Origin of the sequence: Streptomyces panaciradicis, assembly GCF_023516615.1 — a bacterium.
Taxonomy (GTDB): Bacteria; Actinomycetota; Actinomycetes; order Streptomycetales; family Streptomycetaceae; genus Streptomyces; species Streptomyces panaciradicis.
Genome location: NZ_JAMGBF010000014.1, coordinates 1 through 56,389, shown reverse-complemented (window position 1 = coordinate 56,389; position 56,389 = coordinate 1). Strand labels below are relative to the sequence as shown.

Annotated in this window: 51 protein-coding genes and 3 pseudogenes (1 of these 54 cut by a window edge); 35 read left to right on the top strand and 19 right to left on the bottom strand. The window is 69.8% G+C overall.

Features of this window, described 5'->3' with window-relative positions:
* Together M8J74_RS06120 and M8J74_RS06115 are read right to left on the bottom strand one after the other, a co-directional pair.
* Positions 1-788 carry the 5' portion of a DUF5933 domain-containing protein gene (locus M8J74_RS06120; protein ID WP_283947842.1) on the bottom strand. It extends 586 nt beyond the left edge of the window, so the window shows 788 of its 1,374 coding nt (coding positions 1-788); its start codon is at positions 786-788; its stop codon lies beyond the left edge, outside the window.
* Positions 789-1,273: 485 nt separating this feature from the next.
* Complete coding sequence (locus M8J74_RS06115; RefSeq protein ID WP_249835422.1) at positions 1,274-1,939, bottom strand: cutinase family protein; 666 nt, start codon at positions 1,937-1,939, stop codon at positions 1,274-1,276.
* 315 nt (positions 1,940-2,254) lie between these two features.
* Here M8J74_RS06115 and M8J74_RS06110 point away from each other — a divergent pair, with 315 nt between their 5' ends.
* The 5 genes from M8J74_RS06110 to M8J74_RS06090 all read left to right on the top strand — a co-directional run bounded on the left by M8J74_RS06110 (position 2,255) and on the right by M8J74_RS06090 (position 6,796).
* The gene (locus tag M8J74_RS06110; protein ID WP_249835421.1) at positions 2,255-3,826 is read left to right on the top strand and encodes a helix-turn-helix domain-containing protein; all 1,572 of its coding nucleotides are present in this window, start codon (positions 2,255-2,257) and stop codon (positions 3,824-3,826) included.
* Between the two features lie 112 nt (positions 3,827-3,938).
* Positions 3,939-4,505, top strand: a complete 567-nt coding sequence (locus M8J74_RS06105) for an SMI1/KNR4 family protein (protein WP_249835420.1) — start codon at positions 3,939-3,941, stop codon at positions 4,503-4,505.
* Between the two features lie 209 nt (positions 4,506-4,714).
* A complete protein-coding gene (locus tag M8J74_RS06100) occupies positions 4,715-5,557 on the top strand; it encodes an AraC family transcriptional regulator (RefSeq protein WP_249835419.1) in 843 nt (280 codons plus the stop codon).
* A gap of 74 nt (positions 5,558-5,631) precedes the next feature.
* Entirely contained in the window at positions 5,632-6,243 is a 612-nt protein-coding gene (locus M8J74_RS06095) for a dihydrofolate reductase family protein (protein ID WP_249835418.1), read from the top strand.
* A gap of 187 nt (positions 6,244-6,430) precedes the next feature.
* Positions 6,431-6,796 (top strand): gas vesicle structural protein GvpA, encoded by a 366-nt coding sequence (locus M8J74_RS06090; RefSeq protein ID WP_058927639.1) that lies wholly within the window; start codon positions 6,431-6,433, stop codon positions 6,794-6,796.
* Between the two features lie 199 nt (positions 6,797-6,995).
* Here M8J74_RS06090 and M8J74_RS06085 read toward each other — a convergent pair whose 3' ends face one another.
* Complete coding sequence (locus M8J74_RS06085; protein WP_249835417.1) at positions 6,996-7,430, bottom strand: hypothetical protein; 435 nt, start codon at positions 7,428-7,430, stop codon at positions 6,996-6,998.
* A 53-nt stretch (positions 7,431-7,483) separates the two neighbouring features.
* Positions 7,484-8,788 carry a GAF domain-containing protein gene (locus M8J74_RS06080; RefSeq protein ID WP_249835416.1) on the bottom strand — a complete coding sequence of 435 codons (1,305 nt, stop codon included), beginning with the start codon at positions 8,786-8,788 and terminating at the stop codon, positions 7,484-7,486.
* Positions 8,789-9,126: 338 nt separating this feature from the next.
* Between M8J74_RS06080 and M8J74_RS06075 the strand changes: the two genes are divergently transcribed.
* From M8J74_RS06075 to M8J74_RS06065, 3 genes are all read left to right on the top strand, one after another.
* Positions 9,127-9,351, top strand: a complete 225-nt coding sequence (locus M8J74_RS06075) for a hypothetical protein (protein WP_249835415.1) — start codon at positions 9,127-9,129, stop codon at positions 9,349-9,351.
* A gap of 117 nt (positions 9,352-9,468) precedes the next feature.
* Positions 9,469-10,494: a hypothetical protein gene (locus tag M8J74_RS06070; RefSeq protein ID WP_249835414.1), complete on the top strand. Its 1,026-nt coding sequence runs from the start codon at positions 9,469-9,471 to the stop codon at positions 10,492-10,494.
* Between the two features lie 289 nt (positions 10,495-10,783).
* Complete coding sequence (locus tag M8J74_RS06065) at positions 10,784-11,968, top strand: beta-ketoacyl-[acyl-carrier-protein] synthase family protein (protein WP_249835413.1); 1,185 nt, start codon at positions 10,784-10,786, stop codon at positions 11,966-11,968.
* A 69-nt stretch (positions 11,969-12,037) separates the two neighbouring features.
* Here M8J74_RS06065 and M8J74_RS06060 read toward each other — a convergent pair whose 3' ends face one another.
* Entirely contained in the window at positions 12,038-14,200 is a 2,163-nt protein-coding gene (locus tag M8J74_RS06060) for an ATP-binding SpoIIE family protein phosphatase (protein WP_249835412.1), read from the bottom strand.
* Between the two features lie 368 nt (positions 14,201-14,568).
* Between M8J74_RS06060 and M8J74_RS06055 the strand changes: the two genes are divergently transcribed.
* Entirely contained in the window at positions 14,569-15,084 is a 516-nt protein-coding gene (locus M8J74_RS06055) for a TspO/MBR family protein (protein ID WP_249835411.1), read from the top strand.
* A 12-nt stretch (positions 15,085-15,096) separates the two neighbouring features.
* On the opposite strand, the gene M8J74_RS06050 is transcribed toward M8J74_RS06055, so the two are convergent.
* Positions 15,097-16,566, bottom strand: a complete 1,470-nt coding sequence (locus M8J74_RS06050; protein WP_249835410.1) for a hypothetical protein — start codon at positions 16,564-16,566, stop codon at positions 15,097-15,099.
* 682 nt (positions 16,567-17,248) lie between these two features.
* Here M8J74_RS06050 and M8J74_RS06045 point away from each other — a divergent pair.
* Complete coding sequence (locus tag M8J74_RS06045; RefSeq protein ID WP_249835409.1) at positions 17,249-17,851, top strand: cadmium resistance transporter; 603 nt, start codon at positions 17,249-17,251, stop codon at positions 17,849-17,851.
* A gap of 200 nt (positions 17,852-18,051) precedes the next feature.
* Here M8J74_RS06045 and M8J74_RS06040 read toward each other — a convergent pair whose 3' ends face one another.
* Entirely contained in the window at positions 18,052-18,654 is a 603-nt protein-coding gene (locus M8J74_RS06040) for a hypothetical protein (protein WP_249835408.1), read from the bottom strand.
* Positions 18,655-18,984: 330 nt separating this feature from the next.
* Between M8J74_RS06040 and M8J74_RS06035 the strand changes: the two genes are divergently transcribed.
* From M8J74_RS06035 to M8J74_RS06020, 4 genes are all read left to right on the top strand, one after another.
* Entirely contained in the window at positions 18,985-20,373 is a 1,389-nt protein-coding gene (locus tag M8J74_RS06035) for a carotenoid oxygenase family protein (RefSeq protein WP_372500118.1), read from the top strand.
* An 81-nt stretch (positions 20,374-20,454) separates the two neighbouring features.
* Entirely contained in the window at positions 20,455-20,982 is a 528-nt protein-coding gene (locus M8J74_RS06030) for a hypothetical protein (protein WP_249835407.1), read from the top strand.
* A gap of 394 nt (positions 20,983-21,376) precedes the next feature.
* A complete protein-coding gene (locus M8J74_RS06025) occupies positions 21,377-21,646 on the top strand; it encodes a hypothetical protein (protein ID WP_249835406.1) in 270 nt (89 codons plus the stop codon).
* Between the two features lie 144 nt (positions 21,647-21,790).
* The gene (locus M8J74_RS06020; protein ID WP_249835405.1) at positions 21,791-24,244 is read left to right on the top strand and encodes a SpoIIE family protein phosphatase; all 2,454 of its coding nucleotides are present in this window, start codon (positions 21,791-21,793) and stop codon (positions 24,242-24,244) included.
* A 38-nt stretch (positions 24,245-24,282) separates the two neighbouring features.
* On the opposite strand, the gene M8J74_RS06015 is transcribed toward M8J74_RS06020, so the two are convergent.
* Positions 24,283-26,391, bottom strand: a complete 2,109-nt coding sequence (locus M8J74_RS06015) for a SpoIIE family protein phosphatase (protein ID WP_249835404.1) — start codon at positions 26,389-26,391, stop codon at positions 24,283-24,285.
* A gap of 202 nt (positions 26,392-26,593) precedes the next feature.
* Between M8J74_RS06015 and M8J74_RS06010 the strand changes: the two genes are divergently transcribed.
* From M8J74_RS06010 to metX, 5 genes are all read left to right on the top strand, one after another.
* On the top strand, positions 26,594-27,301 hold the full coding sequence (locus tag M8J74_RS06010) for an alanyl-tRNA editing protein (RefSeq protein WP_249835403.1): 708 nt from the start codon (positions 26,594-26,596) through the stop codon (positions 27,299-27,301).
* Positions 27,298-27,870 (top strand): helix-turn-helix domain-containing protein, encoded by a 573-nt coding sequence (locus M8J74_RS06005; protein ID WP_249835402.1) that lies wholly within the window; start codon positions 27,298-27,300, stop codon positions 27,868-27,870. The genes M8J74_RS06010 and M8J74_RS06005 overlap by 4 nt, the downstream gene beginning before the upstream one ends.
* 15 nt (positions 27,871-27,885) lie before the next feature.
* Positions 27,886-28,944 (top strand): threonine aldolase family protein, encoded by a 1,059-nt coding sequence (locus tag M8J74_RS06000; protein ID WP_249835401.1) that lies wholly within the window; start codon positions 27,886-27,888, stop codon positions 28,942-28,944.
* A gap of 342 nt (positions 28,945-29,286) precedes the next feature.
* Complete coding sequence (locus tag M8J74_RS05995) at positions 29,287-30,648, top strand: bifunctional o-acetylhomoserine/o-acetylserine sulfhydrylase (RefSeq protein WP_249835400.1); 1,362 nt, start codon at positions 29,287-29,289, stop codon at positions 30,646-30,648.
* Entirely contained in the window at positions 30,645-31,790 is a 1,146-nt protein-coding gene (gene metX / locus M8J74_RS05990; RefSeq protein WP_249835427.1) for a homoserine O-acetyltransferase MetX, read from the top strand. Before M8J74_RS05995 ends, metX begins: the two co-directional genes overlap by 4 nt.
* 95 nt (positions 31,791-31,885) lie before the next feature.
* Here the strand turns inward: metX and M8J74_RS05985 are convergent, their stop codons facing one another.
* Positions 31,886-33,556, bottom strand: a complete 1,671-nt coding sequence (locus tag M8J74_RS05985; RefSeq protein ID WP_249835399.1) for an FAD-dependent monooxygenase — start codon at positions 33,554-33,556, stop codon at positions 31,886-31,888.
* A 444-nt stretch (positions 33,557-34,000) separates the two neighbouring features.
* Between M8J74_RS05985 and M8J74_RS05980 the strand changes: the two genes are divergently transcribed.
* Positions 34,001-34,900 carry an aminoglycoside phosphotransferase family protein gene (locus M8J74_RS05980; protein WP_249835398.1) on the top strand — a complete coding sequence of 300 codons (900 nt, stop codon included), beginning with the start codon at positions 34,001-34,003 and terminating at the stop codon, positions 34,898-34,900.
* A 28-nt stretch (positions 34,901-34,928) separates the two neighbouring features.
* Here the strand turns inward: M8J74_RS05980 and M8J74_RS05975 are convergent, their stop codons facing one another.
* The gene (locus tag M8J74_RS05975) at positions 34,929-35,333 is read right to left on the bottom strand and encodes a MerR family transcriptional regulator (protein ID WP_249835397.1); all 405 of its coding nucleotides are present in this window, start codon (positions 35,331-35,333) and stop codon (positions 34,929-34,931) included.
* 99 nt (positions 35,334-35,432) lie between these two features.
* On the opposite strand from M8J74_RS05975, the gene M8J74_RS05970 reads away from it, so the two are divergent.
* A complete protein-coding gene (locus M8J74_RS05970) occupies positions 35,433-36,221 on the top strand; it encodes an amidohydrolase family protein (RefSeq protein ID WP_249835396.1) in 789 nt (262 codons plus the stop codon).
* Between the two features lie 45 nt (positions 36,222-36,266).
* Here the strand turns inward: M8J74_RS05970 and M8J74_RS05965 are convergent, their stop codons facing one another.
* Positions 36,267-36,662 carry a cupin domain-containing protein gene (locus M8J74_RS05965; RefSeq protein WP_249835395.1) on the bottom strand — a complete coding sequence of 132 codons (396 nt, stop codon included), beginning with the start codon at positions 36,660-36,662 and terminating at the stop codon, positions 36,267-36,269.
* 52 nt (positions 36,663-36,714) lie between these two features.
* Here M8J74_RS05965 and M8J74_RS05960 point away from each other — a divergent pair, with 52 nt between their 5' ends.
* Complete coding sequence (locus M8J74_RS05960) at positions 36,715-37,707, top strand: helix-turn-helix domain-containing protein (RefSeq protein ID WP_249835394.1); 993 nt, start codon at positions 36,715-36,717, stop codon at positions 37,705-37,707.
* 50 nt (positions 37,708-37,757) lie between these two features.
* On the opposite strand, the gene M8J74_RS05955 is transcribed toward M8J74_RS05960, so the two are convergent.
* On the bottom strand, positions 37,758-38,594 hold the full coding sequence (locus M8J74_RS05955) for an ATP-grasp domain-containing protein (protein ID WP_249835393.1): 837 nt from the start codon (positions 38,592-38,594) through the stop codon (positions 37,758-37,760).
* A 166-nt stretch (positions 38,595-38,760) separates the two neighbouring features.
* Here M8J74_RS05955 and M8J74_RS05950 point away from each other — a divergent pair, with 166 nt between their 5' ends.
* The 4 genes and pseudogenes from M8J74_RS05950 to M8J74_RS44975 all read left to right on the top strand — a co-directional run bounded on the left by M8J74_RS05950 (position 38,761) and on the right by M8J74_RS44975 (position 41,312).
* Entirely contained in the window at positions 38,761-39,294 is a 534-nt protein-coding gene (locus M8J74_RS05950; RefSeq protein ID WP_249835392.1) for a CbrC family protein, read from the top strand.
* A gap of 298 nt (positions 39,295-39,592) precedes the next feature.
* Positions 39,593-40,156, top strand: a complete 564-nt coding sequence (locus M8J74_RS05945) for a DinB family protein (protein ID WP_249835391.1) — start codon at positions 39,593-39,595, stop codon at positions 40,154-40,156.
* Positions 40,153-40,842: pseudogene (locus tag M8J74_RS44980) on the top strand (HAMP domain-containing protein); the annotation flags it as partial. The gene M8J74_RS05945 and the pseudogene M8J74_RS44980, both read left to right, overlap by 4 nt.
* 179 nt (positions 40,843-41,021) lie before the next feature.
* Positions 41,022-41,312 carry a sensor histidine kinase gene (locus M8J74_RS44975; RefSeq protein WP_372500119.1) on the top strand — a complete coding sequence of 97 codons (291 nt, stop codon included), beginning with the start codon at positions 41,022-41,024 and terminating at the stop codon, positions 41,310-41,312.
* 71 nt (positions 41,313-41,383) lie between these two features.
* On the opposite strand, the gene M8J74_RS05935 is transcribed toward M8J74_RS44975, so the two are convergent.
* Together M8J74_RS05935 and M8J74_RS05930 are read right to left on the bottom strand one after the other, a co-directional pair.
* Positions 41,384-42,199, bottom strand: a complete 816-nt coding sequence (locus tag M8J74_RS05935) for a hypothetical protein (RefSeq protein ID WP_249835389.1) — start codon at positions 42,197-42,199, stop codon at positions 41,384-41,386.
* A 236-nt stretch (positions 42,200-42,435) separates the two neighbouring features.
* Positions 42,436-43,704, bottom strand: coding sequence for an ROK family transcriptional regulator (locus M8J74_RS05930; protein ID WP_249835388.1), 1,269 nt, complete (start codon positions 43,702-43,704; stop codon positions 42,436-42,438).
* 214 nt (positions 43,705-43,918) lie between these two features.
* On the opposite strand from M8J74_RS05930, the gene mmsA reads away from it, so the two are divergent.
* The 5 genes and pseudogenes from mmsA to M8J74_RS05905 all read left to right on the top strand — a co-directional run bounded on the left by mmsA (position 43,919) and on the right by M8J74_RS05905 (position 49,298).
* Entirely contained in the window at positions 43,919-45,469 is a 1,551-nt protein-coding gene (gene mmsA, locus M8J74_RS05925; RefSeq protein ID WP_249835387.1) for a multiple monosaccharide ABC transporter ATP-binding protein, read from the top strand.
* Entirely contained in the window at positions 45,466-46,764 is a 1,299-nt protein-coding gene (gene mmsB / locus M8J74_RS05920; protein ID WP_249835386.1) for a multiple monosaccharide ABC transporter permease, read from the top strand. The genes mmsA and mmsB overlap by 4 nt, the downstream gene beginning before the upstream one ends.
* Positions 46,765-47,010: 246 nt before the next feature.
* A complete protein-coding gene (locus M8J74_RS05915) occupies positions 47,011-48,120 on the top strand; it encodes a substrate-binding domain-containing protein (protein WP_249835385.1) in 1,110 nt (369 codons plus the stop codon).
* Between the two features lie 126 nt (positions 48,121-48,246).
* A pseudogene (locus M8J74_RS05910) lies at positions 48,247-48,474 on the top strand (hypothetical protein); the annotation flags it as partial.
* 76 nt (positions 48,475-48,550) lie between these two features.
* A pseudogene (locus M8J74_RS05905) lies at positions 48,551-49,298 on the top strand (phosphotransferase family protein).
* Positions 49,299-49,347: 49 nt separating this feature from the next.
* Here M8J74_RS05905 and M8J74_RS05900 read toward each other — a convergent pair.
* The gene (locus M8J74_RS05900; RefSeq protein WP_249835384.1) at positions 49,348-50,268 is read right to left on the bottom strand and encodes a LysR family transcriptional regulator; all 921 of its coding nucleotides are present in this window, start codon (positions 50,266-50,268) and stop codon (positions 49,348-49,350) included.
* A gap of 98 nt (positions 50,269-50,366) precedes the next feature.
* Here M8J74_RS05900 and M8J74_RS05895 point away from each other — a divergent pair, with 98 nt between their 5' ends.
* The gene (locus M8J74_RS05895) at positions 50,367-50,858 is read left to right on the top strand and encodes a GNAT family N-acetyltransferase (protein WP_249835383.1); all 492 of its coding nucleotides are present in this window, start codon (positions 50,367-50,369) and stop codon (positions 50,856-50,858) included.
* 21 nt (positions 50,859-50,879) lie between these two features.
* On the opposite strand, the gene M8J74_RS05890 is transcribed toward M8J74_RS05895, so the two are convergent.
* Both M8J74_RS05890 and M8J74_RS05885 read right to left on the bottom strand, forming a co-directional pair.
* Positions 50,880-51,767, bottom strand: a complete 888-nt coding sequence (locus M8J74_RS05890) for an arylamine N-acetyltransferase family protein (RefSeq protein WP_249835382.1) — start codon at positions 51,765-51,767, stop codon at positions 50,880-50,882.
* Positions 51,768-51,929: 162 nt separating this feature from the next.
* On the bottom strand, positions 51,930-52,622 hold the full coding sequence (locus tag M8J74_RS05885) for a hypothetical protein (protein ID WP_249835381.1): 693 nt from the start codon (positions 52,620-52,622) through the stop codon (positions 51,930-51,932).
* 444 nt (positions 52,623-53,066) lie between these two features.
* Between M8J74_RS05885 and M8J74_RS05880 the strand changes: the two genes are divergently transcribed.
* Entirely contained in the window at positions 53,067-53,714 is a 648-nt protein-coding gene (locus M8J74_RS05880; protein ID WP_249835380.1) for a tetratricopeptide repeat protein, read from the top strand.
* 124 nt (positions 53,715-53,838) lie between these two features.
* On the opposite strand, the gene M8J74_RS05875 is transcribed toward M8J74_RS05880, so the two are convergent.
* Together M8J74_RS05875 and M8J74_RS05870 are read right to left on the bottom strand one after the other, a co-directional pair.
* Positions 53,839-54,195 (bottom strand): SMI1/KNR4 family protein, encoded by a 357-nt coding sequence (locus tag M8J74_RS05875; protein ID WP_249835379.1) that lies wholly within the window; start codon positions 54,193-54,195, stop codon positions 53,839-53,841.
* Between the two features lie 358 nt (positions 54,196-54,553).
* Complete coding sequence (locus M8J74_RS05870; RefSeq protein ID WP_249835378.1) at positions 54,554-54,925, bottom strand: hypothetical protein; 372 nt, start codon at positions 54,923-54,925, stop codon at positions 54,554-54,556.
* A gap of 226 nt (positions 54,926-55,151) precedes the next feature.
* Between M8J74_RS05870 and M8J74_RS05865 the strand changes: the two genes are divergently transcribed.
* Both M8J74_RS05865 and M8J74_RS05860 read left to right on the top strand, forming a co-directional pair.
* Positions 55,152-55,577 (top strand): SMI1/KNR4 family protein, encoded by a 426-nt coding sequence (locus M8J74_RS05865; protein WP_249835377.1) that lies wholly within the window; start codon positions 55,152-55,154, stop codon positions 55,575-55,577.
* A 374-nt stretch (positions 55,578-55,951) separates the two neighbouring features.
* Positions 55,952-56,389 (top strand): glycoside hydrolase family 16 protein (locus tag M8J74_RS05860; RefSeq protein ID WP_249835376.1); only part of this gene is annotated, 438 nt, incomplete at its 3' end.

The following is a 56,389-nucleotide window of genomic DNA, read 5'->3' as shown; positions in this document are numbered from 1 at the left end:
GTGCCGAAGGCGAAGACGGGACCGACCACCGGGAAGATCATGTAGAAGACCGGCCCGATGAGACCGATCACGAGGAACGTGCGCAGCAGATGGTGTCGCGGAAAGGAGCCGGTGGCGGCCACGTGCCGCAGTTGGAACAGCGCCACGAGGATTGCGGCTATCGCGAGCTGGCCGTAGATGAAGTCGAGGAAGTTGAAGCCGACAGGACCGAGGGCGGTGACGATCCGGCCCAGCATCCAGGAGGGGTTGCCCAGCGCATGATCGGCGGTCGCCACGTACTGGTCGAGCACCACGGGGCGGCTTCTGGCGGTGAGGAACAGCCAGGCATCGCCGGCCTTGCGGCCCGCCACCAGCAACAGGGCCAGTCCGACGCCCTTGAGCAGCAGCACGCGGTCGCGGCCGGTGCGGAAGGCGACGGCGTAGATCCCCCAGCCCAGAATCACCCACAGCGCGCCGCTGCCGAAGGGCTGGCCGTGCGGCACCTCGGCGCCGGCCACGTAGCGGACGACCCAGAAGACGGCGTCGATCCCGATCGCTGTGCTCAGCGCGATGAACCGCTGCCGCCAGGTGAGCACCACCATCATCAACGCCATGCCGCCGTACAGCAGCCCGCCCGACTTCGGCGGGAAAACAAGCTCTCGCGTCATAAGGGTGATCGGCCCCGACAGGCCATAGTGCCGTACGGCCAGTTCCAGTGCCGCCTGGAATCCGAGAACCATGACTGCCGCCACGGCCCAGGGTCTCACTCGCGCTTGTCGCCCTATGTCTATCAATGCTGACCACTTCATTGGTTGCCGACTACTCCACCCGTCTCGCTCACCTCCCCTGCCGTCCGTACGAGCGGCGAGGGAGGCTTCACAGACGTGCAAGGCGCTGGTTCGGTGTCGTTGCCGTTCCGTTCACCATGACGAACCCGTGAAGGCATGCGGATGGGGCATGTCAGGCCTGTCAGGCGTTGGAGGCGCACCGAGGACACCTTGCGTATGCAAACCGCTACGGCGCTACGAAGGGAGGTGCCGGCCCGCGTGACGCGGCCGCCGCTCTCGCACTACGGACGGATGCCCGTCTCCCCTGAGTCACTGCGCCCCCTAGATCGACACAGCGAAACACAGGAAATCCTCGCAGGTCAAGAATGGAACAGGCCCTGTGTTCAGTGGCCGCACGCCTCGATTCTGTGCGGAAGATGCCAGCTCGGGACCACCCCGAAACAGGCCATCGCCTGCCGCGGCCGGACGGTCCCGTCGGAAAAGGGACCTCTCCCCCGGCCGAGGTCTCACCCCTCGCTGATCTTGCCGGCGGCGAAGCGTGCGCCCTGCTCGACGCTGCCGTTGAGGTGGTAGGTCAGATGAGCGGCGCTGTTGCGGCCGTTGCCGCACACCGGGTCACCGGTGTTGCAGAACTCCTTGGCCTTGGCGCCGTAAAGATCGCTGGCCGAGGCGATGGTGCGGCCCGACAGCCGCAGGGGGTTGCCGAAGACGACGACCGCCTTGACGCGGTCGGCGAGCTGGGAAGGGATGGTACGGCCGGTGCCGAGCCGGGTGGGTATCCCGAGGGCGATGTCGGTGACGCTGCCGCCCTGGGAGTAGCCGCCCAGGACGAAGGCGGTGGCGGGGCAGTTCGACGCGATGGACTTGACGCGGTCGGTCATGTCGGTGGCGCCCGGCCCAGCGCTCGTCTGCGAGAAGTTCGCCGCGTAGTCGACGGCGTACGACGACACCGTCTTGCCCGGCAGGGCGCTCTTGAGGCCGTTCACCAGGGGAGTTCCCGTGATGCCCAGGCCCGGAGCCTCTCCGGTGCCGCGGGCGAAGACGACCTCGACGTCGGGGCACGGTGCCGCGGACGCCAGGGAGGGCAACAGGGAGATGCCGGCCGCGCTGAGCGCGCCGACGCCGGCGAGGGACACGAGGGTGAGGCGACGCCGTGACGCGTGACGGGACATGGGGCTCCTCTTTCTCAGGCGGTGGTACGAGCGCTCTGGACGCGAGGTGTCCGCCGAGCACCACAGCACCGTAGGAAGCGCCCCGCCCCACGCGTATCAGTGAAATCACCAGTGGGTCACCGGTGGCCCTCTGTTGGACATGCAGTCAGCAAAGCCGCCGAACGGGCCCGCGCGCGACGGCCGCTCGCTACGATCGGCACAGCAAGGCCACAGAGAACGGTGGTGCGCGTGGGGCATGAGTCACCTGGCACGAATCCCGACCGCCGAAGCGCTCTGTCTGCGCGCGGCGAGCAACTGCCGCCCCCGCAGGAGGAGATGCCACTCGGGCTTCGGCTCCTGCGCGACGGACCGGTCGCCGACGCCCACCATCTGCTCCTCCTCTCCTCCAAGACCCTGAGGACGACCGACGCCGTCCGCTCACGCGAAGCCGCTGTGCAGGCCTCGCTGGCCGCGTGGTCGGCCGGCGACCGCGAGGGTTACCTGGCGGCACTGGACGCGCTGCACCCTCCGGACGGCTCGCCGCCGACCGACCTTCTGGACGGATCACCGCCGACCCATCCTCGGGACCAAACACCACCGGCCCACCCTCCGGACCGAACACCGCCGGCCCGCGATTCGGACGGCTCGCCGCGCGCCCGCGACCCGCTCCCGGCAGACGTCGAGGGAACGGTCGACGCCTTCTGGCGGGCCTACAGCGACGGCATGCGCAGCGTGCTGCACGGTGACTTCGAGCATGCCGAGTCTCTGCTTCGCCCGGTGCTGAACGTGCTGAGCGCGCAGCACCAGCCCTCGCGGCTGCTGTCCGCGGGCACGATCGCACTGATCCTGGGCGACCTCGTGACGGCGCGGCAGGTCCTTGGCCAGGCACTGGCCACCGCCCGCTCCGAAGCGGTGCCGACTCTCCTGCCCCGCATCCTGGAACACCTCGCCTACGCCGAACTGCGCGCGGGCCGACACCACCAGGCCCGCGTCCACGCCGAAGCCGGTCTGGAGGCGGCCGCGGAGCATCCGCAGCGCAATGTGACGGCCGGTCTGTCCGCCGTCCTCGCCCTGGCCGCCTCCATCGCCGGAGACCCCGCCGCCGTCGCCGCTCACGCGCAGGCCGCCCTGAGCACCGCCCACGCCCATGAACTCAGCCAGGTGAGGACGCTCGCCGAATGGGCCAGGGCCCGCGCGGACCTCGGTCACGGCAACGCCGATCACGCCGCCGCGCGACTGGCCCCACTCGTCGGTGGAGGGCCTCGACAGGGCCATTTCGGCCTCCGGATGATGGTGGTCCCCTGCTACGTCGAGGCAGCGGTCCTCGCCGGTCACGACATCGACGCGCACCCGGACGTGGAACCCCTCCTCGGGCAGTACGCCCGGTGGGCCTCCCTGGGCGCGGACCCGCAGGCGCCCGCGATCGTGCTGCGCTGCCGCGCCCTGCTGGCGGGCGACGAGGACAGCGAGGCCCTCTTCACCTCGGCCCTGGCAGAGCACGAGAAGGTCGACAGCCCGTACGAGCATGCCCGTACCCATCTGGCGTACGGGATGTGGTTGCGCCGCCGACGCCGTCCCGGGGAAGCGCGCGCCCAACTACGCAGCGCCGTCATGGGGTTCGAACACTGCGGGGCCGACGTCTGGACACAGCAGGCCGACGCCGAACTCCGGGCGGCCGGGGAGACGCCGACGACCGTCCCCTCCCCCGCGTCCGGCACGCCACCGCTGCCCCATCTGACTCCGCAGCAGTTGCGCATCGCGCACTCTGTGGCCCAGGGCGCCACCAACCGGGAGGTGGCTCGCCAGCTGTCGATCAGCACCCGGACCGTCGAGTACCACCTGCGCAACATCTTCACCCAGCTCGGCGTACGCTCCCGGGTGGCCCTGGCCCGCCGGCTGGAGCCCTGACGGGCGTGGCCCGAGAGCGCGGCGGGGCGCGGGTCCCGCGGCGGCGGTACCGGGCTCAGCCCTCACGCGAGTGTCGGTGCCGACTGGCAGGATCCGCCGTATGACTTCCTCAGTGGCCGAGTCGTGGACTCGCATCGAAGCCCGGCTCGTGGACAACGCGCCCTCCACGTACGCCAAGTTGGCACCCCCGGCCGAGCGTGCGGCGATCGCCACCGCGGAAGTGGATCTCGGCCTGACATTCCCCACCGCCCTGACGGAATCGCTCCTCAGGCATGACGGCACAGCGTACGGCGTCTTGCTGCCGCCGTTCTGGGCGATGCTCAGTACGCGGGCCATCGTGGACGCCTGGAGGACGCGGACCGACATCCACGGGCAGGAACCCTCAGACGCCGAGGTGGGCGACGCCGAGCACGAGTACGGGCCGTGGTGGCACCGGCAGTGGATCCCCTTCGCCGCCGACGGGTCCGGCGACTACCTGGTGATCGATCAACGCCCCACCCGCAAGAGTGGACGGATCGGAGACGCCGATCACGAGGACGGCTGCCGCTTCGACCCGCATCCGATGTGGGCATCCTTGCCACGGCTGCTGCAGATGACGGCCACAGCACTCGAGACCGGTGATCTCTTGGACTGTTACGAACGAGTCGTCACCGACGCCGAGCTGACGTGGGATTTCTGACCGCTGGGCATCGCTACGGCAGCGCGAGGGCAATGTCCGGAGCCCCGCGACGTCTCCGTACTCGACGCCCGGCAGACGCAGCGTGCGCGATGGCAGAGGACCGCGACCAGGCCCCTCGTGGTCTCAGCCGAGGTGATCGCGTCGGCGGAGGACGCCAGACCGTACCTCGCCGCCTTTGCCCCCGCGGCGCCGCGGACCACACTGGAGCCATGGAATACGTCGGCCGGGTACCCGCGGCGCCGCTGGACCGGTTCATCGACGACCTCTACTGCCTGACCGGGGAGCCGCACCACCGGCTGATGAATGTCCCGCCGATGCCATCGGCCCACCTGTTCCTTCACCTGGACGGGCCCGTCCGCCTGTGGGACAGCGATCCCTCGGTGCCGCCCGCGGTGTTCACCGACGGATGGTTCATGGGCGTATGGACCCGGCGCTTCCTCTTCGAGTACCCCTCCCGGGTACGGCTGGTCGGGGTGCACTTCAAACCCTGGGGCATGCCGCCGTTCATCGACGTACCGACGGGCGAGCTGTGCAACCGATGGGCGCCGGTCGACGCCGTCTGGCAACGCTCCGTGGACCGGATGCGAAACCGGCTCGGCGACGCCGTGTCGCCCGCCGCCATCCTGCGGGTGCTGGAGGATGAGCTGCGGTCGCGACTCGCCCGGGCACCGGCCCGCGGCCTCGGCCTGGTCGTGCACACCGGCAACCGTCTCCAGGCCTCCCACGGCACGATCCCGGTCGGCGCACTGGCCGAGACCGCCGGGGTGAGCGGCAATCACCTGGCCCACCTCTTCAAGGCGCACGTCGGTGTCACCCCGAAGCGGATGGCCCGGATCTACCGCTTCGCACGGCTCATCCTTTCCGTGGACGCCCTGCGCCCGGTCGACTGGTCGCAGCTCGCACCCATGGCCGGCTACTTCGACCACGCCCACTTCAGCAGGGAGTTCGAGGAGTTCACCGGCCACACCCCGACGCAGTACCTGGCGCTCAGGCGCCGGTTCGCCGCCGAGCCGGAAGGCCCGCACGAAAGGGGCCCGATGCCCGCTGATTGATTTCTTACATGCCCGCGCCCCTCCCGCCGGGAAAGGATCGACCCGAGCACGCAGACAGACCTCTGGGAGGACCCATGGGCACGGTGATCATGCACAGCGTGGTGTCGGTGGACGGCTTCATCGCCGACGACAACGGCGACGTCGGTCCCCTTCACGAGTGGTACTTCAGCGGAGACGTCCCCATCACCGCCGGCGGTGACGAGCCTGCCGACCGCTCCGGGACCGCGAGCCGCATCAAGGTCTCCCCCGCCTCGGCGGAGTACGTCCGGTCGATGTGGGAGTCGATCGGCACCATAGTGATGGGCCGCACCCTCTTCGACCAGGTCAACGGCTGGGAGGGCAAGCCCCCCGCGGGCGATCACGTGGTCGTCGTCTCCCACCGGCCCAAACCGCCAGGCTGGCACCCCGAGGCCTCCTACCACTTCGTCGACGGCATCACGGCCGCGATCGACACGGCCCAGCGGCTCGCCGGAGACCGGACCGTCGCCGTGAACGCCGGCGACGTGGGTGCGCAGATCCTGGCAGCCGGACTCGTCGACGAAGTCGCCATGGACGTGGTCCCGGTGATCTTCGGCTCCGGCAGGCGCTACTTCGGCGTTATCGACGAGCAGCGTCTCCTCGACGACCCTCACGTGGTCATCCAAGGCGAGCGCGTGCTGCACCTGAAGTTCACGGTCCGCCGATAGAGATCCACAACGACCGGAATTACCTCAGGCCGCCGTTCGTACGCGTGTTTGATCTTGCGGGGAGAGGCAACACGAAAACCGACTCCTGCCCGCGGCCCCGGCACATCGACACAGCCGCGGACAGGCTCCCGTATCGGAGACCGGTGCGCGGGCGCACATCCCGCGCAGGGCGAGAGGTGGGTCGGTAATGACCGTGGCAACACAGCAGGGCGGCGGAGGAGGCTCCAGCGGTCTCTACGACGTACTGGAACTCATCCTCGACCGGGGACTGGTGATCGACGCGTTCATCCGCGTCTCCCTCGTCGGCATCGAGATACTCAAGATCGACGTCCGCGTCGTCGTCGCCAGCGTCGACACCTACCTGCGCTTCGCCGAAGCCTGCAACCGCCTCGACCTGGAATCAGGACCACGCAAACCCGCCGGCCTGACCGAACTTCCCGGCAAACTCATGGAATCCGGCGCCCGCGGCAAGACCAAAGGCGCCCTCTCCGGAGCCGCCGAGACCATCGCAGACGCCTTCCACCAGGCGCGCGAGGAAGGACGCCAGAAGTAGCAGCCCCGGCCCGCCTGCCCCGCGACGATCTACGACATGCCGGGCGGGCAGGACCGGTGGACGGGGCTGGCCAGCGCGGGTGACCAACCGCCTGAAGCAGTCTCGGTCGGTCGTCACCCCCTACCGGGAACATGCGGCTACGTCCTTCTCGGCTCCGCCACCGAGGCGGCCATCGCCATCTGGCCCCTCGCATGAGTTCCTACGCGACCCAGCAATAGACGCTCTGGTTCTGGCGCCGAGCGCTGCTGACGAGAGCAGCCAAGTCGCCCACGATCCCGTCGGCGATCTCGGTGTCGATGACCTGGCCGTCCTCCGCACGCACCTGAGCCCAGGCGGCGGCGACGTCACGCAACCTGGAATGCCCCGCGTCCGCAAGTGCAGCGGTCAGGCGAGGCGAGATCGCGAAGACGACGCACCCGTCGTTGTCTTGCCCAGCGACGATGCGAGGCTCACCGGCTTCGACGAGTTCCTCGAAGCTGCCGCCGGCCAGGAGGCATTCCCACTCGACCACGGCTTCTTCGGGATCGAAGTTGCCGAAGGAGAGCGACTCGAATGCCCGTCCCGGCCCAGTCCTGAGAGCCAGGCCCGCGGACGTGTCGTCCGGCGCCGCGAAGAACTTCACGATGATGCTCACCTGGGCATCATGCCCGACTGCCCACAGGCATGATCGACCGGACAAGGCCCCGGCTAGCCGTCCCCTGCGACAGGAGATACCTCGCCAAGGCCGGCGTCGGGGGCTGTGCTGAAGACCGCGGTCTGGATGTCGCGGATGACCTTGTCCAGGCGTACGGTCACGTCCATCACGGCCGTCTGGTGATCGGCCCGAAGCGCCGTGGCGAGGCTGTTGAGTGTCATGGTGATGGCGAAGACCTCCTTGATCGTGCGATCACGCAGCGCGGTGGCGATGCGTTCCCGGTCCTCCATCTGGTGCATGGCTTCCAAGTGGGCCCGCTGAGCGGCCACTTGCAGGGCAAGGGCAGCCTGGCCGGCGAACAGTGTCAGCATGTCCAGCTCGTGCTGATCGAAGGCCGGCTTGCCCTGCGTACGCGCCACGAAGAGAACCCCTGTGGTGTGCTGCCCTTCCGCCAGTGGCGCGATCATCACCGGACCGAGCCGGCCCGCGCCGGTATTGGACGGAGCGCCGCCGGGCAGGGGGGTGGCCATGCTGTCGCTGATCAGGGGGGTTCCCTCACGGTAGACCTGGCCGCACAGCGAGCTGTCCACAGGCAGCTGCAGGCCGGCGAGGCCCGTCGTGTGCGGCCCGGCCGGATCGCGCACCACGAGCATCGATGGACCGGGACCCGGCAGCGCGAGTGCGGCGATGTCCGCCCGCGCGACCTCACGGGCCCGCTCCGCGACCAGCCGCAGCACCTCATCCGGCTCTCGCCCCTGCAGCAGAGCTGTGGTGATCTCGGCGTGCGCCCGCTCCCAGGCATGCCGCTGCTCAGCCTGCAGGTGCAGGCGGCCCTGTTCGGCGTGCGCGGCCCGCAGCGCCTCGTTGAGCCGCTGCAACTCCTGGGCGCGCGCGAAGAGTTCCGCCTCCATCTCCTCGGCGCGACTCGCGCCGTCGGTTCCGCCGCGGGCACGGATGAACGCGGTGATCTCCTCCACCCGGTGCAGCAGCAGCACGACCTTGCCCTCGGCGTCCAGGACGGGGACGTTGACGGGGCTCCAGTACCGTTCCTCGAACACCCCGGGCTGTCCGGCCACCGGGATGTCGTACTTCTGCACGGCCATCGTGTCCGGGGCCCCCGTGGCCAGGACTCGGTTCAAGGAGGCACTCAGGTTTCGCGTCCCGTCCGCATGAGGGTCGTCGGGGTTGTCGGGAAACGCATCGAACAGGAATCGACCGAACAGATCCTCGAAGGAACGGCCGGTGGCTTCCAGATACGCCTGGTTCGCGTCGACGATCTCCAGATCCGTGGTCAGCACCAGGCACGGACTGGGGACAGCACCGAACACCGCTCTGAAGTCGATTTCCGCCCTGTCCATCGGCTCTCCCAGCGACTAACCATGCGTCGGTGCAATTGACCCAGTCTAGGGACGGGACCATCACGGAGCCAAAACCGTACGAAGCGGTCGGGTCTCCCCGCCCCCCACCACCGACGTCATGCCGACGAGCGTCACCCGAGGCCTGGGCCTCGGGAGCACGAGACGTCCCCTGGCGCTCGTCTCAGCGTCGGCGCTGCTCGCTACACGATTGTGCGACCGGGCTGCTTCGACATGAACGGACCCGACGAACACCGCCTCGTCTTCCTGCAGGGCGCCGCCGGAAGTCCGGCGGTCCCGCCGATGGGCGGATCGCGCGCGCCGACATCGCGCGCGTCCTGGTGGCGGCCCTCACCGCGCCCGAGGCCACCGACCGCACCTTCGAGCAGGTGGCCGAACAGGGAGGCTCGCTGGACGACTTGAACGCGCAGTTCGCCGCACTGGACCAAGACTCGACCGGTTCTCTGGACGGGGCACGCGACGAGGCCACAATGCTGCTCCACGAGGAGCCCCAACGGGTCCGCGACGACCTGGAAGCCGTCCGTGCACGCGCCGCAGACCGCTGAGCGCCAGGACCGCACCCCGCAACGCCCCGCCGCCTGCGGAGTTCACCGTCAGCAGGTAGTACGGTCCCTGGGGCGGGACCTGGCGAGTTCTGCCGTCCGCCGGAGTAGGGGGTTGTCGTGAGCGAGGTGCTGTATGGCGAGCGGTCCTGGAATCCGCTCGCGCGCACAGTGCAGTTGACGGAGGCCGACCTGCGCAGGGGCGGCAGGAGCACGCCACTGGGCGAGCTGAATCTAGCCGCCATGGCCGAGGCGTTCCAGCGTGGCTGCTGGCTCGGGGGCGGCGGAGCGGAACGCCCGCTGGAGCAGCTGGCCGACGGCGTCGGCATCGTCCCGGTGACGCGCGTCACCGGTACCACCACACCGGTGAGGGTGCGGCAGGCCGCCGAGTTCGCCCGCAAGCTGGGGGAATTGGCGGTGCGGCAGTGCGGCGGCCCGCAGCGCGTCGCCGCCCTGGCGGCCCAGGCCCGCGCCGAGGACGTACCCCTGTGGCTGGCGCGGCGGCAGGCGCCGGGCCCCGCCGGGCCCGTCACCGTCGCCGTGGACCGGCGGCTGGCGCGCGTGGACGTGTGGGGCCCGCAGGCTCCCGTGGTGCGCATCCGGGCGCCGCACGGCTTCCACCGCGAATCTTCGGACCCCTCCCAGGGCCTGCGGCTGACCGTCGGCGACACCCCGGCGCAGCTCACCCTGAACAAGAAGCGGCGCAAGTCGAAGAGTTCGGTGGAGGCGCGGCTGCCCGGGCAGCACTGGGTGCTGCGGCGGGAGGACTTGACGACCTCGTGGTTGCTGCGCGACGAACAGCGCGTCGCCCTCCTGACGTGTCCCGCGCGCCGGCCGGCGCTCGACCCGAACACGGTCTTGCGGCCACTGGCCCCCGTGCAGTACGAGAGCACCGAACCCCTCGATGCCGTCATGGCACACGTCTTCTCCGTCGCCTTCGGGCTGGGAGACGCGACGGGCATGGCGCGGTTCGGCACGCAGCGGCGCGCGGTGAACAGCGGTGAGCCCTTTGCCGTCGACGGGGACTGGGACCGCCCCTGGTTCAGCAACCTGGGCAGAGCAGGCGAGGACAACGAGCCTGGCGGCGACGGCTGGGGTGAAGACGGCGGCGACGGCGGGGACTCCGGCGGCGACGGCGGCGACTAGCAGGGCCGGGTCGGGCCCCCAGTACTGAGGGTGGCCGGCCGGCAGGCCGGACGCCGGGCGCGACACCGAGCCGAACCCCTGTGCGGCAGTGTGCGCCGTTTCACGCATTGCAGACCCTCCCAAGTTGCCCAGGTCACAGCGCAAATGCCCTTTTTGCATCCATGCTCGAGGCAGACACGGAACCCCGAACTTGAGCGCGCTGTCGTCGATTTGCTCGAACCCCACCTAAGTGGCCCATGACACAGCGTTCGTGACGTTCCACCTCGTTCACTGGAGAAAGGTGCCCATCATGGCCGCTTACCTGTGCCCGCCTGCCGTGATACACGGCGAGCACGCCGTGAAGACCAACCAGATCACTGACGAAGTGCGCAGTCGGCACCCGCACGCGGCGTGGGCGCCGCGGATCGACGGCATCGCCGCCAGCACGGGCATCGAAACCCGTGGCTGGATGCTGCCGTTGGAAGCCGCCGTAGCGCCGGGCAAGGGCAACGGCCTGCCGGCTGCCGGCATCGGGCCGACCCGAGAGGCGCTGGCCGACGACGGATTCACCGAGCAGGACGTGGATCGCGTCATCGCCGCCCTGGAGTCGATACCCGCGCCGCAGACCGTCCAGGAGCGCACCGCGCCGGCCTGGGAGGCCGTGCAGTCCTACGGAGAGCGCGCGGCACGCGGGGCCCTGCAGATCGCCGGGCTGGACGCCGCGGACGTCGACTGTCTGATCACCAGTCACTCCACCACGCCGGCACTGCCGGGGCTGGACGTCTCCCTGGCCAACCGGCTCCCGCTGCGCAGCGACGTCATGCTGCTGCCGGCCACGCAGTGGGCCTGCATAGCCGGGACCCGCTCCCTGGCGCTGGCGGCCGATCTCGTGGCCGCGGACCCCGACCGCGTGGTCCTGGTCGTGATCGCGGAGGCGCTGAGCACGACCTACCAGCCCGCGGACGACACCCTGGAGTCCCTGATCGTCCGGTTGCTGTTCGCGGACACCGCGGTCGCCGCGGTGGTCACGGGCCGCCCGAGGCATGAGTCGGTGCTGCGGCTGGACGCCGCCTGGCACCACACGCTGCCCGGCACCCAGGACCTGCACCGCCTGGAGACACGGGAGGACGGCACCCACTTCGTGATGGACCGGCGCGGGCCGCGCGCCGTGCAGGAGACGGTCACCGTGATGTGGGAGTGGCTGCGCCGGCGCTACCAGGACGACCCCGCCTCCTGGCACCCCGACGTGCTGCTCGCGCACCCCGGCGGGACGCGTGTGCTGGAGTACATGGAGCAGACGATGCCCGACGGGTGGCCGTCGGGGCTGCTGGACTACAGCAGGGACAGCTACACCAGCGGCAACCGCGGGGGCGCCGCCGTGTTCGACATCATGCGGAGGGCGTACGACGCCGGGCAGGAGCAGGGCAGCCGCGCCGTCCTGTACGCGGCGGCCCCGGGCCTCACGGCCACCGCCCTCGAAGGACAGTGGCTGTAGAACGCACGCGCACCACCTGGACCGCCCCGGACCCCGGCTGACCAGGGCACGCACCCGGCCGAAGGCTCCTCACCGCTCGATCGACGCCCAGACCACCTTGCCGGTGTCGGTCCACCGCACCCCCCACCGCGTGGTGAGCGCATGCACGACGTGCAGGCCACGGCCGGCGTCGTCGAGCAGCCCGCCCGGACCCCGCCGCGGCCTGCCGTTGCCGGTGTCGCCCACCTCGCACAGCAGCCCGTGACCGGCGTTGATCAACCGCACCGTGATGGGTCCGCCGGCGAAGCGGACCGCGTTGGCGACCAGTTCGTCGACCACCAGCAGCACGCTGTCCCGGATGACGTCTCTGGTGCCCCACTGCCTCAGCAGCTCGGAGGCAAGTGTGCGGACCCGCGCCGCCGCGTCGCCGCGCGCGGGCAGACGCCAGGTCGCGGTGTCCCCCTTGCGGTAACCGATCATGCGGGCGAGCAGCAGGGTCACGTCGTCGCGCCGGCGCGGCGGCGTCAGCGCCGAGACCACGCGCCGCGCGGCCTCCTGAAGGGCGTCCCAGGGGTGCACCGCGGACACGGCGGCCGTCAGCCTGTCGATGCCCTCGTCGATCGACAGGGCGGGATCCTCCACCAGGCCGTCGGTGTAGAGGGCGAGCAGCGAGCCCGGAGGCGCGGCGAACGCGTGCACGTCGTACGGCTCCCGCAGGGCGAACTCGGTGCCCAGGCCCGGGTGGGGGCGGATCGCGACCGGACCGGCCGCCCCGTCCGGAGGTACCAGGATCGGGGGGAGATGGCCCGCGCTGGCCAGCGACACATGGTGGCTGACCGGGTCGTAGACGGCGATGCAGCAGGTCGAGCCGAGGGCGCTGTAACCCGCCGCCAACCCGGACTCGGGCTCGTCCAGCAGCGACACCGTCTCGTCCAGGTGCTCCAGCACCTCGTCCGGCGCCAGCCCCGCGGACAGCAGCGCGCGAGCCTCCATGCTCAGCTGCCCCATCGTCGCCGCGGCCCCCAGGCCGTGCCCGACGACGTCCCCGACCACCAGCGCGGTACGGCCGTCCGGCAGCGGAAAACTGTTCACCCAGTCACCGCCGACACCCGCGCTGTCGGGGGTGGCGGGCTGGTAGATGCTGGCCGTGTCGATGGTGTCGCCGCTGGACCGTGGCAGCAGCCGGCGCTGCAGCGCCAGCACCTGCGTGTGCTCTCGCTGGTGCTGGCGGGCCAGATCGACGTGGTGCGAGGTCCTGGCCACCAGTTCCTGCAGGTCGAACAGTTCGCTGTCCTCGAAGGGACGGTCCGCCCGCCGCCAGACCTCCGCCACACCCAGCACGACGGGCGGCTCGCCCTCGAGCACCAGGGGGATGCAGGCCACGCCGGCCGCCTGGTCACCGGGAACCAGGGCACGTACCAGCCGCGAGCTGCCGAGGACCCGCTCGATCGCTGCCCGGTCGGGTATGACGATGGGCTGGGCGGCATCGCCACGCCGTATCACCCGCGACAGCAGGCGGCTCGCGTCTCCGGGAAGATCGGCACCCGGAGTCAGGTAGCCGTCGGGCCACGCCCGCTCCGGCACCAGGGCCGCCCGCCGCAGCCGGATGCGTCCCTGCGGCTGCTCGGTGACCACCTCGCCCGTCCATACGGCGAAGTCGAGGTCGATCGCCGTCACGTCCCCCCAGGCCAGCAGGGACTCCGCCAGCGACTGAGCCGTCTCGCCGATGTCCAACGAGGTGCCGATCGCGGTCTCGGCGGCATACAGGTGCAGCCTCTTGGCCATGGCGATCAGAGAGACGGTCAGGCCTTCCTGAGGCGCGGCGGCGGCCAGGATGCTCATCGAGACCACCAGCTCCGACCCGTCGCCGCGCCGCAGACGCTGAACGCGGGCGACGTGCGGCTCACCGGTCTCGAGAACCTGCCGCAGCCGCCGGGTGACCGTCGGTACGTCCCAGGGAGGGAGGAGATCGACGAAAGGGCTTCCGATCACCGCCTCCACCCCCGAGAAGACGGGGGCGTCCAGCTTGCTGCGAGTGATTCTCAGATCCCGGTCCAGATTGACCGCGCCGAGAATTTGCTCCTGACGGCCGGGGGCCGGATCGGCGGGTACGGGGTGGCGGGCGGCGTCGTCCCCCTGCGCGTCGGCGGAACCAGCGGCCGCTGCCGCTCCGTCGGCTGGCATGTACTTCCCCAAAGCGCTGCTGACCATGTCGTACGGTGACGCAGACGACGGGGGTGGGGTGGAGTCCATGCGGCTCTCTCAGCTCGCTCGCCAACCCCGGCGCCACGCCGGGGCCGTACCAGAACCCGGGCGACGGATTGTCCGGGATTCCTGACCGCAAACCTCATTCAATAACACCCGGCCCCGCTTCGCCTACACCAGCGGATCGCACGGTGACCGTGGGCAAGGCGATGTAGGCGAGTCGACATGACGGCTCCTGGGGAAGCCACGCCAGCGCTGACAGATCTCGGGCAACATGCTTCGCGAAATGGGCTGTGTGGATCTGACCAGCGCGGATACCGGTCGGTGGCTGCCATCACGAGGGATCGCGGATCGCGTTCCGAGGTCGTCCTGCGATCGGTGGTACGCACTGCGCGGTGCAGGGAAGCCGTATCAGCATGAAACTGATCAGCGGACGCACGAGCTCGGGGCGGGCGCCGAGTCCATGGATGCGCTACGGCGCCACAGCCGCGGCGGTGGCCGCCACGGCTGTGGCCGGCGCAGGAGCGGTCGACGCCGACAGCACCTGGTACAGGTCCCTGCGCAAGCCGGAGTGGCAGCCCCCGTCGTGGGCTTTCGGCGTCGTCTGGACTCCGCTGTACGCCAGCGTCGCCTACGCCGCCGGCCACGCTCTCGGTACGGTCCCCGACCGGCGTGAGCGCACACGACTGGCCACCAGCCTGGCCGTGAACCTGACACTCAACGCGGGCTGGAACTGGCTCTTCTTCCGTCTGCGCAACCCCAAGGCCGGTCTGGTCGGCACGCTGCTGCTCGACCTCAGCAACGCGCAGCTCATCCGTCACACCGCTCGCACCGACTCGACAGCGGCCCGCACGCTCCTGCCCTATGCGGCATGGTGCGCCTTCGCCACCGGCCTGAACGCCTCCCTCGTCCGGCAGAACGCCACGCGCTGACGGCCGAGTCCCTCACTGGGACCCGAGAGCGTTCAGTTGCTCTCCCGTGGACAGCGTGGCGCGGACCTGGGTCCGGGGTCTGTGGGAGGCAGGCGCATCGAGTGTCCGCCCCTCCTCCGTGGCGGATGCGTCCCCGCTCACCGACAGGCGTGTCACGGCCCTGCTGCCGGCTACCAGCACGTACCAGTGCCCCCTCGGTGACCGCCATCCGGTCGTCGCCGCGACGTTCTGACCGAATCGGCTGCAGGCGGCGGTCGACCGCGCCCGTGCGACCGTGCGGGCGGGCGCGGTCGGCGTGTCCCTGCTCGTCCGCAGGGTCACGGTCACCTCGCCGGGTCCGCTCCAGGTATCGGCGCGGGCGCAGGTCCATACGGCCGTGCCACCGCTGTCGGGCAGATCCTGCTCGGCGAAGTCCCAGGCGTTGACGGAGCGCACCCCGGCGTCCCCGAGCGAGTCCAGCGCGCAGGCCAGGTGCCCCCACGCGACCAGGGCGGCTGAGCCGGTGGCCTCGCGGGGCCGGCCGGGCGGTCGGCCTTTGCCCGGCAGCGGGACATACGTGAGGTGGGCCGGGGACAGGCCGCCCCGGTCGGCGAGCAGGAACGAGTGCTTTTCGACGATGCGTGAGGAGGAACGCAACTGGAGCACCGGGCGGTTTTCGCAGCCGTGGCCGGCGGACACCGACGGCACCGGCTGCGTGACGCCGTCCTTCGCGGTCCGCAAGGGACGGGCGAGAACGTCCGGGCGCAGCAGGTCGCGGATGCTCGCCTCGGAGATCCAGGGAGCCAGCAGATAACGTGCGCCGCCCTTGCCCGAGGCCAGCGACACGGCCGCAGCCGTCGTGAGGTCCGCGTCATCGGTACGGGCGACACTGAGCTCGGCGGCCTGCGCCGAGGAGCGGGTCTCGCTGTACCGGGCGAGTCGCGTGCCGTCGTACAGCAGCACCACAGTGCGGTCGGCGACGTCTCCCGCGTACAGCAGTTGTGGTGCGGTCGTCGGTGCGGCCGCGGTCGTGGCGGGAGCGAGCCGGACACGGGTGCCGGTCGGCGGATGGGCCCAGGTGGCCAGGGCCCTGCCGAGCAAGGCGTCGTCGTGGGAGCGCGAGCCGCGGGCCGGCCACGCGGTGAAGTCGACTCGCGAGGTGTCGTCCCATGCCTGTGCCGGGGTGCGCACCAAGTCCGCGGGCCTGAACGCGGCGTCGGCGGCGGACGCCGCGGTGGACGGCCCGGGTGCCGTGTCACCGGCCGCCGTCATGGCCAAGGTGGTCGCCGTCGCGAGGGCGACGGCGGCGGCGCCCCAAGCCGCTCTGACTCGGCGGCTGCGGCGGAGCAGATCGGTGGGGCCGGCCTGGAGGACGCAGGCGTCGAATTCCTGCGCCGACAGCAGCGCGGCGGTCGGGCCGGCTTGTCCTGCTCCGAGCGAGTCGGCCGTACGTACGGCAGCGGCCGGGTCCGCCACGCCCGCTGCTTGGAGCAGGTCGTGCACAGCCTCCTCGGACAGACCATGAACCGCACGCAGAAGACACGCGGCGCGCGAGGCGGCGGAGACGGTCGAGAGCCGACGGGCCAGGTCCAGTTCGTCCGCCCCGCCCGATCGAGGGAACAACCGGAGTCCCACCACGAAGGGCGCCCGAGGCTTCATCGCCGCCGGCGCGGCGAGCCGCGGGGACCAACGGCGTGGGCGTCGTTCGCAGGCCAATGCCGCACGCAGCACCTCGACCATGAGACCTCGCTCGGCTGTCGCCCTGCCGTGTGCCTCCTCCCGGGGGCGCGGAACGGCGCGCGTGCGCGACTTCGACCGCGGCAGGGCCCGCTGGACCAGAGAGTGCGCCAGGAGCACCCGCCGATGACGGCCGAGCGATGCCGGAAGCACCAGATACGCCAGGCGGACCAGGTCCCGGTACCGCTCCACCAGGACGGCTTCCACATCCTGAGCCTGAGGCCCGGCTTCAGGCCGAAACAAGCGAAGGTACATAGGCTGACATGCTTTCCAGAGCGCGGGTGTAACGCTCCGTCAAACGAGTGAACGTCGAGCCGGTCACCGGCTCGGGCCGGCGGCGCTGATCGACCTCGGGGGCGTACCCGGCCGAACCTCAGCCCCGCGGCCCCTGCTGGATGAGCTGCGGGTAGCCTCACCGGGCAACCCGCGGCAGAGGAGAGCAGCCACCGTGCACCTGGGCATCGTCGGACAGGCCGTCGGCTTGTTCGCCGTCACCAACATCGACGACATCCTGGTGCTGGCACTGTTCTTCGCCCAGGGCGCCGGTCACCCCGGATCCGCCCGCCGCATCATGCTGGGTCAGTACCTGGGCTTCGCCGCGATTCTCGCCGTGGCGGTGGCTGCCGCGCTCGGTGCGACGTTCCTGCCCGAGGCCGTCATCCCCTACCTCGGCCTTCTGCCGCTCGCCCTGGGTCTGAAGGCCGCCTGGCGGGCATGGACGGACCGCCACGACGGCAGCGATGACGAGGAGGAACGGGCCGGGGAGGGAGGGCCGGGCCCGCTGGAGGTCGCCGCCGTCACCTTCGCCAACGGGGGCGACAACATCGGCGTCTACGTGCCCGTGTTCGCCACCGCGGGCATCGGCGGGATGAGCGTGTACGCCGTGGTGTTCCTCGTGCTCGTGGCCGTGTGGTGCTGGGCGGGCAGGTTCTTCGCCACCCGTCCCGTCATCGCGAAGGCGCTCGCTCGCTGGGGCCACATCCTGCTGCCCCTGGTCCTGATCGCCATCGGCCTGCTCATCCTCGTCGAGGGCGGCGCCTTCGGGCTGTGACAGCGCCCTGTGCGGTGTGCTCACCTGGCGTCCTCGGCTCCGACCGTGTCGTCCTCTTCGGCCGGCTGAGCGGCGCGTGAACCGCCTCGAGCAAGGGCGCGGCCTGGGGCTGCGCGAACCAACGGACTCGCGTTCGCCTCCCAGGCCGCACTGCACCTCACCGACGTCTCATCTCAGCCCGGTGACTTGAGCCATGCAACCTAGCGGCGTCGTCCCTTGGGAGCGGGAGCCGGAGTGGTTGCCGGCTGTGTGGAGGCGGACCCCTGCTGGCTCGCCCTCGGTTGGGACGATCCAGGGGGCAGCATGCCTGCGTAGAGCGCGACGGGGTTTTCGTTGCCCGTGCTGAAGGGCTGCTCGTTCGCAAGGTGCTGGGTGAAGGATTGGCCCGCCTGCACCAAGCGGCCGATGTTGGACTGCAGCTGAACTCGATGATCCACATCGAACGACACTGCCACCTGGGTACCCCGGGTGGGGTTCTGCCTGTTTTGCTGATCCCAGTAGTTGAACTCGGCCTCGGCGATCTGCCTATGGGCCTCCGGGGCATGCTCGCTGTTGAGCGGGGTCAGGTACGCGTCGGTGAGTGCCGGGTCCATGAATACGGTGTGCACATCCCGTGCGCCATGTTCTCCCGCCCCGTAGTGAATCCCTTCGATCGCGGCCGCGACGGCGTGCCCTACGGTGACGCCCTGCGCGCCTCCCTGGTTGAGCACCGTATGGATGTGCGACATGGCCTCCTGGCGCGGATTGCTCGCCTGCGGTGCAGGATCCTGCCGCAAGTCCATGATCTTCCTGAGCGTGTCCACTATTACCCCATTTCCGCGATGTTGCTGGGACTGCAGAAGCACAACGCGACGGAGGCCAGCGGGGTTCAACAGGGGTCTCCGGGGTGGTGCCGGTACCACCCCCGGTCCGGCACCTGGGCCAACTGTCCCACGGGCGACCGCAGAGGAGAGTTGCTCCGTAGGCGGCACCTGCGGCCGACGGCGTCGACATCGGAACGGGGAAGCATGATGGCCAGTCACACACGGAGGAAAGTCCTCAAGGGCACCGCCGCAGCGGCAGCCGGCGGCATCGTGGGGAGTGGTCTCGGACCGAACCTTCACACGACCGCGGCACAGGCGGCTCCCGTAAGCATGAAGAGTGGCGTGAGCGGGTCCAGGCCGTTCCTGGAAGGCGCCTTCGCGCCTGTCAGCGAGGAGTTGACCGCCTTTGACCTCAAAGTCACCGGCCGCATCCCGCACGACCTGGACGGCCGCTATCTGCGCAACGGCCCGAACGCGCTGGGCCTCGAGGACGTCCGGGCCCATCACTGGATGCTCGGCGACGGAATGGTGCACGGCGTCCGGCTGCGCGGCGGACGCGCGGAGTGGTACCGCAACCGCTGGGTGCGGTCCTCACAGGTGACGACGAAACTGGGGGAAAGCTACCCGGGCCAGGTGCCGCCGGACGACTTCGCGTGCAACACCCACGTCATCCCGTACAAGGGCCGCATCCTGGCGTTGCAGGAAAGCGGACCTCTGCCGTACGAGCTGGACGGCGAGTTGGGCACCGTACGCCCGTACGACTTCCGCTCCACCCTTCAGGGCGCGTTCACCGCGCACACCAAGTACGACGCGGTGGCCGACGAGTTGCACGCGGTCGCCTACTACCCCACCTGGGACCATGTGCGGCACATCATGATCGACCGAACCGGCCGGGTGGCCCGGACGACGCGGGTTCCCGTCGCGGACGCGCCGATGATGCACGACTTCGCGCTCACCGAGAGGTACGTGGTGATCGTGGACGTGCCGATCACCTTCGACGCCGACGCCGCGGAGGCGGGCGCGATCGTGCCGTACGTGTGGAACGACCATCACCCCATGCGCATCGGCCTGTTGCCGCGCAACGGTGGCACCACGCGCTGGTTCGAGATCGACCCCGTGTACTACTCGCACACGCTCAACGCGTACGACGAGGGCGACACGGTCGTGATGGAGTACATCGGGTTCCCCGCGCCGTTCTACGCCGCCGGCCGTGGGATGGGCGGCCCCTGCGCGACCGGTGCACCGACGCTGGACCGCTGGACGATCGACCCGCGGGCGGGCCGGGTGCGCAGCGACCGGCTGGACGACCGCCCGCAGGAATTCCCCCGCATCAACGAATCCCTCGTCGCACACCGGCACCGCTACGCCTACACCGCGAGCGCGGCCGAGATGTGGCGCGCGTACGAGACCGTCGACGGCGTACCGCCGGACCAGAAGTTCTCCAACTACCTGATCAAACAGGACATGCTGCGAGGCAGTGGGCAGGTGCACCGCTTCCCCGAGGGCGCGGCGGCCGGCGAGCCGGTGTTCGTTCCCCGGCACGGCGCACGGGACGAGGACGACGGTTACGTCCTGTCGTACGTGAACGACCCCGACCGTGGCGCGACCGACCTGGTGATCCTGTCGGCCCAGGACTTCGGCGGGCACCCGCTGGCCCGGATCCAGCTGCCGGGCCGCGTGCCGCTGGGATTCCACGGCAGCTGGATTGCCGACGCCTGAAGGTTGCCGCGTGACCAGGGCCGGTGTCTCAGGCGTAGGGCCGTGGTTGCCGTCGGTCGCTGAACCCGAGACGGAGTGTGCATGCCTGAGCTGCGGTGCGAAGCGTTTCGCCGACTGGACGACGAACCGTTTCCCGGCATCGTCGAGGTTCAGTTCGTCGGCGCTGCGGGCCGACGTTGGTCGTTGATCGACACATGCTCGACCTTCGGGCAGTCCACTGAGCTGAGCCCCGCGTCGGTCTACCCGGTCGAGGTCACCGTGGCGTGCGACATCGAGACCACGGCCGGCGACGGCGTCGTGACCGTCTCCACTGCGCCGGACGGGGTCTCGACTTCGCTGTGTACGCGAACCAGCTCATCCCCTGAGCGCATGACGATGGAGCCGGTCGAGCGCGATGCCTCGGCGGCCGCCGCCTTCCTCACCGCAGCCGGCGTTCTCGCGACATCAGTTCCGTCCACTGCCGACTGCGCGAGACCAGCACTTCTCGATGGCCGCCTGCTTCCGCTCAAGCTCGGCATCCGCTATCCGGTCGGTCGAGGTTCCGGGAATCGCGAGCGCGCGCCCATGGACCCGGACGACCCGCAAGTCCCACCACGTTCGGCTCCGTGACACGCGCTGCCGCTTCTCGATGCGGGCGACCTCGCTCCAAAGGACCACTCGCTGGCTGACAAAGGTGCGGAACTGCAATCCCCTCGGGGTCAGGAGAACCCGGCCGTAGATCGAGTTGATCGTGCTGAGGACCACCATCACAGATACGGCCCCCACGCCACCGACCCACCACCACGTGCCCGGCTCCTGTGTGGTCAAGCCCATCGCCAGCATCACACCAGCGAGCGCCAGCGTCAGGAAGCCGGTCCGCCACCAGTACCTTTGCCGATCTCGACAGTTGAAGCCGATCCACTCATCGGGCATGTTCACCACACTATCGGCGCAAGCTCGGACGACGATCACGTCGGCGTGACGAGTCACTGACCTCAGCCCCAAGGGCTCAGAAGTCGCCCTTGTGAACCGCGTCGGCTGGGACGTCAGCTGGAGCGCTGATCAGCTGCTGGAGGTGTACATCGCCGAACTCGCCGGCCTGACCCGGCTGCGGCGCACCCGAGCGGACGATCCCCTGGTCACCCTTCTGATCGACGCGGCGATCGCCCACACGAAGGCCGATCTGGAACTCCTCGGTACGGCCGCCCAGCGCCTCGCCCCGATCACCGACCGCGCCGACACCGCTCCCCCGCAGGCCGACACCGGCGAGGAGGAGGACCGGCAAGGCGCCTGACGGTGCTTTCCACCTGCCGGTCCGTGCGAGGCCGGGTGCGCAGCCCGGACGTACCGGCTGGGACGCCGTGCGGCAGGAGTGGACCTACGCTGGACATCAGCCCTTGCGGACAACCGTGTCCGGACGGAGGTGTGGTGCGTGGAAATGGCCGACCGACAGGACGCGCCCACTGCCGTCGTCGTGGTCGACCCGGACGGCCAGGTGAGCGGCTGGAGCGAGGGCGGGTGCCGGCTGCTGGGCTGGACGGCTGAGGACACCGTCGGCCGGCCGGTGACCGACCTGCTGGTCGGGCCCGCGCCCACCGGCTTTCCCGAGCATCACGGAACCGACGCCGACGCCTCCGGGCTCATCACCCTGCGTCACCGGGACGGCACGTCCGTGGACGCCGTGGTGACCGCCCAGCCGCTGTTCGGCTCCCACGGGCACCTACAGGGCAAGATCCTGACCGTCCAACGCTGGGACAGCCGGCCGGTCATCGCCGACCGGGCCTTCGAGCAGTGCCCCTTCGCCCTGGGCGTCTACGACCCGGACCTGCGGTTTTTGTGGATCAACGCCTCGTCGGGCCGGGTGATCGCGCACACCGAGGAGCAGGTCCTCGGCAAGAAGTACCGCGAGGTGCTTCCCGTGTTCGACCGCACGCTGTTTCCCGAAAGGGACGACGAGCCCTACACCGAGCAACTCTCCGAGGTCGCCAGGACGGGCGAACCCGCGCGCCTGATCACCGTCTTCCGCCCGCTGGGCAGCAACTACGCCAACGCCTGGGCCACCAGCATGTGGCCCGTCCGCGATGCCGAGGGCAGGGTCCGCGCGGTCGCCAACTGGGGATTCGACATGAGCGCCGAGTACTGGGCCCGGCAACGGTTGCTCATCCTCAACGAGGCCGGCCGGGACATCGGCCGGACGCTCGACGTGATCGGAACGGCCCAGGACCTGGCCCGGGCATCCGTGCCCGGGTTCACCGACCTCGTCACCGTGGACCTGTTCGACGAGGTGCTGTGCGGAGAGGAACCGCCCTCGGCGTCGACACTCGCCGGCCGGGAGACCATCACGCTCAGCCGCGCCGCCCGGCACGGTGCCGGGCAGGACGCCGACGGACACGCCGGGCCCCCGACGCCGGTCACCCTCGCCCCGGACTCCGTCGCAGCCCGCTGCATTGCCACCGGCAGCCCCCTGGTCGAGCTCGCCGAGGAACCCGGTCCCGGCAGCGAGTGGGCCTTCGGGCCCGGACTCGCCGCCGACCCCGCCCACTGGCCGCCGGGCAATCCGGTGATCGACGCCTCCCTCGCCGTGGACGGACTGACGGGCCGGATCACGGTGCCGCTGCGCGCACGCGGGGCACTGCTCGGAGTGGTGGCCTTCTGCCGTTCCGACCGGCCCGAGGCGTTCACCGCGGACGACCTGATCCTGGCCGAAGAGCTGACCGCCAAGGCGGCCGTCGCCATCGACAACGCCCGCCGGTACTCCCGCGAGCGCTCCACCGCGCTGACCCTGCAACGCAGCCTGCTGCCGCAGGGGTTGCCGAAGCAGGAAGCCGTCGAGGTCGCCTCGCGCTACCTGCCCGCGGGCACCGGCGCGGAGGTCGGCGGCGACTGGTTCGACGTGATCCCCCTGTCCGGCGCCAGGGTCGCGCTGATCGTCGGCGACGTCGTCGGCCACGGCCTGCACGCCTCGGCCAGCATGGGCCGGCTGCGCACCGCGGTCCGTACCCTCGCCGATGTCGACCTGCCGCCGGACGAGTTGCTGACCTACCTGGACGACCTGGTCCTCCACCTCGCCAGCGACCTGCAGTCGACGAGCCACACCCAGACGACCGGCGAGACGGGCGCCACCTGCCTCTACACGGTCTACGACCCGGTCACCCGCCGACTGACGCTGGCGAGCGCGGGACATCCGCTCCCGTTGATCCTCTGCCCCGACGGCTCCACGGCCCCGGTCTCGGCGCAACCGGGACCGCCCCTGGGCATCGGCGGACTGCCGTTCGAGGCGACCGAGATCGAGCTGCCCGAAGGCAGCCTGATCGCCCTCTACACCGACGGGCTGGTCGAAAGCCGCGCACTCGACATCGACCAGGGGATCGCCGAGCTGCTACGGGTCCTGGACCCACGGGCCTGCCTGGAGTCGCTGTGCGACACGGTTATGGACGCCGCCACGCCGGCCGAACTCCGCACGGACGACGCCGCCCTGCTGGTCGCCCGCACGCGCGCACTGGACCCCCAGCACGTGGCCGACTGGGACGTCGAACCGGACTTCGCACAGGTACCGCACCTCAGGAAGGTCGCCGTCGAGCAGGTCGAGGCCTGGGGCCTGGAGGAGGCGGCGTTCGTCACCGAACTGGTCGTCAGCGAGCTGGTGACCAACGCCATCCGCTACGGCGAGCCCCCGATCCGGCTCCGGCTCATCCGCGACAGTGCCTTGATCTGCGAGGTCTCCGACTCCAGCAACACCGCCCCGCACCTGCGCCGGGCACGCGCCCTCGACGAGGGCGGCCGGGGCCTGCTGCTCGTCGCCCAGCTCACCCAGGGCTGGGGCACCCGGCACACGACTCACGGCAAGACCATCTGGTGCGCGCAGTCCGTCCCGGGGACGGAGTCGGCGTGACGACCGAACACCGGCCGGCGGACCGGGCGGAGGGTTCGTCAGAGGGTGTCCTGTAGTACGAGAAGCGCGACGTCGTCGAGGCGCTGCCCGTTGGTGCCCGCTCTGCTCAGCACCGTGTCGATGAGCAGTTCCAGGTCCCCGACGTCGGCTTCGGCGAGATCCTGGGCGAGGAGGGCGATGGAGTCGTCGAGGTCCACGCCCGGCGCTTCGACGAGGCCGTCGGTGTACAGGGCCAGCAGCATCCCCTTCGACAGGGGGATCTCGGTCACCGGGAAGACGGCGTCGGGATCGATGCCGAGGAGCGGCCCGGGCGGGACCTGCAGAGGGCGTGTCCCGCCGTCGGGGAGGCGCAGGATCGGTGGGGGGTGCCCGGCACTGGCCAGCGTGACGCGCCGGCGGCCGAAGTCGAGGTGGGCGTAGAGGCAGCTGGTGAACAGGTCGGGGTCGAGGTCGGTCAGCAGCTGGTTGGCGCGGTGCAGGACCTGGCCGGGGGGCGTGCCGAGGGCCGCGTGGGCGTGCACGCCGGTGCGCACCTGGCCCATCAGGGCTGCGGCTGCGACGTTGTGGCCCTGGACGTCGCCGATGACGGCGGCCGCCGCGGTGTCGCCGAGGCGGATGAGGTCGTAGAAGTCTCCGCCGATGTCCATGCCGCGGGTGGCGGGCAGATAGCGGGCGGCCACCCGTAGTCCGTCGATCGTGGGGAGGCTGCGCGGCAGCAGCGCCTGCTGGAGGCCGTGGGCGAGTTCGTGCTTGGTGTCGTAGAGGCGGGCGCGGTCGACTGCCTGGGCGATCAGTCCGGCCAGCGAGGTCAGAACGGCGCGTTCCTCGGCGGGGAAGGTGTGCGGATGGTCGTAGGACAGGACGCAGACACCGACGGGGCGGCCGGAGATGACCAGCGGCAGGAAGGCCCAGGCCTGTTTCCCGCTGACCTGCGGCGCGTCGGGGTGGGTGCGCCGCATCTCCTCCGGGTCGGCGAAGAACGCGGGGATGCCGCTGCTGAGGGTCTGCCCTGCCGGAGTGAAGGAGGTGTCGAGGGGGAGCCCGTCCAGGCGCTCTATGGTGCGGTCGGCGTACCCCCGGTGGCCGGTGATCCGCAGCCGGCCGGCGTCCGCGGTGGACAGGACCAGTCCCTGGGCACCGAAGGCGGGCATGATCTGGTCGGCGACCAGGTCGACGACGTCCTGCACGCCGACGACCTCGGTCAGCGCGGCGGCCAGATGCGTGAGCTGATACAGCTGGCCGGCCCGGGCCGGAACGGCGGACCGGCCGGACGCCGGCGGGGACGGCTCCCGCGCATGGCTGGGAAGGATACGGACGCTGATGCCGCTCTCGTCGGGATACAGGTGGATGTCGAGCCACTGCTCCGGCGGGCGGCAGGCGGTGAAGGAAACGGGCTTCCGGCTGATGACCGCGGCCCGGTAGTGGTCCTCGTAGACGGGGTCGTCGAGCCAGCGCAGCGACTGCCACGGCTGGGTGCCCAGCAGCCGGGCCTGCTGACGGCCGAGCAGGTCGGCGGCGCCCGAACTGACGTAGGTGAAGCGGCCCTCCAGGTCCAGGGCGCAGCTTCCGCCGGGCAGCCGCTCGACGAAGTCGGCGAGGGCCAGCTCCGGAGGTGCGTACTGGCGGCCGATTCCCGCGGGCACGGCGCGTGGCCCTCCGGAGCGGGGGCGGGCACCCTGCTCCGCGGCTTCCTCCAGCAGCCGGGCCAGGCGGCGGCAGCTGGACATGATGTTGCCGCGCTCGCGCGGGGTCATGTGCGGCGGACGCGTACCGGACCACATCAACAGCAGGCATCCCCAGGGCCTTACGCCGACGACGGGGGCGGCAGCCAGCGCCATCGGGTACGGGAGCACCATGGCGGTGCGCGGATAGGAGCGGGCCATCTCCTGCTGACTGCCCACCCACACCATGCGCTCCTCGCGGACGGCCTCGGCGACCGGGGCCGGCGAGGCGAGCGGTACCGTCGACCAGGGTGCGGCGAACTCGACCGGGGCTCCACACAGCGCGTCCAGACGCAGAAGGCGGCCGTCCGGGGCCAGCAGGTACAGGGCGCCGATGGACGCGCCGGTGCGGCGAACCGTCTCCGCGAACGTGGCATCCAGTGCGCTCGTGTCCGCTTCCGCTCTCGGATCACCCAGACCGGTCAAGGCCCCTCGCTCCCTACAGGCGGCTCCCGCCTTCCGGCGAGAAGGAGCAACAGCGCGGCGGCGAGCCGTGCGCCCCGGGGGCGACAGCGTCCGCCACTCCTGCGCTTCTGCCCAGAACACCGTTTTTATCACTTATCCGGCCCTCGATCCGGGCTGGATGCAGCACACATCGTTCATTATAGTGAACGTAGAGTTCACCACTTTGAGCGAGGGTTTCATGCAGGTCCCCGCCTACTACGCGGACACATACGAGGAGCGGGCCCAGACCCGGGTCGCCGCCACGGGAGAGCGCGACGGCACACCGTGGGTGGCGGTCGAGCACTGCCTGTTCCATCCGCAGGGTGGCGGTCAGCCGGCCGACCGCGGCTGGGTGGACGGTCACGAGATCACCCCTGTGCGGGACCATGACTCCGGCCTCGTCATAGCCGTGGCCCACGGTGGGACGGCGTTGCCGGTGTTTTCCGTCGGCCGGCCGGTCGAGGTCCGCATCGACCTCTCCGTGCGCCTCGCGCACGCCGCGCTGCACACCGCCGGTCACCTGATCGAGGCGGCCGGACGGGCGCAGGGCTGGGTGCCGGCAGCCAACAACCACTTCCCCGGCCAGGCCCGGATCGAGTTCACCGCACCGACGCCCGACGCCCGCCTGGACACCCCGGAGGGCCGGGAGGAGGCCACCGAGGCCCTGCGGACGGAGGTCGCGAAGGCCATTGCCGACGACCTGCCCGTGACCTGGGAGAACGACGCCGACGGTCGCCGCATCGTCCACCTCGCCGATCTGCACTCGGCTCCGTGCGGAGGAACCCACGTGCACAGCCTCGGCGACCTGGTCGACGTCGCACTGCCGACCCTGAAGGTCAAGAAGGGCCGCATCCGCGTCTCCTACGGCGCCGCCCACCAGGAGCGCACATGACGCCGCCGCAGGAGCGCCGGCCCGCCAGCAGCACAGCGATCGCGGTCGGAGCCCAGATCCGTCAGCGCCGCGAGCAGCGCGGCATGAGCAGTGCCGAACTCGCCCGCAGGGCGGGCCTGGGCAAGGCCACGCTGTCGAAGCTCGAGGCAGGCCGGGGAAACCCGACGATCGAAACCCTCGACGCGCTCGCGATCGCCCTGCGCATCCCCTTGACCGACCTCCTGGCCCGCGACACCGATCCGGGGCCGGTGTTCGTAGCCGGCACCGACCTGGCCGACGGCGAGGTCGGACGCGAACTGCTGCGCCGCATCAGCAGCGGCAACAGCCTGGAGATCTGGCGGCTGCGCATGCCCCCCGGAACCCATCTGGACGGCGTGCCGCACGCGACCGGCACCATCGAGCACCTGCTCGTCTCGTCCGGTCACCTCACTGCCGGGCCCACCGGCGCCCCCACCGACCTGCGCGCGGGAGACCTGCTCGCCTTCGCCGGAGACGCCCCGCACCTGTACCGCACCGGCCCCGAGGCGGCCGACGTCACCGTCGTCATCGCCTCCCCCATCATCAGCTGAAAGACATCCCTGAACATGACCATCGCCGCCGTTTCCGCGCCCCAGCGGATATTCACCAGCGACAACACCGCCGGCGCCTCACCCGAGATCGTCCAGGCCGTCACCGCGGCGGCCGCCGGCCAGGAACTGCCGTACGGCGCCGACCGGTTCACCGCCGCCGCCCGCGCACGCTTCGCCGAGATCTTCGAACGCGACGTCGACGTCCTGCCCGTCTCCACCGGGTCCGCGGCCAACGCCCTGAGCCTGGCCGCCCTCACCCCACCCTGGGGCGCCGTGCTGTGCCACCGCGACAGCCACATCAACACCGACGAATGCGGCGCACCGGAGTTCTTCACCAACGGGGCCAAGCTCGTTGCCCTGTCCGGCGACGACGCCCGGATCGACACCGCCGAGCTGCGCGCGGCCGCGACGCGGAAGGCCGGCGACGTGCACAGCGTGCAGCCCTCCGTGCTCAGCATCAGTCAGGCCACCGAGACCGGCGCCCTCTACACGCCCGACCAGGTCCGCGATCTGGCCCGCATCGCCCAGGACGCGGGCCTGCGCGTCCACATGGACGGAGCCCGCTTCGCCAACGCGGTCGCCGCCCTGGGCTGCACTCCGGCCGAGCTGACCTGGCAGGCCGGCATCGACGTCCTCTCCTTCGGAGCGACCAAGAACGGCGCCATGACCGCCGACGCCGTCGTCGTCTTCGACCGCGCCCTCACCCCTGAACTGTCCTTCAGGGCCAAGCGCGCCGGCCAGCTCACCTCCAAGATGCGCTTCCAGACCGCCCAGCTCGACGCCTACCTCACCGACGGCCTGTGGCTGCGCAACGCCACCCACGCCAACACGATGGCCGAACGCCTGGGCACCGGGCTCAAGGCCCTTCCCGCCGCCGATCTCCTGCACGCGGTCGAGGCCAACATCCTCTTCTGCCGCCTCCCCCAAGGGGTCATCGACCAGCTTCTGGCCGAGGGATTCACCTTCTACCACGACCGCTGGCAGCCGGGTGTCTGCCGCTTCGTCACCTCCTTCTCCACCACCGAGCACGACGTCGACACACTCCTCGAAGCCGTACGCCGCCTCGCCGTCTGACTCACCTTCCATCGTCTTGGGAGCCGTACGTCCGCCTCCCACCGGCAAAGAGCCCCGGGGCGCCGCGGATGTGGCAATCGTGTTTCAGCACCCCACGTCACGCTGGCTCCCCGGCACCGACTGTGGTTCTCTCCCTGCATGACCCTGCTCGTGACCCGCCGCCACGTCGACTACGTGCGTGTCACCACCATGGGCTGTCCCGTCGCGAGCTGACGCTCCGGCGTCCGGGGCCCCGGCCCCGCTCCCCCACCGCGCCGCGCCGACCTCCGCCATGCCTTCCTCCGGACCGGCAGCCGCGCGGCGTCTTCACGCACCCCCGCACAACCGGCACCAGGGAGAACCATGAGCCAGCCGATCGACTCCGTCACCGCCGGCCACACCCCCGAGGACGCACCAGCCGGTCCCGACACCTCGGCCTGGTCGTTCGAGACCAAGCAGATCCACGCCGGTGCCGCGCCCGATCCCACGACAGGAGCGCGGGCGGTGCCGATCTACCAGACGACCTCGTTCGTCTTCCGCGACACCCAGCACGCCGCCGACCTGTTCTCTCTCGCCGAGCCGGGCAACATCTACACCCGCATCCACAACCCGACCCAGGACGTCTTCGAGCAGCGGATCGCCGCGCTCGAAGGCGGCGTCGCCGCGGTGGCCCTGGCCTCAGGGCAGGCCGCGGAAACCCTCGCCATCCTGACGCTGGCGAGCGCGGGCGACCACATCGTCTCCAGCACGTCCCTGTACGGCGGCACCTACAACCTGTTCCGCCACACGCTGACCAAGTTCGGCATCTCGGTGTCCTTCGTCGACGACCCGGACGACCTCGAGGCCTGGCGAGCGGCGATCCGGCCGAACACCAAGGCGCTGTTCGCCGAGACCCTCGGCAACCCACGCGGAAACGTCCTCGACGTACGCGCCGTGGCCGATGTCGCGCACGCCGCGGGCGTCCCGCTCATCGTGGACAACACGGTCCCGACCCCGTACCTGCTGCGGCCCATCGAGCACGGCGCCGACATCGTCGTCCACTCCGCGACCAAGTTCCTCGGCGGCCACGGCACCACCATCGCCGGCATCGTCGTCGACGGCGGCACCTTCAACTTCGGCGCGCACACCGACCGCTTCCCCGACTTCAGCGAACCGGACCCCAGCTATCACGGCCTGCGGTACTGGCCCGCGCTCGGCCCGGGTGCCTTCGCCATCAAGCTGCGCGTGCAGCTGCTGCGCGACATCGGGCCCGCCCTCTCCCCGCACTCGGCCTTCCTCCTGCTCCAAGGCGTGGAGACGCTCAGCCTGCGCCTCGAACGGCACTCGGCCAACGCCCAGGCCCTCGCCGAATGGCTCGAACAGCGCGACGAAGTCGCCGTCGTCCACTACCCCGGCCTGGAATCCAACCGGTGGTACGAGGCGGGGCAGCGCTACCTGCCGCGCGGCGCCGGCGCGGTCCTCGCCTTCGAACTGCGGGACGGAGTGGAAGCGGGCAAGCGGTTCGTCGACGCCGTGGAACTGTTCAGCCATCTCGCCAACATCGGCGACGTACGCAGTCTCATCATCCATCCGGCCTCCACCACCCACAGCCAGCTGGACGACGCGCAGTTGGCGGCCACCGGCACCTCGCCCGGACTGGTTCGCCTGTCGGTCGGCATCGAGAACCTCGCCGATCTCAAGGCGGACCTGGAGGCCGGGTTCCGCGCGGCGAAGGGCGCGTCCTGAACACCGTACTGGCGACCTCCCAGGTCCCCCTCCCACCGGCCTCCGGGGCCTGGCGGGAGGGGGACCCCGCCGGGCGTCGCTTCTGGCACGTGCGGGAGACTCCGCTGCCGTTGGAGTCAGGAGGCGAACTGCCGCAGGTGCGGCTGGCGTTCGAGACGTGGGGGCAACCGGCACCCGACCGCTCCAACGCCGTACTGGTGCTCCACGCGCTCACCGGCGACAGCCACGTCGCCGGACCGGCCGAACCCGGTCACCCCACGCCTGGCTGGTGGGACGGACTGGTCGGGCCCGGACTGGCCCTGGACACGGACCGCTGGTTCGTCGTCGCCCCCAACGTGCTGGGCGGCTGCCAGGGAAGTACCGGCCCGTCCTCCACTCGTCCCGACGGGCGGCACTGGGGCGGAGCGTTCCCCTTTGTGACGCAGCGCGACCAGGTCGCCGCGGAAGCCGGCCTGGCCGACGCACTCGGCATCGACCGTTGGGCCCTGGTGATCGGCGGCTCCATGGGCGGGATGCGCGCCGTGGAGTGGGCCGTGTCGTATCCGGAGCGCACGGACGCGCTCCTCCTCCTCGCCACCACGGCGGCGGCGAGCGCCGAACAGATCGCCTGGGCCGACATCCAGCTCCACGCCATCCGCGGCGACCCGCACTGGCACGGCGGTGACTACCACGCCACGGGCCGCGGTCCGCACGCGGGACTCGGCCTGGCCCGCCGCATCGCCCACGTCACCTACCGCAGCGAACCGGAGCTGCAGGTCCGCTTCGGGCGCAACCCCCAGCAGACCGAGGACCCTTGGCAGGACGGCCGGTACCAGGTCGCGTCCTATCTCGACCACCACGCCGCCAAACTGGTGCGCCGCTTCGACGCGGGCAGTTACGTCGTCCTCTCGGACGCCATGAACGCCCACGACATCGGCCGAGGCCGCGGCGGTACGCGCGGCGCCCTGCGCCGGGTGACCGCCAAAACCTTGGTCGCCGGGGTGAGTTCGGATCGTCTGTATCCCCTCACCCAGCAGGCGGAGCTCGCCGCCGGGATCAGCACGGCGGACGAGGTCCGGGTGATCGAATCCCCCTACGGTCACGACGGCTTCCTCATCGAGGTGGAGCAGGTCGGTGCGCTCGTACGTGAACTTCTGGGCTGAGGAGGGTATTTCGGTCCTGTCGAGAAGCACCGATGCCGTCCCCCGCCTGCGGGGACGGCATCGGTGCGGCGGACGGCCGGGGCCGGCCGTGGTCGTCAGGCGAAGGTGCGGCCCAGATGGGCGGCCAGGCGTTCCGGTGTGGCGGGATGGAAGCGTCCGGAGAGGTAGCCGTCCGGACGGATCAGGACGGCCTCGCCGTCGCGCGGCGCATAGACGTCCTGGAACTCGCCCGCCGCGTCACGCACCAGCGGCGGACGCAGGCCGACCGGCCGGGCGTCCCGCGGAACATCGGCCGCGGTGACCAGATAGGCGTCCAGCAGACCATGGGCGGCGCGATGCGCCTCGACGGCACACGCCTCGAGCCGGGCGGCGCCGTCGCCCGATGCGTGCTCCGGCCCCGCGAACAGCAGCAGCACGTGCCGTGGGGTACGCAGCAGGTCGAAGAGCCGCCGCGGGTAGGCGGCGAGTTCGCTCTGCAGGCCGCGGCAGTCAGGTGCCCGGTCACCGGGGGCGGGGCCGGCGTCAGGAGCTCCGTCAGCCTGCGTCTGGGTGAGCGGGCTGTCCGGGTAGGCGACCAGCAGCTGGGCCTGTCGCCGCAGCATCATCTCCGCGTCCGCGCCGTTGTTGAGGGGGCCCGCGCCGGCCTTGCGGACGTTGCGGGCATGCCGGACGGTGCGGTCGACGACTTCCCGAGCGATCGGGTGCCGTTCGGCGTGGTAGGTCTCGAGCAGGTCGTCCGAGGCCACTCCGCGGACGACCAGGGCCAGTTTCCAGGCGAGGTTGTAGGCGTCCTGTACGCCGGTGTTCAGACCCTGCCCGCCGATCGGCGGGTGGATGTGCGCGGCGTCACCGGCGACGAGGAGACGCCCGTTCCGATAGCGGTCGACCAGGCGGTGGCTGGTCCGGAAGGTGGAGGACCAGCGCAGCGTGGAGGCGGTCGTCACCTCCGGGGACAGCCGGTCGAGCACGGCCTGGATCTGCTCGAGGTTCAGTCCCCGCTCGTCCCCCGAGCCGAGGCCGGCGTCTTCCGGTGCGTTCGAGTCGTCCACGCTCTCGGCCTGGGCGCGGGGGCGCAGCATCGACAGCCAGTACCTGCGAACGCCCGGCATCGGAATGCAGACGAGCATGTCGTCCACTTCGCCGTTCGCGTCCAGGTTCACGGCCCGCATGCTGTAGCCGGCGGGGAGTTCCCAGTCGACTTCGACGTCGCCGATCATGTACTGCTCGGGGAAGGCATCGCCCTCGAAGGTCAGCCCCGCCGCCTTGCGGACCAGGCTGTGCGCGCCGTCGCAGCCCACGACGTAGCGGGCCCGCAGTCGCTCGATCCGTCCGTCGGCATGCGCGAGTACGGCCTCTACGCCGTCCGGGTGCGTCTGGAGAGAGCGGAGCTCGGTCGGCCGCTCCACCTGTGTGCCGAAGCTCGCCAGGTGCTCGGCGAGCAACCGCTCGGTCGCGTACTGGGGCAGTGTCGCGAAGGGGTAGGGGATCTCGGGCGGCAGTGACAGCTCGACCGGGGGGCGAGGCTTGCCGTCGATGTAGACCAGCTGGCCCAGGTGCGGCACAGCCTCGTCCAGGACTCTGCGGACCAGGCCCATGGCGTCCCACACCTCCATGGTGCGGGGCACGATGCCGATGGCCTTGGCATAGGGTTCCGGGGCGGCCAGCCGGTCGACGATGCGGCAGTTCACGCCATGCCGCCGCAGCTCAGCCGCTGCCGTCAGGCCTACTGGGCCAGCGCCCACCACGAGTATGTCGACATCGGCCATGTCAGGCTCCCTTGTCGTCCGGGCTCGGGTCACGAGCAGTTTGCTTCAGGAGACCGGGGGCTGCCTGTCGGAGACGACCGGCGTGAGGACTGTGGTGAGTCGGCGGTCTGATGCGGCATGTGTTCCCCGCCGAACCTGCACGGCCTGGTCGCCGCAGGTCACCACAGGAGTTCCGTACGTCCGCCGAGGTCGCGGTCGCCGCCCCCGATCTCGCTCTCGAATTCCGTGCCTGCACGCCCATCTGGTGGACCCCGACCACGGCTCCGCCCCGCACACCTTCACCTTCCACGGCGTGTGAAGGGCTGTGGGACCCGGTTCGGTGGCTGCACGTGGTGGCGAGAATTCCAGTTGATCTGGACCGTGAGGGATGAATACTGGCTGTCGTCCCAGTTGATCCGGTCTGCTTCCGGCGCTTCGCATCGGACTAATGGAAGGCCCGTCGGAATGACCATGCACGATGACCAGGTGGACGTGACCACCGACATCGTCGCGATGTTGATCCAGGAACAGTTTCCGGAGTGGGGCGGCAGGGAGATCCGCCGGCCTGCGTCGTCGACCGGAACCGTCAACGCCATCTTCCGTATCGGGAAGGACCTCTCAGCCCGCTTCCCGCTGCGTCTGGCCGACGCCGACGAGGCGCTGGCGATTCTGGAACAGGAAGCCCGGGCGAGCGCGGAGCTGGCACAGGTGTCTCGGTTCCCTGTCCCTGAACCCGTCGCCTTGGGGAAGCCGGGAGCGGGTTACCCCATGCCGTGGTCGGTCCAGACATGGCTGCCGGGCACGATCGCGTTCGATGCCGACCCGAGTGGATCGGACGCCTTTGCCGAGGACCTGGCGGCCTTCATCGCCGCCCTGCGGCACGCCGAGACGCGAGGGCGGCGCTTCAACGGCGACAATCGCGGCGGCGTCATCGCTGACCACGACGCCTGGATGGCGGAGTGCTTCGAGGAGAGCGAGGGTCTGCTCGACGTACCCCGCCTGCGCCACATGTGGAACCACTTCAGGGAGTTGCCGCGCGAGGATGCCGACGTGATGAGCCACGGTGACCTGATCCCCGGCAATGTACTGGTCACCGGGAACCGGCTCAGCGGCGTACTCGACACCGGCGGCTTCGGACCGGCCGACCCCGCCCTGGATCTGGTCAGTGCCTGGCACCTGCTGGAGCCGGGCCCGCGGGAGGTGCTCCGGCGGACACTGGGCTGTGGCGATCTGGAGTGGGAGCGCGGCAAGGCATGGGCGTTCGAACAGGCGATGGGTCTCGTCTGGTACTACGCCCAGAGCAATCCGACGATGAGCGGAATGGGGCGCCGCACACTCGACCGCATTCTGCAGTCGATGGGGTGACGTGCGGCTGTGGTCCACCTGCGCGATGTCAGTGCGATCGCACGGTTCGGGGGTCCCGGCTTTCGAGCTCGGTCTGCGATGCTTCGGTCCGCTCGGTCGCGGCAATCGTCTGGCGCAGTAGGCGACGGGCGGTCTCCAGCTCGGCGGCGCGATGATCGAGTACGTCCAGGTGGTCGCGCAGGCTGCTGACGACTCCGGGGCAGGGATGCAGCGTCTCCGGGTCCTGCATATAGGGCAGGACCCGGCGGATGATGCGAGTGGGGAGGCCGGCGGCCAGCAGGGCGCGCACGCGGCGTACGGTCTCGGCCGTCTGCTCCTCGTAGTCGCGGTAGCCGTTGGCGCGGCGCTCGGCATGGATCAGCCCTGTCCGCTCGTAGTAGCGCAGCAGCCGTTCGCTCACTCCGGTCTGCCGTGAGAGCTCTCCGATCAGCACCGATCCGTTCCTTCCGGCTTGACCTTCCAACGGTGTCAGGGAGCAACAGTGCCCTGAGCGGCCGCATTCCGGACCGCCGGAAGAGAGAGGAACGCATCAGTGATCATCGACGCGCACAGTCATGTCCACGACCCGCTCGAGACGCACGAGAAGCTGCTGGACGAGGCCGGAGTCGACCGGGCCGTCCTGTTCGCCACACGACCCCACCCGGAACGGGCTCGCGATCTGGCCGAACTGCGCCAGGAGATGACCCTTCTGGAGAAGGCCCTCGCGGGCCGGGCCGGCACGGTCGAGGCATACCGAGGGGCGTGGGCGGAATTGGACGCGGCACTTGCCGCAAGGCCGGACCGGTTCATCGGCTTCCTGTCAGTGCCGCTGGGTCTGGGATCGCAGGCGACAGCCGAGATCGTGGAGCAGGAGGTGGTCGGGCGCGGACTGTGCGGGATCGGGGAGCTGACGCCGCCACCGAGAGGGGCAGGGCTCATCGAACCGGTACTCCAGGCGGCAGCCGATCAGCGGCGGCTGCCCGTGGTCGTCCACGGATCCGCGCCGACCACCGCGGAGGACCTGGCGACGCTGGCCGCGCTGGCCCGCCGGTACCGCGACGTACCACTCGTGGTCAGCCAGTTGGGAGGGCAGTACTGGATGCAGGCGATCGAACTGCTGCGGGACACGCCCAACATGTACCTGGAGCTGTCCACGGCCAACATCGTCTTCGCGGTCCGGCTTGCCATCAAGGAGATCCCGGATCGGACCCTGTTCGGTTCGGATGCACCGTACGGCGACCCGGTACTCGCCCGAGCGCTGGTCGAACGGGTCACCGGCCCGGGCGAAGTTCGCGATCGGGTCCTTGGCGGGACGATGGCCGGACTGGTCGGACTCGGCTAGGGAACCCGTCTGCGCCGTTGGTTGGTTCTGGCACGCCCTGTCGGCTCAGGGGTCGAGGGCATGGCCCGTGGTTGAGTCGACGTGGTCCGGGACCTCGTCGTGGCGGTCGCCCACGGTCAGCGTCCCGGCGGGCTCGAACATGAGGATGGCGGCGCCGGACGGAGCGTACGGCTTGTGTTCCGTGCCTCGGGGGACCGTGAAGACCGCCCCCTGCGGGAGAAGGACCGTGCGCTCCCCCTCGGTCTCGCGCAGGGAGATGTGCAGCTCTCCGTCGATCACCAGGAAGAACTCGTCGGTGTCGTCGTGGACGTGCCAGATGTGTTCGCCCTCGACTTTGGCGATGCGGACGTCGTAGTCGTTGACGCGCGTGACGATGCGAGGACTCCACAGCGCGTCGAAGGAGGCCAGAGCGTCGCTGAGGAGGATGGGTTCGTGGCTCATGGGATCATCCTGGGCCGCTCCACGCCGGCGGTGTGAGTGCTAGGAATCGCATATGGCGAAAGAATCCTCGCACGCGGTGCACGCGGCGGGCGCACACCGAGTCGTTGTGATCGTGGATGAGAACTCCAACCCCTTCGAGCTCGGCTGCGCGACCGAAATCTTCGGTCTGCGCCGACCGGAGATCGGTCGCGACCTGTACGACTTCAGACTCTGCTCACCCGAGCCCCGCACGCTCATGCGCGACGGCTTCTTCACGCTCACCGGAGTCGCTGATCTGGACGCGGCCGACACGGCCGACACCTTGATCGTCCCCAACCGCCCCGACATCGAGGTACCCCGCCGTCCCGCCGTACTCGACGCCATCCGAAGGGCGCACGCACGCGGTACGCGCCTGGTCGGCTTCTGCAGCGGCGCCTTCACGCTGGCCGAAGCCGGGGTCCTCGACGGCCGGCGCGCCACCGCGCACTGGCAATGGGCGGACTCCTTCCGGGCCCGCTTCCCTGCCGTCCACCTCGAAGCGGACGTGCTGTTCGTGGACGACGGAGACATCCTCACCGCTGCGGGCAGCGCGGCGGCACTCGACCTCGGGCTCCATGTGGTCCGTCGCGACTACGGCGCGGAGGTCGCCAACTCCGTGAGCCGGCGGCTGGTCTTCGCCGCGCATCGGGACGGCGGGCAGCAGCAGTTCGTGGAGCGCCCCGTGCCCGACCGAGCGACTGAGTCCTTGGCTCCTGTTCTGGCTTGGGCCCAGGAGCGCTTGGACACAGCCCTGACGGTCTCCGACCTTGCGGCCCGTGCGGCGGTCAGTGCGGCGACGCTGCATCGCCGCTTCCGGACACAACTGGGAACGACGCCATTGGCGTGGCTCACCGGCGAACGCCTCGCCTTGGCCTGCCGATTGATCGAGCGAGGTGAGTCCCGCTTCGAGGTGGTGGCACGGCGCAGCGGGCTTGGCACGGCTGCCCATATGCGCACGCTGATGCGCCGCGAGACAGGGATCACCCCGTCGGCGTACAGAGAGCGGTTCGGGCCGGGCGTGAACTGACCGCGGGACGTGGGGTGGCCCCTCCTCGCCGCCATTCGTCCCCTGCCGTCTCAGCGGCCCGGTGCCGTACCCAGGAACCGGTGGAGGGAGGTCGTCATGCTGGTGACGAATGTGTCGCGGGTCGGGGCGTCGACGAGGTCCAGGGAGAGGTAGGGATTGAGGTCCTCCAGTTCGACCAGCAGCAGCTCTCCCTCCGGGGTGCGGCAGGCGTCCACGCGTTGGATGCCGTGGTCGAGGGTGTTCCAGTCGATGAAGCGGCGGGCGAAGTCGAGGTCGGCCTCGGTGGGCTCGTAGGGCTCGAGTACCCAGCGCCGCTGGGGGTCGGGCGCGTGAAGGGCGTACTGGAAGGCGTCGTCCACGAAGTAGAAGGACACCTCGTAACGGAAGTCGATGCGTGGCTGGACCAGGATGTCGCCGTAAGCGAGGGTGGACAGCCGCTCCCGAGGCAGGACGCTGAGGCCGATGGAGTCCGCCCCTGCCTTGGGTTTGACGACGTACTGGTCGGCCTCGGGCAGGCGACCGAGGTCCTGCGGCCGGTCGATCGTGGGGATCACCGGGTACGCGGCTCCGGTCAGGTCCAGCAGGTACTGCTTGCCGACCATGTCGGCCCGGCCGGACAGCGGGTTGTAGACCCGGGTACCGCGGGCTGCGGCGTGCTCCCGGAAGGCGTCGTATTCCGTCCGGTAGTGCAGCACGGGACCACTGTTGCGGACCACGACCGCGTCGAAGGCGTCCATCAGAGCGGTGGCGTCCAGCGGGTGGCACAGGGCGACGTCGAAGTCGTTCCGCAGCCGCGAGGAGAGGAAGATGTCCTCGTCGCAGTAACGCCGCCCCCGGGCGTCGTAGGCGAGATCGGTCACGAACAGAATGCTGGGGCGGCCGGGCACGGAACATCTCCTGGGTCGGTGGCCACCAACCTACCCAGCCCGCCGAGCACGCCCGGGGGCGGGCCTGGTCTCCGGCACCGCGCTTGATCGGAAACGTGCTCCAGTGGAGACTGCTCCCCGTGGGATCAGTACGCATGGCCACCAGGGCGCAGATCGGGAACCGGCGATGAGCGCTGGCCTGCCCTTCTTTCGCTACCATCCAGACCCTCTGGCGAGCGGCTCCATCCGCGCGGCCGCTGACACGTGCGTCTGTTGCGAGCGCGACAGGGGCTGGATCTATACGGCGACCTTCTACACTGCGCACGAGGTCAACGGACACTTCTGTCCGTGGTGCATCGCAGACGGCAGCGCTGCTGAACGCTTCGCGGGTGAGTTCTGTGACTCCTACGGGCTTGTCGGTGTCAGCAAGGACGTCTTGCACGAAGTCACGCGCCGCACCCCCGGCTTCCACGCCTGGCAGGACCCGCACTGGCTCGTCCACTGCCAGGACGCTGCGGCCTTCGTGGGCGAAGTCGGCTACGCCGAGTTGGCGGGGCATCCCGAAGCGCTCGACCAGTTGCGGACCGACATGCGCCTCGACGGCTGGCACGACGAGAAGCAGCTCGAAGAATTCCTGACGCACCTGGGTCAGGGGGCAACCGCCATGCTCTTCCGCTGCACCGTCTGCGACGCCCATCTCGCCTACGCCGACGCTTCCTAGTGCCGCATGATGCAGTGTTCGCCCTGTCCGCCGCGGCTCGCAGCCGCTCGTCATTCGCGTGGCACACAGCGGCGGACCAGGCTGTACGGCGTCCGGACGCGAGTACCGCGGTGACCTGACCGCTCTCGTCGTGGCTGACCTCCTCCGGGTCGGCAAACCACGTCAGGAGACCTGCCGCGTGACGTGGAGGCCAATGCGCACTCCGGGGACATGCAGGTCGCCACCGACCCAAAGGTGCCCGGTGGTGCGTTTATGGCTACGGGGAGACCTACCGGACGGCCCCACGTAGGGTGCGGAAATGACAAGAAGTGAGCAACTCGCGGAGCAGTTGGACTGGTACTGGCGCAAGAACCTACGGCCGCGGCTCGAGGGTCTTACCGACGAGGAGTACTTCTGGGAGCCGGTTCACGGCTGCTGGAGCATCCGACCACGTGACACGTCGACCGCACCGATGTCGGCAGGTTCGCGGGAATGGACGATGGACTGGGCGTCCCCTGACCCGGTGCCGGCACCGGTGACCACGATCGCCTGGCGGCTGGCGCACATCGTCGTCTCGTGCCTGGGCTATCGCGTCGCATGGTACTTCGGCGGCCAGGAGGTCGACTCCGAGACATTCGCCTACGCGGGGACCGCTGACGAGGCGCTCAAGCAGCTCGATGCGATGTACGGGAGATGGAACGCGGGGGTCCGCGAGCTCTCGGACGCTGACTTGGAGAAGCCACCCACAGTGGGTCCGGAGCGGTTTCCCATGCAGAACAGGGTTCTGCACGTCAACAGGGAGCTGATCCATCACGGCGCGGAGATTTCCCTGCTGCGCGACCTCTACCGCTGGCAGGGCGGAGTCGTACCGCGCCGAGAATGACTTTCCACCTGGCGCGGCGTCTCCGCCGGAGGTCGTCGGTGACTACGCCGAACGCACCGGCTGCCACGTCGTCGTCACCGACACCCAGGGCATTGTCCCGGCCGATTCCGATCCGGCCGGCCGGCCACACCGGCGTCAGCCTCGCGACCGAGCCGGACATCGCCCGCGCCCTGGACAACCGGCCCACCGTCATCACCACGACGGACGGCGACGGCCGTGACGTACTGTCCGCGACCATGCCCGGCTCCTCCGGCACCACCGTCCGCGGAGCTCTGCGCCTGACCTGTCCCCTGGACCAGGTCGGCACCCGGGTGCACCGCATCTGGGGTGCCCTGGCCCTGGCCGGAGCCGGCATCCTCGCCGCGGTCGCTCTGGTCGCCTTCAGTCTGGCCCGCTGGATCACCCGCCCCTTGCGCACCCTGGAAGCCGCGACCACCCAGCTCGCCGAGGGACAGCTCACCACCCCTCCCGACGCCACCGCCGGACCACCCGAACTACGGCGTCTGGCAACGGCGTTCACTCATACCGCGACCCGGCTGCAGCATCTGCTCAAGGCCCAGCAGGCGTTCGCCTCGGAAGCCTCCCACCAGCTGAAGACCCCGCTGACGGCGTTGCGCCTGCGGCTGGAGAACTTCGAACCCCACCTGGACCCGAGGGCGCACGGCAGCCTCGAGGAGGCCGTCGGCGAGGTGGAGCGCCTGGGTCGCATGGTGCAGGGCCTGCTCGCCCTGGCCCGCCTGGAGAACACCGCCACCACGCCCGAACCCGTCGACCTGGACACCGTCCTCGCCGAACGGGCCGCGATGCGGGAGCCGTTGGCGGCCGAGCAGTACGTCGCCCTCGACATCACCGGCCCGCCGGCCACGTGTGGGGGATCCCGGGTGCCCTGGAGGAGAGCGTCGACAACCTCCTCCGGTTCTGGCGCTCCTCCGAGTCACACCACGACGGCACCGGCCTCGGCCTGCCCATCGTCCGCCACCTCGTCGACGCCTCCGGCGGCACCATCAGCCTCCATCCCGCCCCTGGCACCGGCCTCGACGCCCGTATCCGACTGCGCCCCGTCACCGGACACCGTGGCGATGCCCACTGGCGGGGAGAGGACTTCGGATCGCACCTCCCGCACCGCAGACGTACGCAGGCAGCCGGTCGCGGATGAGGTCCCTGCGAGGTCCCTGCGAGGTCCCACTCACACCCGCAGGCAGGCGGACAGACGCCGAATGCCCGCCGTCAGCGCGGTTCGGCGAGCGCCGCTTCCAGGATGGCGATGTGCTGCGCCTCTGCCTCCCTGCGGATGGCGGCGAAACGGCGGTCGACGATGAGTACCGGCAGTGCCCAGAGGTAGCCCCAGACGCTGAAGGAGCTGACGGCTCCCGTCCGGCGCAGGATCGTGTTGGTCAGGAGGCACAGGATGCCGCTGACGATCCAGACTGCCGTGCGATGCCGGCCCAGGAAGCGCACCGGGGCGTTCCAGGGCCCGGACAGCGCCTTGAGGGTGGCGGCGCGTACGACGGCTTCACGGTCCTCGATGTTCACGCTGCCGGTCGCCGCGACGCCGCCCTGCCGGCGATCCTCGGCGAGGGCACGCGCCTGCGCCTCGGTGTCACGGCTCTGGACCGCCCTCTCCGCGACTCTCATCCGCAAGTCGTCCCAATAGCCGCGCCGGGCCCAGTGTTCGGCAGCGGCAAGCCGGTCGGCTTCGGCGGACTGCGGTGCCAGTTCCTTCAGCCGCTTGGAGAGGGTGACCGCTCGCGCGGCCCTGCCCGGGTATTCGAAGGCGTCCGCACGCAGGCACAGTTCGGCGTAACCGGCCAGAAGTCCCAAATGGTCGCCGTCGATGGAGAGTCCGGCCCGGAAGGCTTCCTCCGCGGAGTCGTCGTGGTCGTCGTCGTCCTCGGCGGCGTGTCCCAGGGCGAGCCAGCAATAGAGGTCGGGGTGGGGGCCGAGCTCATCCATGCCTTGCTTCGCTGCGCGCCTCACGGCCGCGTTCCCTCCGGCCAGGAACAGCTGCTCGCAGCGCCGCTGGTACTCGTCGATCGTCGTCATCGGAACTCCCCCACTGCCGCCCGGCACTGACGGGGCGGACACCTGTGCAGGCTGATCTTCGCAGGTCGAGATCGCTGCGGCTGCCCGGGGGGCGGTCCGCTTGACGGCTGTTGCCGTGGCCATGTGAGAGCGGGCCCGGACCGGGCAGCGGGTCGGCTTCTCGCTCCGGCGCCCCTTCCTGCGGCGAGAGGCATCGCGCACCGCGCACCCCGGAAATGGCGAAGCGCCGGGCCGGGTCAACGCCTCCCGGCGGGAGCCACGTTGGCGCCCAGCAGCGCCGACAGCTGCGGTGAGTACGTGGCGTGCAGGACGAGTGCCGCGCTGCCCACGACCGCCGCGTCCGTGCCGAGCCAGGACGCCTCCACGTCGACGACCCGCACGTGACGGGAGAGCGGGCGGCTGGCCAGCGCGGCGGCGACGACCTCGACGTACCGCTGCTCCACGTGCTGGATGCCGTGCCCTCCGAGGACGATCAGGTCCACGTCGATGAAGTTGACGATGTCGACCGCGACCGAGGCGACGTGCTGCGCGGTCTCGTCGATGACCGCCGCCGCGACCGGGTCACCGGCCGCTGCGGCCAGCCCGATGGCCGCGTGGTCGACGCTCTCGGGGTCTTGGGCGAAGGCGCGCGCCAGGGCGCTGTCGAGGCGGGGTTCGGCGGCGAGTCTGCGGTGCACCTGCGCGACGATGGCCGTCGGGTTGACGAGGCGTTCCAGGCAGCCGCGGTTGCCGCAGTAGCACTCGGGGCCGTCAGGCAGCACGGAGGAGTGCCCGAACTCGCCCGCGTTGAGCGAACCTCCCCTGTACACCTGGTGGTTGAGGATGAGGCCGCCACCGACGCCGGTGCCGAAGAAGAAGTAGGCGAAGTCCGCCACGCCCCTGCCCGCACCGGACCAGCGCTCGCCGACCGCGGCGGCGGTGGCGTCGTTGTCGAGGGTCACCGGCAGGCCGGTCGCCTCGCTCAGCATGTGCTGCACCGGCACCCGCGTCCAGCGGGCGAGCTGCGGCGCGCCCACGATCGCGCCCTGCTCGAGGTCGATCGGCCCGGGGGTGGCCAGTCCCAGTCCGAGGATCTTGTCGCGGTCGACGCCCGTCTCGGACAGGACGTCGGCGACGAGCTCCGCCATGGCCTTGACGACCTCGGCCGGATCGTCGCCGGGATGGGTGGGGCGCTTCTTGACGACCAGCGGGCGGCCGAGCAGGTCGACGACGGTGCAGCTGAGCTGGACGGGGTCGAAGTGCAGGCCGACCGCGCTGCCCGCGTCGGCGTTGATGCGCAGGGTGGTGCGCGGCTTGCCGCCGCTGGAGACCCTGCTCGCGCCGTCCTCGCGCACGATGCCCTCGTCGAGCAGCCGGCGCACGATGCCCGACACCGTCTGCGGGGTGAGGCCGGTGTGCTCGGCGATCTCGACACGGCTGATGCCGTCGGCGAGCTGGATCTGGTCCAGGACGACGGCCCGGTTGTATCGCCCGACCTTCGGAAGGTTCGTTCCTGCCTGCCGCACGCACGGTCCTCTCTCGTTACCCCTCGCCAATCTATCTCTCGCGGCCCATTGACTTAGTAAAACAAATGGATTTAGTGTCCGGTGCCGCAGACGAAATCTCGGACACGACGGCACAGGGCAGTGCCATCGGAGGCAAGTTGATGTCCATGCAATGCCGCAGGCCCCAAGGCCCGGGGACGCCTCCGCGCGTTCACGGCGGTCAGGAGCGCCGCTCATGACCCCCACCGCCCCGAACCTGCTGGAGATGCGGTCGATCACCAAGACCTTCCCCGGCGTCACCGCGCTCGCCGACGTCAGCCTCGCCGTACGGGAAGGTGAGATCCACGCGATCTGCGGCGAGAACGGCGCCGGCAAGTCCACGCTCATGAAGGTGCTCAGCGGGGTCCACCCGCACGGCAGCTACAGCGGCGACATCGTCTACCGGGGCGAGCAGGTCCGGTTCGACAGCATCCGGGCCAGCGAGCAGGCCGGCATCGTGATCATCCACCAGGAACTGGCCCTGGTGCCCGGCATGTCGATCACCGAGAACCTCTTCCTCGGCAACGAGCCACGCCGCCGCGGCTCGATCGACTGGAAGAGCGCCCAACGCCGGGCCCTGGAACTGATGGAGCAGGTCGGGCTCCGCGAGGACCCCGACACCCTGATCAAGGACATCGGCGTCGGAAAGCAGCAACTCGTCGAGATAGCCAAGGCGTTCGCGAAGGACGTCAAGCTGCTCATCCTCGACGAGCCCACCGCGGCCCTCAACGAGGCCGACTCCCAGCATCTGCTGGACCTGCTGCGCGGCTTCCGCGAGCGGGGCATCACCTCGATCATGATCTCGCACAAGCTGAACGAGATCGAGGCGGTCGCCGACACCATCACGATCCTGCGCGACGGCCGCACCATCGAGAGCCTCGACGTCAAGGCCGACGGCGTCAACGAGGACCGCATCGTGCGGGGCATGGTCGGCCGTGAACTCGACAGCCGCTTCCCCGACCGCACCCCCGCCATCGGCGAGGTCTTCTTCGAGGTCCGCGACTGGACGGTGCGGCACCCGACCTCGGACGAACGGATGGTCTGCAAAGGCTCCTCCTTCCAGGTCCGCCGCGGCGAGATCGTCGGCTTCGCCGGACTCATGGGCGCGGGCCGCACCGAACTCGCCATGAGCCTGTTCGGCCGGTCCTACGGCACCTGGCTCTCGGGGCAGGTCTTCAAGGACGGCAAGGAGATCCGGCTCAAGACCGTGGCCGACGCCATCGGGCACGGACTGGCCTACGTCAGCGAGGACCGCAAGTCCATCGGCCTCAACCTCCTGGACGACGTCAAGACCTCGATGGTGGCCGCCAAGCTGTCCAAGATCGCCCGCCGCCGCGTCATCGACCCGGTGCGCGAGCACCGTATCGCCGAGGACTACCGCACCAGCCTGCGGATCAAGACGCCCAGCGTCGACGAGGGCGTCGTCAAGCTCTCCGGCGGCAACCAGCAGAAGGTCGTGCTGGCCAAGTGGATGTTCACCGACCCCGACCTGCTGATCCTCGACGAACCGACCCGAGGCATCGACGTAGGCGCGAAGTTCGAGATCTACGGGATCATCCAGCGCCTCGTCGCCCAGGGCAAGGGCGTCGTCGTCATCTCCTCGGAGTTGCCCGAGCTGATCGGCCTGTGCGACCGCATCTACACGGTGTTCGAGGGCGCCATCACCGGTGAGGTGGCCCGCGCGGACGCGGACCCGGAAGTCCTGATGAAGCAGATGACCGCCAACAAGAAGAGCCCCACTCCATGAGCCGCATAACTGACCTGCAGAAGAACCTCTTCGGGGGTACGACCTCCAACGCCCGCCAGTTCGGCATGATCTCCACCCTGGTGGCCATCGTCGTACTGTTCCAGATCTGGACCGACGGCCTGACGCTGACCTCCGGCAACCTCATCGCCGTCGTCAGCCAGTACTCCTACATCCTGATCCTGGCCGTCGGGATGCTGATGGTGATCGTCGCCGGGCACATCGACCTGTCGGTCGGCTCCGTCGCGGCGTTCACCGGCATCGTCGTCGCCAAGGCCATGCAGGAGCACTCCCTCCCCTGGCCCCTCGGCATTCTGCTCGGCCTGCTCGTCGGCGCGGCGATCGGCGCCTGGCAGGGCTTCTGGGTCGCCTACATCGGGGTACCGGCGTTCATCGTGACCCTCGCCGGAATGATGCTGTTCCGCGGCGCCAACCAGTACATCGGCAACGCCGACACCGTCCCGGTGCCCGAGGGCTTCCGCAAGATCGGCGCCGGCTTCCTGCCCGAGGTCGGACCGGACACCGGCTACAACAACCTCACCCTGCTGCTGGGCCTGGCCGCCTGTGCGGGCGTCGTCTGGCGCGAGTGGAAGGCACGACAGACCCGACGCGAGATGAACGCGGACCTCGCGCCGCTGTGGGTCACCGGCGTCCGCCTGGCCGTCATGATCGCCGTCATCGTCTTCGCCACGCTGCGCTTCGCCGGCGGCCGCGTCGGCACCAGCCTGCCGATCTCCGGCATCATCCTGATCGCCCTGGTCCTGGCGTACTCGCACTACACCCGCAACACCATCGGCGGCCGCCACATCTACGCCGTCGGCGGCAACGCACGCGCGGCCGAGCTGTCCGGCGTGAAACTCAAGCGGGTCAACTTCGCCGTCATGATGAACATGTCGGTGCTGGCCGCTCTCGCCGGCATGATCTTCGTGGCCCGTTCCGCGGCCTCCGGCCCGCAGGACGGCCTGAGCTGGGAACTGGACGCCATCGCGGCCGTGTTCATCGGCGGGGCGGCGGTCTCCGGCGGCCTGGGCACCGTCAGCGGCTCGATCGTCGGCGGCCTGGTGATGGCCCTGCTCAACAACGGACTCCAACTGCAGGGCGTGGGTTCGGACATGGTCCAGATCATCAAGGGACTGGTCCTGCTGCTCGCCGTCGCCTTCGACGTCTACAACAAGAGCCAGGGGCGCTTCTCCATCATCGGAACGCTGACACGCCCGTTCCGGCGCGAGGACCCGGCCGGCACGGCCGCACCGCCCGCCCCGGCCTCCGACGCGGACAAGACCAAGGTCGCGGGCTGACCGTCCCGCCTGCTCGCCGAGCCAGAACCGGACGCACACGTCACCGACCCGGCTCCACGAACCCTCCGCTCACCACCACCCCAGACGGCCGGACACCCGGTCCCCTGACCACCGGGTGTCCGGCTCCCCCAACCCGCACCACCCGGCACCGACAAACAGTCCGGCGCTCGAACCGCACCACCTCAGCCGCGCTCGACGGCACACCGCACACCCGCAACCAGCACCCACGAAGGGCACCACTCCACCATGCGCAGAACCCTCATCAAAAGCATCACCGCCGTCGGCGCCGCCGCCCTCCTCACCCTGGCCACGGCCTGCTCCAACGAGCGCGAAGGCTCCTCCGGCAGTGACAGCGCCGGCGGCAAGGGCTTCTCGAAGGGCTCCCTGATCGGCGTCGCCCTGCCCGCCAAGACCTCCGAGAACTGGGTGCTCGCCGGCGACCTGTTCACCAACGGACTCAAGGACGCGGGCTTCAAGGCGGACGTCCAGTACGCGGGCGCCTCGACCACGGTCGCCGACCAGCAGGCGCAGATCTCCTCCATGGTCACCAAGGGCGCGAAGGTCATCGTCATCGGTGCCACCGACGCCTCGCAGCTGGCCACCCAGGTCAAGCAGGCCAAGGACGAGGGCGCCACCGTCATCGCCTACGACCGGCTCATCACCAACACCCCGGACGTCGACTACTACATCGCCTTCGACAACTTCAAGGTCGGCGAGCTCCAGGGCCAGGCCCTGATCGACGGCATGAAGGCCAAGAAGCCGAAGGGTCCCTGGACGATCGAGCTGTTCTCCGGCTCGCCGGACGACAACAACTCCAAGGTCTTCTTCGAGGGCGCCATGAAGGTCCTCAAGCCCTTGATCGACAAGGGCGACATCGTTGTCGGCTCGGGTCAGAAGGACATCAAGCAGACCGCGACGCAGGGCTGGAAGGCGGAGAACGCCCAGCAGCGCATGGACTCCCTGCTGACCTCGGCGTACAGCGGCAAGAAGACGCTCGACGGCGTCCTGTCCCCCAACGACACCCTGGCCCGCGCGATCCTCACCTCGGTAAAGGGCGCCGGCAAGCCGGTCCCGGTCGTCACCGGACAGGACTCCGAGGTCGAGTCGGTCAAGTCGATCATGGCCGGTGTGCAGTACTCGACGATCAACAAGGACACCCGCAAGCTCGTCGCGGAGACCGTCAACATGATCAAGTCCCTGCAGAAGGGCGACAAGCCGACCGTCAACGACACCAAGTCGTACAACAACGGCGACAAGGTCGTCCCGGCCTACCTCCTGCCGCCCGTGATCGTGACGAAGAAGAACGCGGCCGAGGCGTACGCCAACGACCCCAAGCTGGCCCCCCTCACCAAGTAGCACCGCCCGCCACCTTCGCCCGCCCCGTCAGGCTCTGCGGGGCGGGCGAGGTTTTACGCATACGACCGAGGAGACCTGCCCACGCCCGGCAGGGCTAGGTTGCTTGGCCGGCCGGAACCTGTCCTGTGGTTCGGTCGGAACCTGAACGCGTGGTCGGACACGATAGAGACCCGAGGCATCTCTGAAGTGATCGACAGCCACGACATCCTGGTCGTGCACGTCGACCAGCGGGGCCTCTTCAGCGGGCAACGGCAGGACGCCGAGGTCCTGGCCGGCATCTTCGACGGGGAGCAGAACCGGCTCGTCGTCCATGGGCATCCAGAGTGCGGGGACGCGCACGGCGCCGACAGGTGACTGGGGCGGTCAGCCGCGTCATCGCACGTCATAAAGCCGGCGACGTCGGCGATCGGCCCCGGGATACTGGTCGCCCATGGATGAGGTCGAAGTCGTCGTCGCCCATTCCGAGCGCGCGACGCTGCGCGTCGGTGACCTGTTCTTGAAGGTGGACGCCGATCAGGCGCGCATCGACGCCGAGGTCGAGGCGATGGCCCTGGTGCCGGTCCCCACTCCGCAGGTCCTGTGGCGCAAGCCCCACGTCCTCGCGATGGCCGCACTCCCGGGGACGACGCTCGGGCGCCTCGGCGGGCCGTCGACCGGGACGCCGGCAGCGTGGGCCGCGGCGGGCGCGGCCATCCGCAAGCTTCACGAAGCACCCCTGCCGCCCCGGACGGGCCGGGCCGGCCGGAGCCGCGTCGAACTGGCGGCGGAACTCGACGACGAGTGCGAGCGGCTCGTGACGAACGCCGTCCTGCCCCCCCGACCTGGTTCACCGCAACCGCCAGGTCGCCGAGGCCGCGCTCCGGCCCTGGACTGCGGCCTTCACCCACGGCGACCTGCAGATCGATCACGTCTTCGTCGACGGCGACGAGGTCACCGGCATCATCGACTGGTCCGAGGCCGGGCGGGGTGATGCCCTGTACGATCTCGCCACCTTCACTCTCGGACACGAGGAGCACCTCGACGACGTCATCGCCGGCTACGGCACCGACATCGACCTCCACGTCATCCGTGCCTGGTGGTCGTTGCGGAGCCTGCTGATAGTTCGCTGGCTGACCGAGCACGGCTTCGACCCCTTCGCACCGGGCTGCGAGGTAGACGTGCTGAGATCCCGGATGTGAGGCCACGCGGACCTGATCGCCCCCTCCCTGGCAGTGCTCGCGCGGCCGGTCAGCGCACTTCCGTCGACCAGGCGTGGCCATGCTCGCCCAGGCGGTCGGATGCTGCGACGAAGGCTTTCAGGAGGGCACGGTCGTCCCCTCGGCGGGTGGCCATGAAGATCCGGCTCATGGTGGGAGGTCCGTCGAGTTCGAGCCTTCGTGCGCCTGCGGGCAGCAGGGTCGTGACGCTATGGGGGGCGATACAGACGCCGAGGCCGGCCGCGACGAGCGTGATGATGGTGTGCCAGTCGGAGCACTCCTGCGCGATCCGGACGTCGAGGCCGGCGTTTCGCAGAGGCCGCGTGTTGGTGTCGAACGCCTGAGGTCCTGCCGAGCGCGGGAACAGGATCAGCGGATCTGCGGCCAGTTCCCTCACGTCCAGCCGGTCGCCCTTGGCCGCGGGGTGTTCAGCGGGGACGACCGCGACGAACCGTTCCGACGCCAAGAGGGAGAGGTCGATGTCGTCCCGCTCCTCGGCATCCCGGACGATGCCGACGTCGGCGGTGCCCCGTTCCAGGGCAGCGAGGACGTCGGTGGTGAAGCCGTCCCGCAGCTTGACCTGCACCTCGGGGCGGCGACGGGCGAATGCCCGCACATGCTCGCTGACGAGCGTGGCGGCCGAGGTGATGAAGGCGACGTCCAGTCGGCCGGCCTCGCCGCGGCCGACTCGCGCGGCCTCGTCGAGGTCGGCCGCCAAACGGTCCAGAAGGATGCGGGCTCTTGGCTGGAAAGTCGCTCCCGCCTCGGTCAGTTGGACGCTTCGAGAGGTTCGCAGGAACAGTTCGACGCCGACGATTTTCTCCAGCTGTCTGATCTGCTGGGACAGGGCAGGCTGGGCGATGTGCAGCCGCTGGGCCGCGCGGCCGAAGTGCAGTTCTTCTGCCAGGGCCAGAAAGTACCGCAGATGACGGAGTTCGATGCGGCGATCCATAACTCAATCTTATTGATCAGTGTCGGCGCCTGTATTGGACATATGAGTGAGCGGGATCGGAGGCTACAGGCAGCCACGCAGGAAAGGGAACCTTTCTCATGCCGCATGCCCCCGCCCCGACCACCGTCACTTCGATCGCCTCGCAGAGTGACGCCGACGCCTTCTACGCACTGAACGAGGAGTGGATTTCCCGGCTGTTCAGCCTGGAGGAGGCGGACCGGGCCGTTCTCAGCGACCCGTTCGGCCACATCGTGGCTGCGGGCGGCGACGTGCTCGTGGCACGCGCGCCAGGCAGCGGGACGGTACTCGGCTGCATCGCCCTACTGGCGCATCCGGACGCGGTGTTCGAGCTGGCGAAGATGGCCGTGGCTCCCGCAGCGCAGGGACGCGGCATCGGCCGCCGGCTCGTCGCCGCAGCCGTCGAGCGCGCCCACGCACTCGGGGCGAGGCGTCTGTTCCTCGGCACGAACTCGAAACTCGCGCCCGCTCTCCACCTCTACGAGGATGCGGGGTTCGTCAGAATCCCCCGCGACCGCCTCCCCGTGGCCGATTACTACGCCCGCGCCGACATCCTCATGGAACTGGCATGAGCTACCGGTGGGCCCCCGGGCTCACTGGCGCGCATCCTGCGACTCCTCCCAGCGCTGGTGCGCCGAGAGAACGTTCGTCCAGAGTTGTTCACGCCTCTGCGCAGCCATGGCGTGCAACTGCAGGCCGAACAGGTCAGCGAGCAGGTCGAACCACTCCGCGCGGCGAGTGACGGGCTCATGCCTGCGCGCACCGTCACCGATCCGGCTCAGCACCAGGCCACGAATGACGTCCGCTCCGGTCGCATCGCGGCGTTCGGCCATCGGGACCTGGACGAACCCCGACTCCGGCGACGTGGACAACCACCGGTGCTGCGCCTCGAAGTCAGCCGGGTGCGCGAGAGCCATGGTCCAGGTCATTCCGGTGAAGCCGCCGGCCGGGTCGTGAGTCAGGTGCCACTGCGCCCCGTCGGGAGTCTGTTCCAGACCGAGTACGAAGGGCGCCTGCTCGTGCCTGCCCTCGATCAACGGCAGCGGATCGTGCAGAGCATCGCCCAGCCCGTTGTCGACGTACCAGACACCGCCCGGATTCGTGTCGCTCGGCAACTGCTCGACCGTCAGCACGAGGTGATTCCCCATCACATCGGCACGGGGGCCCTCCGGGCCGTGCACTCCCCCGACGTGGCCGCGTACGACATAGCCGAGCGATGTGAGCAACAGGCCCAGTGCCCCGTTCATGTGATAGCAGTAGCCTCCTCGGCCACGCAGAGCGATGCGCGCCGCGGAGTCGTACGGGTCGATGTTCCAGGCTTCACCGGCCTGAATCCAGAGAGTCTCGTACGGAACGCGTTCAGCGTGACGCTGTACCAAAAGCCGCAGGGCCTCCACGGACGGTGGCGCCGGTTGGACGTCGAGACGCGCGAGGTAGGCGCGCCGCACATCCGGGTCCAAGGGACTGACCGAGTCGAACATGTCCCCATTATTTCTGAATGACCTGAATGCGGTAAACGCTCCTGACGTCAGATGGGCCCAGCGACGGGTCGGCACGGTGGCTGCGCCCCTTGAGTCCGGCTCTGGACCGCCGACGCGGGCCGGCCGAAGACGGCGCGCCTGCCGCGGCGGCTCAGCCCCGCGTCAGGCTGCGGCGGCGAGCCGGGTGCGCAGATTGTGGAACTGCCGGGTCTGCATGATGAAGTGGGCAGGTTCGCCCATGAACAGGTCGAACGGCCGCATGAGCAGCCGAGGACGGCTCTGGCCGCGGGTGCGGACCACCAGGCGGGTCATCCCGTCGGCGGTCGGCCGCAGATGGAAGCTCCAGACACCGCCCATGCGCGCGAGGGGACGGGCCTCCCAGTCCGGGTCGAAGGAGTGGCCGGAAGGCAGGCCGAGGTCGGAGCGCAGCACGAGGGTCCGGTTCGGCTCCAGGCGGGCCACCGTGAACCACGCCTGGCCGTCGCGCGTCGCCGGCAGTCGCTGCCCTTCCTGCAGGGTCTGCCACTGGGGCGCGATGTGACTGGCGCTGGGTTCTCCGAAGTGGTCCAGCAGGTCCCAGCTGTACCAGCCGGCGCGGTCTCCTCCCATCTGCACCAGCCAGGGCCAGACCTTCTCGGGTGGCGCAGGCAGGGTGGTGGCCATGGTCGAGGTGCCGTCGGCTTCGGGAATGAGTTCGTCGCCGGGGTAAGCGCAGTCGGCCTCGTCAGGTGTTGCGCCCCAGGTCAGCAGGCGCGGCCGGAACCGCAGTGCGTAGAGCGCCAGGGCGGCGGAGGCCACCGTGAAGGTGAGCAGACGGCTTTGCGATCGCCGCCGGCATGATTGCTGCTCGTTCATCGTGTCCTCCCTGGTCAATGGTCAGTGGGCTGGGTGCGCCAGGCCGTGGAGCCGCGCGGCAGGAGACTGGAGTCCGGTACGCGGACGGGCATGGACGGATCGCGCGCCGGCGGCCCTCCGCGGGGTGCGGGGCAGCGGCACGGCGGTCGTCGACGCGGCTGGCCGAGTGCCTGTCCGCACCGACGGCCGACGCCCCGAGCGACGCCCCTCGCCGTGAGCCCTGTCGCTTCATCCCTGCATACCGGGCGAGGAACGGCCGACGCGAGGGGCCGGTCGGCCCTGCTCCGGGTCCCAGCGTCCCGCGAGTTCTCTTGCTCCGCGGTTTCCACGGTCTGGGACCCTGCGGGCCGGCCCGCGTAATTCCCGCGATTCGGCAGGAGTGCGGAGATAGCCTCGGCGCTGTCATCGTCCGAAGGCAGAGGCAGAGGCAGTGGGGGTAGGGGTATGCAGGGGCAGGACTGGATCGAACGCGCGGAAGATCTGTTCGAGAAGGCGATGTTCGGCGGGGACGTTTCCGCGTTGGACCAGTCGGATGAGGTGCTGGACTCGGTAGAGGCGGCGCTTGCCATGGCGCGGGGCAAGGTGCTGCACGTGCGCTTCCTGAGCGACCGCGAAGAGAACCCGCAGGAACTGGCGCTGTTCGAGCGCGCGGCCGAGTTGTACGAGCGCCTCGGCGATGCTTCGGGTGAGGCGGACGCGTTGTTCTGGGTCGGCTGCTGGCATCAGGTGGTCAAGGGAAATGGTCTCGCCGGCCAGCCGTACTTCGAGCGGTCGTACGCGCTGGCGAAATCCGTCGACGACCGGATGACGATGTCCTATGCGACACGGCATCTTGCCTTCACCGACAAGGATGCGGGCCGCTTCGATCAGGCGCATGAGAGGTTGACCGAATCGGTGACCTTGCGCCGTGAGATCGGCTTCAGGCCCGGGGAAGCGGCGGGCCTGGTGGCACTGGCCTACCTCGCAGCCGAAACCGGCGACTCCGCGGCGGCGTTCCACCACCTTGACGAGGCGCAAGGGGTCGCCGAGCGCTGCGGTGCCAAGGCTGTGCTGGGATGGATCGAACAAGCCCGCACGCACATGCGTTCCTAGGCTCTGGTTGGGAGGTGCTGCCCACTGCGATGCATTGCGGACTGTGACCTCCCCTGTCGTCGGCATGGCGCTCGCCGGAGTCGGTTCTGCGGGACTTCGGCGGCCGGCCTCCTCTGGAGCCGACTCACATGGAGCCACGTCCTCCATTGGCGACGAACCGTCTCAGAGATCGTTCCCATAGCTCCAGAAGGTGCCATAGATCATCGGCCACCTTGTCGAGTTCCGGTTCGTCCAGCGAGGCGGCCCGTGCCCGGTGAACCGCCCCATCAGGGCCCAGCACGTACGACAAGCCGCCGCCGTTCGAGCCGATGACCAGGCCGTCGCTCTTCTGGTCTGCGCCCAGGTCGACAAGGCCATACTCCTGGAGCCGCAGCAGAACGCCACTTGCCGGGTACAGGAAGTAGCCGCTGTCGACGTCCGCCCAGGTGATGTCGCCGATGCTGTCGTACAAGGTGACCAAGTCGGCTGGCATGATGCTCACTTGGGCAAGCGCGTGAGCCGCCGCTTGATCGTCCCGGTCGGCCAGCCGAACCTCGTTGATGCCGGGGAAAAGCCGTGACGCGACTCGAACTCGTCTGCCATCGCCCTGAGGATCCCGGAGACTCTCTCTGCCCAGGAGGCCAGCCACGCGCGGGAAAGTCGGCGGTCACTCATGAGGCGGATCATGACACGAGCCACCGACAGCCGCGTCGACGCGGCCTGGTCTGCTGAGCGGAGGCGAGCAGACCACGGCCGCCCTGAAACAAGGTGCCCGCTGCGGAAGTTCCGATGGCGTACGGCCCGCAGGACCGACGCCGCGTCGGCCGCCTGGCCCTTCACCTCGCCACGTCGGGCTCAACTCAGCCTTCAGCGTTGACCAGGGCCATCAGTTCGACCTCAGTTGTCCCGGTTGGCAGACGCACGTCGAAGGTATAACCCGCGTCGCAGAACGTCAGGTCGAGGTGCACGGGTGTCAACTGGCGGAAGGTGATCGCCAACCAGATCGCGTCGTCCTCCCAGACGTCCATGTACAGGCAGGTACCGTCCTCGTGCAGGTATGCCTCACCTCGGCCGGTGTCCGTGTCGAACTCCCAGACGAGACTGCGGACTTCACTGCGATCTGACGGATCGATCTCGGCGTCGGCCCATCGATTGCGGATCACCTCGGTCAGCGCATCCCGATCGACGTGCCATCCGCCCGCATCTCCCTCGACCATCACCAAGAACGTCATGGCCATGGCCTATCAGATGCCTACGACACAGCGCTGATCGCGATCGTTGCCATGAGAACCGGCTCGCTGCCCGACACACCGCAAGCGAATGCGCCAAGTGCGGCGAGATGGGCGCCCGCGGCTCCCGCGGGTAACGGTCACACTGGTCGAGTCGCCGCCCCCACCCCGTACCGGCGGGCGGTAAGCCGACTCGCCCCAAAGCCAGGCTCAGGAGGTCGAAGCAACCGTGTGGACCGATGTCGTCGCGGCGCTGCCCGGCACGGCCGTCTTCCGGCCGCCCGTGTCTGAGTCGTCCCTGATCCGCTGCGCCACGGCCCTCGGCCATCCCCTGCCCGCGGACCTCGTCTCGCTGCTCCATGAGAGCGACGGCATCGAGGGTGAGTACGGAGACGGACTCGCCTGGCCGGCCGAGCGCATCGCCTCCGAGAACCTCGACCTGCGCGGCAAGACCGAGTTCGCCTCCCTGTACATGCCGTTCGATCCGCTGCTCTTCTTCGCGGACGCGGGGAACGGGGACCTGTTCGCGCTCCTCTCAAGGATCGACCGTCCCGATGTCTTCGTCTGGAACCACGAGGACGACAGTCGCACCTGGGTGGCACCGAGTCTGGCCAAGTACCTCGAGTGGCGGCTGACAGGGCAGATCGAGCTGTAAGCGCCCGGCTCGCCCCGGATGCGGGCTTGCACCCGACACCGTTCAAGCCTCGCAGGCGCGACGGTGGCCAGAGGGCATCCCGGACATAGCGATCGCGGCCTGTGGGCCGCTGCCTTAAGCGTGGTTTAAACGCGTATTAAACGTTCTTCGGACGCACCCGCTTCCTCAAGTAACTCCAGGTCAAAGCCATTTAGGGCTTTCCCTTCCGGTTGGCAGAGCCAATGATCGTGCGTATGGTCGTGGCTCGCCGGCGGCATCCCGGTGCGCAGCAAGAGAGCGCTCTCAGCCTCCACCAAGCGCTCCCTGCCCGTGCACCCCGACGGACCGCCCGCCGCCCGACGCCCAGCTTCCCCACAGACGAGGTGTGTTCCCGCATGGCAGCTCATCACGCTCGCCGCTGGTCGTACGGAGGGCTGGTGTTGCTGATCACCACCGCCCTCGCGTGCGCCGTCCTCTTCAACACCACCGGTCCGGCCGCCAACCGCGCGAACGCCGCCGCGGCGCAGACGTGGTCCGAGGACTTCAACGGCGCCGCGGGCAGCGCGCCCGACTCCTCGAAGTGGACCCTGGAGACGGGCGGCGGCGGCAACGGCAACCACGAGTTGCAGTACTACACGAACAGCACCGGCAACGCTGCTCTCGACGGCAACGGCAACCTGGTCATCACCGCCCGCAAGAACAGCGACCCGGGCCTTCAATGCTGGTACGGCACCTGCCAGTACACGTCGGCGCGGCTGAACACGGCGAAGACCTTCACCCAGAAGTACGGCCACTTCGAGTCCCGCATCAAGGTGCCGCGGGGCCAAGGCGTC

Bases quoted from the DNA above. Each gene is read 5' to 3' on its own strand.
- M8J74_RS06030 (WP_249835407.1), top strand. From the start codon at position 20,455: ATGCCTGAGCTGCGGTGCGAAGCGTTTCGCCGACTGGACGACGAACCG.
- M8J74_RS05890 (WP_249835382.1), bottom strand. From the start codon at position 51,767: ATGTTCGACTCGGTCAGTCCCTTGGACCCGGATGTGCGGCGCGCCTAC.
- M8J74_RS05985 (WP_249835399.1), bottom strand. From the start codon at position 33,556: ATGGCCGATGTCGACATACTCGTGGTGGGCGCTGGCCCAGTAGGCCTG.
- M8J74_RS06100 (WP_249835419.1), top strand. From the start codon at position 4,715: ATGGAATACGTCGGCCGGGTACCCGCGGCGCCGCTGGACCGGTTCATC.
- M8J74_RS06020 (WP_249835405.1), top strand. From the start codon at position 21,791: ATGGCCGACCGACAGGACGCGCCCACTGCCGTCGTCGTGGTCGACCCG.
- M8J74_RS05945 (WP_249835391.1), top strand. From the start codon at position 39,593: ATGACAAGAAGTGAGCAACTCGCGGAGCAGTTGGACTGGTACTGGCGC.
- M8J74_RS06115 (WP_249835422.1), bottom strand. From the start codon at position 1,939: ATGTCCCGTCACGCGTCACGGCGTCGCCTCACCCTCGTGTCCCTCGCC.
- M8J74_RS05895 (WP_249835383.1), top strand. From the start codon at position 50,367: ATGCCGCATGCCCCCGCCCCGACCACCGTCACTTCGATCGCCTCGCAG.
- M8J74_RS05960 (WP_249835394.1), top strand. From the start codon at position 36,715: ATGGCGAAAGAATCCTCGCACGCGGTGCACGCGGCGGGCGCACACCGA.
- mmsA (WP_249835387.1), top strand. From the start codon at position 43,919: ATGACCCCCACCGCCCCGAACCTGCTGGAGATGCGGTCGATCACCAAG.
- M8J74_RS06080 (WP_249835416.1), bottom strand. From the start codon at position 8,788: ATGGACAGGGCGGAAATCGACTTCAGAGCGGTGTTCGGTGCTGTCCCC.
- M8J74_RS05870 (WP_249835378.1), bottom strand. From the start codon at position 54,925: ATGACGTTCTTGGTGATGGTCGAGGGAGATGCGGGCGGATGGCACGTC.
- M8J74_RS05885 (WP_249835381.1), bottom strand. From the start codon at position 52,622: ATGAACGAGCAGCAATCATGCCGGCGGCGATCGCAAAGCCGTCTGCTC.
- M8J74_RS06055 (WP_249835411.1), top strand. From the start codon at position 14,569: ATGAAACTGATCAGCGGACGCACGAGCTCGGGGCGGGCGCCGAGTCCA.
- M8J74_RS06095 (WP_249835418.1), top strand. From the start codon at position 5,632: ATGGGCACGGTGATCATGCACAGCGTGGTGTCGGTGGACGGCTTCATC.
- M8J74_RS05880 (WP_249835380.1), top strand. From the start codon at position 53,067: ATGCAGGGGCAGGACTGGATCGAACGCGCGGAAGATCTGTTCGAGAAG.
- M8J74_RS05995 (WP_249835400.1), top strand. From the start codon at position 29,287: ATGAGCCAGCCGATCGACTCCGTCACCGCCGGCCACACCCCCGAGGAC.
- M8J74_RS06090 (WP_058927639.1), top strand. From the start codon at position 6,431: ATGACCGTGGCAACACAGCAGGGCGGCGGAGGAGGCTCCAGCGGTCTC.
- M8J74_RS06000 (WP_249835401.1), top strand. From the start codon at position 27,886: ATGACCATCGCCGCCGTTTCCGCGCCCCAGCGGATATTCACCAGCGAC.
- M8J74_RS05900 (WP_249835384.1), bottom strand. From the start codon at position 50,268: ATGGATCGCCGCATCGAACTCCGTCATCTGCGGTACTTTCTGGCCCTG.
- M8J74_RS05935 (WP_249835389.1), bottom strand. From the start codon at position 42,199: ATGACGACGATCGACGAGTACCAGCGGCGCTGCGAGCAGCTGTTCCTG.
- mmsB (WP_249835386.1), top strand. From the start codon at position 45,466: ATGAGCCGCATAACTGACCTGCAGAAGAACCTCTTCGGGGGTACGACC.
- M8J74_RS06005 (WP_249835402.1), top strand. From the start codon at position 27,298: ATGACGCCGCCGCAGGAGCGCCGGCCCGCCAGCAGCACAGCGATCGCG.
- M8J74_RS05915 (WP_249835385.1), top strand. From the start codon at position 47,011: ATGCGCAGAACCCTCATCAAAAGCATCACCGCCGTCGGCGCCGCCGCC.
- M8J74_RS06110 (WP_249835421.1), top strand. From the start codon at position 2,255: ATGCCACTCGGGCTTCGGCTCCTGCGCGACGGACCGGTCGCCGACGCC.
- M8J74_RS05950 (WP_249835392.1), top strand. From the start codon at position 38,761: ATGAGCGCTGGCCTGCCCTTCTTTCGCTACCATCCAGACCCTCTGGCG.
- M8J74_RS05965 (WP_249835395.1), bottom strand. From the start codon at position 36,662: ATGAGCCACGAACCCATCCTCCTCAGCGACGCTCTGGCCTCCTTCGAC.
- M8J74_RS06060 (WP_249835412.1), bottom strand. From the start codon at position 14,200: ATGGACTCCACCCCACCCCCGTCGTCTGCGTCACCGTACGACATGGTC.
- M8J74_RS05980 (WP_249835398.1), top strand. From the start codon at position 34,001: ATGACCATGCACGATGACCAGGTGGACGTGACCACCGACATCGTCGCG.
- M8J74_RS06035 (WP_372500118.1), top strand. From the start codon at position 18,985: ATGAAGAGTGGCGTGAGCGGGTCCAGGCCGTTCCTGGAAGGCGCCTTC.
- M8J74_RS06065 (WP_249835413.1), top strand. From the start codon at position 10,784: ATGGCCGCTTACCTGTGCCCGCCTGCCGTGATACACGGCGAGCACGCC.